The 46,705-nt window shown below is 38.5% G+C and carries 37 protein-coding genes and 5 pseudogenes; 25 read left to right on the forward strand and 17 right to left on the reverse strand.

What is annotated here, in order from left to right; translation table 11 throughout:
• Positions 1–372 precede the first annotated feature (372 nt).
• The 4 genes and pseudogenes from U8D43_RS17305 to U8D43_RS17320 all read left to right on the forward strand — a co-directional run bounded on the left by U8D43_RS17305 (position 373) and on the right by U8D43_RS17320 (position 4,449).
• Positions 373–1,505 (forward strand): annotated as a pseudogene (locus U8D43_RS17305) (TIGR04053 family radical SAM/SPASM domain-containing protein).
• 68 nt (positions 1,506–1,573) lie between these two features.
• Entirely contained in the window at positions 1,574–2,068 is a 495-nt protein-coding gene (locus U8D43_RS17310; RefSeq protein ID WP_335872433.1) for a phosphotransferase, read from the forward strand.
• The gene (locus U8D43_RS17315) at positions 2,032–2,490 is read left to right on the forward strand and encodes a phosphotransferase (RefSeq protein WP_335872434.1); all 459 of its coding nucleotides are present in this window, start codon (positions 2,032–2,034) and stop codon (positions 2,488–2,490) included. Before U8D43_RS17310 ends, U8D43_RS17315 begins: the two co-directional genes overlap by 37 nt.
• 570 nt (positions 2,491–3,060) lie before the next feature.
• Positions 3,061–4,449, forward strand: coding sequence for a bifunctional metallophosphatase/5'-nucleotidase (locus U8D43_RS17320; protein ID WP_335872435.1), 1,389 nt, complete (start codon positions 3,061–3,063; stop codon positions 4,447–4,449).
• A gap of 181 nt (positions 4,450–4,630) precedes the next feature.
• On the opposite strand, the gene U8D43_RS17325 is transcribed toward U8D43_RS17320, so the two are convergent.
• From U8D43_RS17325 to tnpA, 7 genes and pseudogenes are all read right to left on the reverse strand, one after another.
• A complete protein-coding gene (locus tag U8D43_RS17325; protein ID WP_335872436.1) occupies positions 4,631–4,852 on the reverse strand; it encodes a helix-turn-helix domain-containing protein in 222 nt (73 codons plus the stop codon).
• Positions 4,853–4,862: 10 nt separating this feature from the next.
• Positions 4,863–5,345 (reverse strand): DUF2975 domain-containing protein, encoded by a 483-nt coding sequence (locus tag U8D43_RS17330; RefSeq protein WP_335872437.1) that lies wholly within the window; start codon positions 5,343–5,345, stop codon positions 4,863–4,865.
• Between the two features lie 1,458 nt (positions 5,346–6,803).
• Positions 6,804–7,427, reverse strand: a complete 624-nt coding sequence (locus tag U8D43_RS17335) for a flavin reductase family protein (RefSeq protein ID WP_335872438.1) — start codon at positions 7,425–7,427, stop codon at positions 6,804–6,806.
• An 84-nt stretch (positions 7,428–7,511) separates the two neighbouring features.
• Positions 7,512–8,099, reverse strand: a complete 588-nt coding sequence (locus tag U8D43_RS17340; RefSeq protein WP_335872439.1) for a bifunctional transcriptional activator/DNA repair enzyme AdaA — start codon at positions 8,097–8,099, stop codon at positions 7,512–7,514.
• A gap of 178 nt (positions 8,100–8,277) precedes the next feature.
• Positions 8,278–8,352, reverse strand: a pseudogene (locus U8D43_RS21090) (hypothetical protein); the annotation flags it as partial.
• 180 nt (positions 8,353–8,532) lie between these two features.
• Positions 8,533–8,994: an RNA-guided endonuclease InsQ/TnpB family protein gene (locus U8D43_RS17350; protein WP_335872440.1), complete on the reverse strand. Its 462-nt coding sequence runs from the start codon at positions 8,992–8,994 to the stop codon at positions 8,533–8,535.
• Positions 8,995–9,043: 49 nt separating this feature from the next.
• Positions 9,044–9,454, reverse strand: a pseudogene (gene tnpA / locus U8D43_RS17355) (IS200/IS605 family transposase).
• Between the two features lie 159 nt (positions 9,455–9,613).
• Here tnpA and U8D43_RS21095 point away from each other — a divergent pair.
• Positions 9,614–9,853 (forward strand): histidine phosphatase family protein, encoded by a 240-nt coding sequence (locus U8D43_RS21095; protein WP_442893629.1) that lies wholly within the window; start codon positions 9,614–9,616, stop codon positions 9,851–9,853.
• 739 nt (positions 9,854–10,592) lie between these two features.
• Here the strand turns inward: U8D43_RS21095 and U8D43_RS17360 are convergent.
• Positions 10,593–12,239, reverse strand: a complete 1,647-nt coding sequence (locus U8D43_RS17360; protein WP_335872441.1) for a glutamine--tRNA ligase/YqeY domain fusion protein — start codon at positions 12,237–12,239, stop codon at positions 10,593–10,595.
• Positions 12,240–13,605: 1,366 nt separating this feature from the next.
• Here U8D43_RS17360 and arcA point away from each other — a divergent pair.
• From arcA to arcC, 5 genes are all read left to right on the forward strand, one after another.
• Positions 13,606–14,838 (forward strand): arginine deiminase, encoded by a 1,233-nt coding sequence (gene arcA / locus U8D43_RS17365; protein WP_335872442.1) that lies wholly within the window; start codon positions 13,606–13,608, stop codon positions 14,836–14,838.
• 141 nt (positions 14,839–14,979) lie between these two features.
• Positions 14,980–16,017, forward strand: a complete 1,038-nt coding sequence (argF, locus tag U8D43_RS17370; RefSeq protein WP_335872443.1) for an ornithine carbamoyltransferase — start codon at positions 14,980–14,982, stop codon at positions 16,015–16,017.
• Complete coding sequence (locus U8D43_RS17375) at positions 15,977–17,332, forward strand: M20 family metallopeptidase (RefSeq protein ID WP_335872444.1); 1,356 nt, start codon at positions 15,977–15,979, stop codon at positions 17,330–17,332. Before argF ends, U8D43_RS17375 begins: the two co-directional genes overlap by 41 nt.
• 23 nt (positions 17,333–17,355) lie before the next feature.
• The gene (locus U8D43_RS17380; protein WP_335872445.1) at positions 17,356–18,837 is read left to right on the forward strand and encodes a YfcC family protein; all 1,482 of its coding nucleotides are present in this window, start codon (positions 17,356–17,358) and stop codon (positions 18,835–18,837) included.
• A 144-nt stretch (positions 18,838–18,981) separates the two neighbouring features.
• Complete coding sequence (gene arcC / locus U8D43_RS17385; protein WP_335872446.1) at positions 18,982–19,947, forward strand: carbamate kinase; 966 nt, start codon at positions 18,982–18,984, stop codon at positions 19,945–19,947.
• Between the two features lie 103 nt (positions 19,948–20,050).
• Here arcC and U8D43_RS17390 read toward each other — a convergent pair whose 3' ends face one another.
• Together U8D43_RS17390 and U8D43_RS17395 are read right to left on the reverse strand one after the other, a co-directional pair.
• A complete protein-coding gene (locus U8D43_RS17390; protein ID WP_335872447.1) occupies positions 20,051–20,743 on the reverse strand; it encodes a Crp/Fnr family transcriptional regulator in 693 nt (230 codons plus the stop codon).
• 324 nt (positions 20,744–21,067) lie between these two features.
• A complete protein-coding gene (locus U8D43_RS17395; RefSeq protein WP_335872448.1) occupies positions 21,068–21,940 on the reverse strand; it encodes a polysaccharide deacetylase family protein in 873 nt (290 codons plus the stop codon).
• A 169-nt stretch (positions 21,941–22,109) separates the two neighbouring features.
• Between U8D43_RS17395 and U8D43_RS17400 the strand changes: the two genes are divergently transcribed.
• Complete coding sequence (locus tag U8D43_RS17400) at positions 22,110–22,433, forward strand: CHY zinc finger protein (RefSeq protein ID WP_335872449.1); 324 nt, start codon at positions 22,110–22,112, stop codon at positions 22,431–22,433.
• A 381-nt stretch (positions 22,434–22,814) separates the two neighbouring features.
• A complete protein-coding gene (locus U8D43_RS17405) occupies positions 22,815–23,777 on the forward strand; it encodes an SDR family NAD(P)-dependent oxidoreductase (protein ID WP_335872450.1) in 963 nt (320 codons plus the stop codon).
• 737 nt (positions 23,778–24,514) lie between these two features.
• Here U8D43_RS17405 and U8D43_RS17410 read toward each other — a convergent pair.
• From U8D43_RS17410 to U8D43_RS17420, 3 genes are read right to left on the reverse strand one after another with little or no spacing between them, the layout of a single operon-like run.
• Complete coding sequence (locus tag U8D43_RS17410) at positions 24,515–26,470, reverse strand: SLC5/6 family protein (protein WP_335872451.1); 1,956 nt, start codon at positions 26,468–26,470, stop codon at positions 24,515–24,517.
• Entirely contained in the window at positions 26,445–27,347 is a 903-nt protein-coding gene (locus U8D43_RS17415) for an ABC transporter ATP-binding protein (protein ID WP_335872452.1), read from the reverse strand. Before U8D43_RS17415 ends, U8D43_RS17410 begins: the two co-directional genes overlap by 26 nt.
• A complete protein-coding gene (locus U8D43_RS17420) occupies positions 27,344–27,730 on the reverse strand; it encodes a GntR family transcriptional regulator (protein WP_335872453.1) in 387 nt (128 codons plus the stop codon). Before U8D43_RS17420 ends, U8D43_RS17415 begins: the two co-directional genes overlap by 4 nt.
• A gap of 824 nt (positions 27,731–28,554) precedes the next feature.
• On the opposite strand from U8D43_RS17420, the gene U8D43_RS17425 reads away from it, so the two are divergent.
• From U8D43_RS17425 to U8D43_RS17450, 6 genes and pseudogenes are all read left to right on the forward strand, one after another.
• Positions 28,555–29,412, forward strand: a complete 858-nt coding sequence (locus tag U8D43_RS17425) for a GNAT family N-acetyltransferase (protein WP_335872454.1) — start codon at positions 28,555–28,557, stop codon at positions 29,410–29,412.
• Between the two features lie 624 nt (positions 29,413–30,036).
• On the forward strand, positions 30,037–31,308 hold the full coding sequence (kynU, locus tag U8D43_RS17430) for a kynureninase (RefSeq protein ID WP_335872455.1): 1,272 nt from the start codon (positions 30,037–30,039) through the stop codon (positions 31,306–31,308).
• Positions 31,309–31,322: 14 nt separating this feature from the next.
• A complete protein-coding gene (gene kynB / locus U8D43_RS17435) occupies positions 31,323–31,958 on the forward strand; it encodes an arylformamidase (RefSeq protein ID WP_335872456.1) in 636 nt (211 codons plus the stop codon).
• A gap of 88 nt (positions 31,959–32,046) precedes the next feature.
• Positions 32,047–32,672, forward strand: a pseudogene (locus U8D43_RS17440) (IS607 family transposase).
• 22 nt (positions 32,673–32,694) lie between these two features.
• Positions 32,695–33,327 (forward strand): annotated as a pseudogene (locus tag U8D43_RS17445) (RNA-guided endonuclease InsQ/TnpB family protein); the annotation flags it as partial.
• Between the two features lie 167 nt (positions 33,328–33,494).
• Entirely contained in the window at positions 33,495–34,187 is a 693-nt protein-coding gene (locus tag U8D43_RS17450; protein WP_335872457.1) for a tryptophan 2,3-dioxygenase family protein, read from the forward strand.
• Positions 34,188–34,360: 173 nt separating this feature from the next.
• Here the strand turns inward: U8D43_RS17450 and U8D43_RS17455 are convergent, their stop codons facing one another.
• Both U8D43_RS17455 and U8D43_RS17460 read right to left on the reverse strand, forming a co-directional pair.
• A complete protein-coding gene (locus U8D43_RS17455; RefSeq protein WP_335872458.1) occupies positions 34,361–35,008 on the reverse strand; it encodes a glycoside hydrolase domain-containing protein in 648 nt (215 codons plus the stop codon).
• A 109-nt stretch (positions 35,009–35,117) separates the two neighbouring features.
• The gene (locus tag U8D43_RS17460; protein ID WP_335872459.1) at positions 35,118–36,641 is read right to left on the reverse strand and encodes an FAD-dependent oxidoreductase; all 1,524 of its coding nucleotides are present in this window, start codon (positions 36,639–36,641) and stop codon (positions 35,118–35,120) included.
• A gap of 466 nt (positions 36,642–37,107) precedes the next feature.
• On the opposite strand from U8D43_RS17460, the gene pgmB reads away from it, so the two are divergent.
• A complete protein-coding gene (pgmB, locus tag U8D43_RS17465; protein ID WP_335872460.1) occupies positions 37,108–37,776 on the forward strand; it encodes a beta-phosphoglucomutase in 669 nt (222 codons plus the stop codon).
• Positions 37,777–37,827: 51 nt separating this feature from the next.
• Here pgmB and bioB read toward each other — a convergent pair whose 3' ends face one another.
• Both bioB and U8D43_RS17475 read right to left on the reverse strand, forming a co-directional pair.
• The gene (gene bioB, locus U8D43_RS17470; protein ID WP_335872469.1) at positions 37,828–38,763 is read right to left on the reverse strand and encodes a biotin synthase BioB; all 936 of its coding nucleotides are present in this window, start codon (positions 38,761–38,763) and stop codon (positions 37,828–37,830) included.
• Positions 38,764–38,832: 69 nt separating this feature from the next.
• Positions 38,833–39,438, reverse strand: a complete 606-nt coding sequence (locus U8D43_RS17475) for a biotin transporter BioY (RefSeq protein WP_335872461.1) — start codon at positions 39,436–39,438, stop codon at positions 38,833–38,835.
• A 241-nt stretch (positions 39,439–39,679) separates the two neighbouring features.
• Here U8D43_RS17475 and U8D43_RS17480 point away from each other — a divergent pair, with 241 nt between their 5' ends.
• The 6 genes from U8D43_RS17480 to U8D43_RS17505 all read left to right on the forward strand — a co-directional run bounded on the left by U8D43_RS17480 (position 39,680) and on the right by U8D43_RS17505 (position 46,484).
• On the forward strand, positions 39,680–41,347 hold the full coding sequence (locus U8D43_RS17480; protein ID WP_335872462.1) for a glycoside hydrolase family 13 protein: 1,668 nt from the start codon (positions 39,680–39,682) through the stop codon (positions 41,345–41,347).
• Positions 41,348–41,738: 391 nt separating this feature from the next.
• On the forward strand, positions 41,739–42,452 hold the full coding sequence (locus U8D43_RS17485; protein WP_335872463.1) for a YwmB family TATA-box binding protein: 714 nt from the start codon (positions 41,739–41,741) through the stop codon (positions 42,450–42,452).
• Between the two features lie 159 nt (positions 42,453–42,611).
• The gene (locus U8D43_RS17490; RefSeq protein ID WP_335872464.1) at positions 42,612–43,439 is read left to right on the forward strand and encodes a basic amino acid ABC transporter substrate-binding protein; all 828 of its coding nucleotides are present in this window, start codon (positions 42,612–42,614) and stop codon (positions 43,437–43,439) included.
• 119 nt (positions 43,440–43,558) lie between these two features.
• Entirely contained in the window at positions 43,559–44,212 is a 654-nt protein-coding gene (locus U8D43_RS17495; RefSeq protein WP_335872465.1) for an amino acid ABC transporter permease, read from the forward strand.
• A complete protein-coding gene (locus tag U8D43_RS17500; RefSeq protein WP_335872466.1) occupies positions 44,209–44,931 on the forward strand; it encodes an amino acid ABC transporter ATP-binding protein in 723 nt (240 codons plus the stop codon). The genes U8D43_RS17495 and U8D43_RS17500 overlap by 4 nt, the downstream gene beginning before the upstream one ends.
• A gap of 113 nt (positions 44,932–45,044) precedes the next feature.
• A complete protein-coding gene (locus U8D43_RS17505) occupies positions 45,045–46,484 on the forward strand; it encodes an alanine/glycine:cation symporter family protein (RefSeq protein ID WP_335872467.1) in 1,440 nt (479 codons plus the stop codon).
• The last annotated feature ends 221 nt before the right edge of the window (positions 46,485–46,705 follow it).

A 46,705-nucleotide genomic window follows, 5' to 3' on the forward strand; every position in this document is an offset into this window, starting at 1 on the left:
TTGAATCAAATTTGGGAAAGTGGTAGACTGTTTCATAGGGACGCTCCTTTTTAAATTGTTTGTGTCGTAACAACAATTTTACTAAAAGGGCGTCCTTTTTTGTAGTTTTTTAATGGATTTAATTGGTTAATCAACACTCTTGCTCTAGCATATAAAAATGGATGGATGCCCTCCTTATTTTCCTCCTTTTGGATTAAAAATGATGTCCGTAGTCTTTCTTCATCACGAAATAAGGACGAACTCGAAAAGCATCCTTAACTATAGAATGTTGATAGTTTGTAACAAACAGACCTCCACCTTTCGTCTATGGGAATTATAATGGAAGTTATATCGTGAAGATATTCACAAACTAGTAAAGGTTAGGTGAGTACGATGCAACATCCCCATACAACCATTGACTACAGCGAAGACCCGTTTATTGTTATCTGGGAGGTTACTAGAGCATGTGAATTGAAATGCGTACACTGTCGTGCAGACGCTCAAACAAAACCTCATCCTCTTGAGTTAAGCCATGAAGAAGGGAAGAGGCTTATTGGTGATATTTATGATATGAATAAGCCTATGCTCGTTTTTACGGGTGGAGATTGTATGATGAGAGAGGATTTATTTCAATTAGCGGAGTATGCTGTTAATAAAGGAATGCGGATGTCCATGACCCCAAGCGCAACGGAAAATGTCACAATTGATAAGATGGAAAGGGCGAAAGAGGTTGGTCTTTCTCGTTGGGGATTTAGTCTTGATGGTCCTACTCCTAAGGTCCATGATCATTTCCGTGGAACCCCAGGCTCGTTTGATTTAACTGTAGAGAAGATTCGCTATTTAAATGAATTGAACATGCCGTTACAAATTAATACGGTGATTTCTCGATATAATATCGATGTCATTGAAAAATGGCTGACTTAGTCGAAGAGCTTGGAGCAGTAATGTGGTATATCTTTTTACTGGTTCCAACAGGTCGAGGACAACAGGAAGATTGTTTAACGCCTATTGAGCATGAAAAAGTATTCCTTTGGCTTTATGAACTAAGCAAAAGAGCTCCATTTGATATAAAAACAACGGCTGCCCAGCATTACCGCCGGGTCGTGCTTCAGCAGAAGATGAAAGAAAAAATAATTTCAAGAACAGATATTCGCTATGAAGACACGATGACAAGTAAATCGATGTCTATTAAGGATGGATTAAAACGCGCACCTAAAGGGGTTAACGATGGAAATGGGTTTATTTTTGTTTCCCATACAGGAGATGTGTCGCCAAGTGGGCTACTGCCATTAGTGGCAGGAAATGTAAGGGAGGAGCCACTGAAAGAGATCTACCGTCATTCTCCTATTTTAAAAGAGCTACGTAATCCTGATGCTTATAAAGGAAAATGTGGCGTTTGTGAGTATCGTTATATTTGCGGAGGATCACGCTCTCGTACGTATGCCGTGACGGGTGATTATTTAGAAAGTGAACCGTATTGTGTTTATATTCCAGAAGCTTTGCGAAAAAGAAAGCAGCGAGTATAAACGGACATAAAAAGGAATAAACACAATTAAGTAAAAGTTATAGGGAGCCATAACAAAGGAGCTCCTATATGAAACTATCAGAAATACAACCGCAACAGTATGAACAGCTACACAGTGAACATTCTTATTGGGATGAAAAAATAAAAGCAATTGCCCAAAAGGAACAATTACCTTTCGAGACCCTTTGTCGCTTTTCTTATGGTGGGACTATCGTCTATAGCCTAGATGAACGAGTGGTTATAAAGTTATTTCCCTCTTTCGACCAACAAGAGTTCCTCATTGAGCAAGAGATTCTTCAGCATCTAAAGCATCATCCTCTTCCCGTCGAGGTCCCTGAGCTGATTGGAGTAGGGAAATTTGAAGGTTGGAGCTATGTCACGATGAATCAGGTTGAAGGGAATCTTCTAGTTGAGCTATGGGACGCGCTTTCATTTAATGAAAAAAAGCTGATTGCCTGTGATTTAGGGCTGTTAATCCAAAAAGTACATGCTCTTCCGACAGGTTCATTAGTCGAAAGTGAGATTAAATGGGAACAATTTATTACGGAGCAGTGGATAGGGTAAGACCACATCATCAACAAATGGGATTGTCTTCTAGCCTTCTAGAAATGGTCGAGCCTTATGTCCGAGAAGAAAACATTCAGTTATGTCCTCAAAAGGTGTTATTAACAGGGGAATATACGCCATTTAATTTACTCATGAAAAAGCGAGAAGGATCTTGGCGACTGCATGGGCTCATCGATTTTGCTGATTGCTTTTTAGGGGATGCAACCTACGACTTATTAGGGCCAATCATGTTTATGTTTTTTACAGAGGAAGGTCTTACCCAGCAATTTTTAGAGAGCTATGGATATAAAGGATCTAAAGAGCAGTTGATGACCTATTTATTGCTTCATCGCTTTAGTGACCTTCCATACTATATGTCCAAAAGTGACTCTTCACAGGAAGCCAAGACAATTGAGGAGCTTGAGGATGTGTTTTTTTAGGACTCTTTTTTTCTGCATTGTCGTTATTAAAAATTATGGTTGAGGGATTCCATTTTTATTGTGTTGATTTTGTTAAAAAAATACATCAAAACCTATCTTATTTTCGATTTTTATACTGTCGCGAAACAGACTATTTATGCTTCTTCGCTATTTAGTATTTAGTTCAAACAACTATGTAGGTTTCGGAACTCAATCAATTATTCTTGTAACAGGTGGTGAATGCTGAGCGAGCAATTGAACTCATTCCCTTGTCCGGTTTGGTTTTTCGCTTGTTTTAATCAATATGTAGAATCCTGACATTAAGCTAAAATGGTAGCATCAATTGAACCCTAGAAAATTGTCTTGTCAACACTAAATAGCGAAGAGCCCTATTTATATGTAAAAGCAGATGCTCTCTGCTTATTTTTTTGCTTGATTAATTGCCCACCCCCTAGAAATATCAATGATAAGGTTTAACATATCAAATTTTATTTGCTGAAAAAACTTTAAATCACTAGCAAAGGCAGGAGATTTGTTAATTTTCCCGAATCTAGTTAGCTTGGGGAAAATACTACTCTTAAGGAGAATTCTATGAAACTTAAAATAATCCATACTAATGATCTTCATAGTCATTTTGACCAGTTTTCACGCGCAGCTTCCCTGATTGATGCTCATCGAGATGAACATACATTGCTTCTAGACGGCGGCGATTTTGCAGACTTCAAAAGTATCGAGCTTCAGGGAACAAGGGGCATGGCGGCAGTGGAATTATTAGAATCACTAGGCTATGACGCTCTAACGATTGGAAATAACGAAATGTTCAATGGTCCGGATACACTAGAATATATGGCCCTTAACAGCAAGGTTCCATTTATCAGTAATAATTTACTCAAGAAGGATCTTACATCTTTTCAGAGTGTTTTCAAAAGTATAGTAACTGTAAAAAACAATCTCCGAATTATGATTACAGGATCGTCTCCCGATTTAGGGGGCTTCAATGATGGTTTAGGTATTCATATTTCCAACTATAAAACGGCTCTAATTGAAGAATTGAATAAAAAACGTGGGCTATATGATATCTGTATTCTCCTAAGTCATATCGGAACGGTTGCTGATGAAGAATTAGCAAAGGAAGTACCCGAAATCGATGTAATTCTTTCAGCGCACGACCATCAGCTTTATTCCGAAGCCAAGACGATGAATGGGACTATCCTCAATAGTGCAGGCAGCTATGGTGACTATATTGGCATTGTTGAACTAGAAGTAAAGGATTCGTTGGTGAAGCTGCTGCATTCGGCTACTATCCCCACGAGAAATAGTGATCAACATTCAACAATCTTGTCCATTTTAGCAAAAAATAAAGAAAAAGCAATTGAGCAATTAAGTCGTCCACTTTATGAATTAGCCCGGCCCTTATGGCATGACGTAATGGAAGAAAATCCACTGTCCAATTTGATTGCAGATGGTCTAAAAGATATGTTGGACGGGGATTTAGGTTTGATTAATAGTGGTATTTGTAATGCTGGCGTTTTCCACTATATATCTCAGAAGAAATTAATAGAGATTTGTCCATCCCCTTTAAACCCAACTTCAATTGAAATAAAAGGGAAATATATCAAAGCGGCCCTGCAGCAGTCACTAGATGCTCAAGTTTGTTTAGCAGATGGTAAAGGTCCAGGATTTAGAGGGAAGTTTGTAGGGAGTTTACATATTTCAGGTGCAGAAATCACCCATGATGGAAGAAAGGTGCTAGAGGTATTTGTAGGGGAGCGGCCACTTGAAGATGAAGAATGGTACACGGTCGCCACTTCCGATTATTTACAGCGAGGATCTGGCTACCCGCCTCTTTCAAATAATCAAAATGAACTGTATCGACCAGAAGAAATTAAAGATGTCATTAAACTGTATGGACAAAAACAAGAATTCATGGAGAAGGCAACGATAAGGCGTTGGAAAAAGAGAGCGGGAATCTCGGTGTAACCATATAGAAAAGGGTGCCACGTGACGTTTAACAGGTTTCGTTAGGAGGAGCAAATAAAAAAATACGTTTTGGTTCGCCTCGAAAGCCTCAAGAAAATCACATAAAAAACGCTGTTGATTCTCACTTCAACAGCGTTTTTTAAAACTAAACCTTACCGTCAGTAAAGAGATTTGTCATTTACTATTCTTGTGTGTCTTCGTCATTTTTGTATTCTAAAATATCCCCTGGTTGACAATCTAAAGCCCTACAAATGGCTTCTAAGGTTGATAATCGAATTGCTTTTGCCTTTGCATTTTTCAATATAGAGAGATTAGCCATCGTTATTCCAACCCTCTCCGAAAGTTCTGTCACGCTCATTTTTCTTTTAGCCAGCATCACATCAATATTGATTATTATCGCCATAATATTCACCTCAGACTGTTAAATCATTTTCAGATTTTATATTTATTGCTTCTTGTAATAGTTTTTGTAGCACAGCAGCAAAGACAGCAATCACAAATGAAGCAAAAATAATGACCATTCCGAGTAGTATGATTCCTGGGGCGTCGTCTACCTCCGCTATGAGATAGAAAAATGGCATGCCAGTCACATACAAAATACTAATTGTAATTGCACAGTTTTTTATATTTTTTAACGACTTTACGGATAATTCCGAGAACGCTTTGTTCTTGTCAATATAGTTTAAAAGTCTTAAAGCCTGGTACAATGCAACGAAAAACGCTATCGCGGTCGTATACCCACCGACTAAAACGAGATATTGCAAATAAGCCCATTCTATATGCATTTCTGCGACTTCACCTGCTAGCCAAGGTAACCCATAGATACACAAAACAAGAACAGGAGTTCCGATAATAAAAACAGCTAGTTTTAAAAACAATGTTGTTCCTTGTTTCATAAAAAGCACCTCACATATTTATTGATAATGATATTTTAAGGTAAAATATATCGTTTTTCAATAAAAAAACATTGAATTTTATTATTCTTTTATTGTTGTGTAGAAACGTTTTGTTTTGAACAAAAATAAAAATGCTCTTTAATTAAGGCTCTCTTCGTATACATTGTGGCTATTTCATTATATTTTGATTAAATCTTCCATTTCACTGTTGAATTCTATTAAAAACAGTCGGATCTAGCTACAGTGGCTTGAGGCTCGGGTCAAATGAATAACTCTCCAGTGATGCAGGCATCACCTCCGAGCTCTTCATTTGCCTGTCGCCTCAAAGCGAGCCACTTCCGCTTTTCATGATCTAGCTACAGTGGCTAGGGACTATGGCATTTGTCAGCCCACTACGTGAAGCAGGCTTCACTGCGTGTACTTCCAGATGCCTGCCGTCCCTGGGCGAGCCACTTCCGCTTTTCGTAAATGATGCCCGGAACAAAGCTATATCATAGATGATAAACGGATTCGAAAAGCCACAAACTTTGCGAAAACAGCCATTATTTAAAGCTAATCTGCATATTCTACCAAAATATTTAAGCTACTTCACATATGTTTTCTAAGTGCACGATAAATACTGTTATAAAAAAACTACACAAAGAGTTAAAATAATACTATTAAGTTAATAATTAATAAAAAATAGCGTGAATTCGTATGTGAATTCACGCTAAAATTGTTAAGTGACAAAAAAGCGAGTCGTTCTATTCAACAATCGGGCTATTATATGTAGTATGATTTTCCACCGTATTCAACGTAAGTAAAGATACGAAAAATGCCAAATTTGTATCTTTGTAGAAGCATTATATATAGTAAGTAATTATAGTTATTAACGTTAACAAACATAGGACTTTACGTGGAGGGGTGGGTATGATAGGCTTGGATGCCTGATGAAACAACGGCTTCAGGCTTTCAAGACCAACCATGCCCACAGAGGCTCCACGTCAAGTTCTTAACCGCTTATCTATGGTTACATGGAAACAATGATAAAGGATGCATCATATCAATGTTTTGGATCGGATACTATATATAACAGACTGATTGTTGAATATTTGAATTAGAGGTAACTTAAACATTTATTGTTTTTATCCTAAATTGAAATACGAAGGAATGTACTTAAAATAAGATGAAGTTATTTTGCTAAGCTATTAAAACATCGAATTATTTTTAGGGGAGATTAAAAATAGGACAATCAATAAGGATGTAATCGATAAAGTTTTGCTGTGATCAACAGAACTTCCGTCATTTCCCGTAATGTTAAAAAAGTAAAATCCAACGAAAATAGCACTGAATAGCCAACTATTGTTATTTATTTCGGTGCTACTTAAGGCTTACTCTTTAACTTGGAATAATATTTTTTAACAGTACGCAAAAAAGAAAACCCTCTCACACAAGAATGGAGAAGACTTTCTCTTTTGTTTACCTATTTGCCTGTTCAGTAAACGGTTTGGCTAACGTAGAAGGAAAAACTTTCTCTCCTAAACCATAAAATTCACAAAAGCTCATAATAAGCGGCTTCCATTTATCTGAATCGATATGATTTTTTCCATCATCCGTTAATAGGCTAGACTCGATATGTGCTTTTACTATATTCATCTCTATTGCCTTCATTGCACTAGGTTGTTCAAATGAATATACATTTTTAACTACTGCTTCTAATTGAACGGGACATTCCTTTACTCGAGGAGCATTTACTTCTCTGGAAGGCTGCTTTGTGAATCCAGCAATTTCAAATTTGTTTTTTTCAAATTGGTATCCCATATCTTTTTTATATTGAGGGATAGGTGTTTTTCCAGTTAGAAGAGCTAAACGATCTACCTTTTCGACAAGTTCAACCGAGGGAAGGTTTAAGACACATTCCTTTTCTATAAGAAGATTTTCCACTGTCTTAGAATTCCCGCTCATCCCTACCATGCAAGATTGTCCCATCCACCACACAGATGAGATAGGAGCTAAATTATTTGAGCCATCAGCATTTCTTGTACTAACAAGGACAACAGGGGTACCAAAGTATAAGATTTTCGGGTTAATAACTTTGTGCATTATATCTCTCCTTCACATTTCATTTCACAGTCTCATTATACTCTGTGAAGGAAGTGTGAAACTTTTGATATCTTGCTGTCTCATTTACTTAGTCTTTTGTTGCCTCTTCCTGTACTGAGAGGGTGTCAAGTTGTTTTTCTTTTTAAACAGCGTTGTAAAATATGAGATATTCATAATTCCGACATCTAAACTAATTTGTGTGATGGATTTCTTAGTGTGTGAGAGAAGGATTGCGGCCTTTTCTAACCGGATTTTTTGAATATATTCTAAGGGACTTTCTCCTTTCACACGTTTAAACATTCTTTGAAGATGAAAAGGACTTCGATGATGTTCACTTGCTATTCCTTCTAATGTTAAATGGTGATGATAGTGTTGGTCAATCCAATGAACAACTTCTTCCACCCATTCTTCTTCTGGCCACAACAGTTGATCCGGCTTACAACGTTTGCAAGGACGAAAGGGAAAGGAATCCAATTCGTCTGGATCTTTAAATACCACCACATTCTCCAGATTAGGAATTCTAGATTTACAGGAAGGACGACAATAAACCCCAGTGCTTTTAACAGCATAATAAAATTCACCGTCAAAAGCAGAATCATTTTCAACTATTGCTTTCCATTGACGATCTTTAATGGATTCAATCCCCATCATAACGAACTCCCTTCGATCCATCTAAATGCTTCCATTTTACTCTAATTTATGAACAAAACCCACTCCCTGCATTACTTTACCGAGTAATAAAAGGAATGGGTTTTCTATGTTAGAATGCTCCTTGGGAAGTAGATGCTTTTAGTAACCATCTATATTTACCAAGCTATAAGGGTAATTCTTACCTTAAAGAAAATACCAATTACATGGCTAGTTTTAGCAAATTGATACTTGCGTTTATATCTCTATCATGGTGGGTGAGGCACTCGGGACAATTCCATTATTTCTATTGTTTGAACCCTTCTTTTTGCGTGCCAAAGAACATTGAAGAAAAGCTAGTCTTTTTTCAGCCTTTCTCAACCATTTAGGATTTTCGTATTTTTTACCCGTTAGATAATAGTGCAAAATCTTTCAGCCCAACATCAACATCTACCTTAGTATCAAGTTTAAGATACAACTATTCATTTTCTTCTACTAAAACAGCAGCGAAATACTTGTTAGTAAGGGTTTTAGAAATCGTTACTGACTTAATCAAGCTGGAAAATGGTCTGTGTTGCTTAATTCTTACTAGTGTCTTTAGTTTTGGTAGTTTGATATAACCATTTTCCATGTATACCGTTTCTTTTTGGTTGTTCGTCGTGTAACTATGGTGATGTTCCTTTTTACTTTTGAACTTTGGGAATCCGCCTGACTTATCACGAAAGAAAGTAGCGTATGCCTTGTTTAGATTCATTTGTGCATTGGCTAAAGCAAGACTATCCACTTCCTTTAGAAACGGAAATTCAGGTTTGTATTGTGCAGGAGTAGGATACTTGACAGATTGATCCATGCTTTCTTGAGATTCTTGATAAGAACTAATTCTGTCATCAAGTATTTTGTTGTAGACAAATGGTACACATCCGAAGGTTTTTGCGAACAATATTCGTTGTTCCTTCTTCGATAGATACGATACTTATAGGCTTTCAACATCACCTACACCTACTTTTTTCCTTGTTTTTAATGTACTGTTGAATGATTTCTATAGAAGCACCACCCGCTGGAATCAAACAGAAGCTTCTTGACCAAAACATTTTTTTCAAAAGCTTTTTGCGAATCAAAGGAAAGTCACGTTTTATCAATCGAGAACTGGTACTCTTATAAGCATTTAGAAACTTTGATCTTTCACTAGTAGGATGTGCCTTGAACATGACGTGTATAGGGTCTTTATCGTGGTTCCAGCCTTTAACCGAAATAGTATATGACTGAGCTATTCCTACAAATTTTTTTTTTGCCTAGTTTGACCTATCAGCATCAAATACTTGTCTACGATGTTTCACTACCAAGAAAAGATGATCATACAATAAGAATACGGAGGGATTATGGTAAACTACTGAAGAAATGTTAAGCCACGCAAATTCGCCAATCTATTTAAAGGATAGCATTAATCATGCGGAGGCATTGATTCGAATTCAATCTTCATAACTGCTTTAAAATTATTATAGAAATAAGTTGTTTACATAATTGGGGGAAACTTTGTATGAAAAAAGAGGATATACAATGTGAGACATTGTGAAGCACAGGGGCAACCTTCGGGGTCACCACTAACAGAAAAGGGTTTTATACAAGCGAAATATCTATCTGACTTTTTATCAAATACTAAAATTGAACGTATCAAATCAATCCCTTTTTTACGTGCAATTCAATCAGTGGAACCAACAAGTAAGGAAATATACATAAAAATAGAAATTGAAGAATGTTTGTCAGAACGTATAATAAGTACACTGGATTTCCCAAATTGACCTGAAAAACTTAAAGTAACATTCAATATTTTGGAGTTGAAATTTGATGGAAGTGAGTCGAGTAAAGAAGCTATGAGCCGAATAGTAAACGTAGTACATGAGGTTTTTAAAAGTGAATCTGAAAACACTATAATTGTTATTCACGGAAATTTAATGTCTCTTTTGCTAAGGCTCTTTTCGTATACTTTGTTGCTATTGGCACAAAGAAAAAACAGGTAGTAAGGTTTTTTCGACGGATTTCTTATTTTTTTATCTAGAAATGGAGAAATTTTCATTAGGAAAAGAGCACGAAGTCATACAAATCAAGGGATATATTCCTATTCGAAAAGCCACAATCTTTGCGAAAACAGCCTTTGCTAAAGAATTTTGATAACAACTTTGATTTTGATTGTTGGAAGACTTTTAGTAATCCTGATGTGTTTGTATTGATTAACACCAACAATGAAGTGGGTTTGGAACATTTATGGGAAGAGGAATTAATAAAAAAATAGTAAATTTGGAATTTGTTTTGTTCAATTAAAGAGCGCGATTGTGAGGTAGCATATAGATTTAATCGACATTATTCTTATATTTTTAGGTGAATTGGAGTATCTTACATCAAAAATTAAACAAGCATAACCCCGTCCTAAATTTATAGCGGGGTTATGCTTGATTAGGGTTTAATATAAACTATCTATATTGTTACTTTACAAAAATCTCATTGCGATGTACTTTTTTTTCATCGTAGGGCTTTTTATAATTATTTCATTTTAAACGAACTCTTCAACGAAACAATTCGGTTAAAGACAATATAATCATCTGTCGAATGTTTTGAATCAACATTAAAGTAGCCGTGACGGAAAAATTGGAATTTCTCTTGTGGAGAAACGTCTTTCATATTCGGCTCAATGAATCCGTTCAGAACCTCTAGTGATTGTTCATTCACACGTTCTAGGAAATTTTTATCACTAGTGGCTTCTACATCATCAAGAATAAGTGGCTCATATAAACGGAATTCTGCTGGGACCGCTTGACTCGCGTCGACCCAATGTAGTGTTCCTTTTACTTTTCTACCGGTAAAGCCACTCCCACTTTTCGTCTCCACATCATACGTACAATGAAGCTCACAGACATGCCCGTCCTCATCTTTAATGACATCTTCGCATTTGATGAAATACGCATGCTTTAAGCGTACTTCATTACCAGGGAAGAGACGGAAGTATTTTTTGGGTGGATTTTCCATAAAATCTTCTTGTTCGATATAAATCTCACGAGAAAATGGAATTTGGCGAATCCCCATATCAGGATTTTCTGGATTAATTTCGGCATCGAGCATCTCAACTTGTCCTTCTGGGTAATTTGTGATGACGACTTTTAAAGGACGAAGAACCCCCATCGTACGTGGCGCTTTTAGTTTCAGGTCTTCACGAACGAAATGATCGAGCATTTGTTCATCTACTGCGCCAGATCCTTTTGAGACGCCTGTTGCATAAACAAACTCTCGAATGGCCTCTGGTGTAAACCCACGACGACGTAAGCCTGATATTGTTGGCAGACGAGGGTCATCCCAACCATCAACAAAATTTTCGTCGACAAGTTGCTTTAACTTTCGTTTACTCATGACGGTATTTGTTACATTCAAACGGCCAAATTCGATTTGTTGTGGTTGAGTCTCCATTTCACATTCTGCTGTTACCCAGTAGTAAAGTGGGCGATGATCTTCGAATTCCGTTGTACATAAAGAATGCGTCACATTTTCAAGTGCATCTTCAATCGGGTGGGCATAATCATACATCGGGTAAATACACCATTTCTCGCCAGTATTATGGTGGGATACATGCGAAACTCGGTACAGAACAGGATCTCGTAGGTTAATATTCGGAGAGCTCATATCGATTTTGGCACGTAATACTTTTGTTCCGTTTTCGAATTCTCCATTTTTCATCCGCTCGAACAGGTCAAGGTTTTCATCAACTGATCGATTACGGTAAGGACTATCTTTTCCAGGATCAGTAAGTGTTCCTCGGTACTCACGAATTTCTTCAGCCGTTAAGTCATCCACATAGGCTTTTCCTTTTTTTATGAGTAAGAGAGCACGCTCATACATTTCATCGAAGTAATTTGAAGCGAATAAAAGATTGTCCCAATCATATCCTAACCAAGCAACATCTTCTTTTATAGAATCAACATATTCTTGGTCTTCCTTTAACGGATTTGTATCATCAAATCGTAAATTTGTTTTTCCGTTAAATTCATCAGCAAGTCCAAAATTAATCACAATCGATTTAGCATGACCGATATGAAGGTACCCGTTTGGCTCTGGTGGAAAGCGAGTAATAACCTCTTTTCGTTTTCCGGACTCTAAATCTTCCTTGATAATCGTTTTAATAAAGTTAGAGTTTTCCAACTAAATCAACCCTTCCCGTTTATGTATATCTGATCTTCATCAGAAGTAATCAAGCATAATGTTTTATTATAGCAAATGTGCAAACGGATGAAAATAAGTCTCTCTTAAAGTTTTTCCACGATGAAAGAGAAGTAAACGAGAAGTTTAGTGGCCGTCATTTATTCAAACGCTAGAACGGCAAGCAATCTAAAGAGTTTATTTCTGTTGATGAGGCTCTTTTCAAGGGAGCTAATAATCTCCTCATTTAAGAGAACGATTTAGGAAATAGGTGCTTCCTCTATTGGACCCGAGGTTGGAAAGGGCCATTGAATTAAGCAAGCGGAGCGCGGTGTATCGTGAAGGTATTTGTGGAAGTAAGAGAGCATGACATATGACGTTTGCTATCCCCTCATTTTGTGTAGAGGTTTTTAAAATAGTGGAGGGAGAACTAATTACGATTAAATAATGGAGAGGAATATCGGGGAAAAGCATTTTTCCAACCACTTGAAATAACATGTTTTTCTGTTTTTAAGTCTGTGAAATAGGATTGTGAAAGCCTTCCTCTTCGTTATTTTTTGACCGGATGAGTTGCTGAAATACAGGGTCAATGGACAAAGTACCTGAAATATTCTTTACTTCTATAATTTGGAGAAAGTTAAGGGGATAACGAGTGTATCGATCTGAAAGAAGGAATCTCCCAGTTGAAAACGAAGGTCGTGGAATAGATGGAAATTACTTTCAAGAGCCTGCAAGTAGAAATCTACGGTTTTTCCCCTACCATAACCCGTTAGCCATTTAGCTAAATCATTTTGGATTATCTCCTGTTTAGGATGTGATCTCGGCAACCGTCTCAATAGTGCTTCACAACCAGTAGGATCAGCCTCCATTGTCTTCGTATGTTCGCCTTAACGAGTGAATCTCCCTTAATTTATAGAAGGAGAATAGGGTTTTTATGAAGAGGAACTGGATATAAGAGGTTTATTCAGTAGAATTGTGGCAGAAATTGAAACTAATACTGCGGTCGTGAAGAGGTATGTTGCACATCCCCGAAAAGCAAGTCACCCCAGGAAATATTTCAGGAAATAACTACCTCCTGCATGCAAATTCCAACGACAAATCTCCATCGTTAAAATAATCAGAAAATATAAACTTTTATAACACAAATCTCAATTCATACGTATTTTATTCATTGGAAAAATGGACTAGACAAACAATCGAAAAAATAAGGGAGGTAAATCTTGTATATTCATTCACAATCTTTTATATCTGTACATAAAATTCGTGAAATATTTCACAATTAAAAAGACGCCCCCATCACAGAAAGCGTTTACAAAGCGCGCTACAATAAGGATGTAAACAAAAAGACATTCTCAAGGAGGGACGCAAAATGAAATACCCACTCCATGTTAGATCAGAAATCGGAGAACTAAAAACTGTTATCTTACACCGACCAGGAAGAGAAGTTGAGAATTTAACACCCGAATATTTACAACGATTGTTGTTTGATGATATTCCTTTTCTTCCAGCTATACAAAAGGAACATGATTATTTCGCAAATGCACTCCGTAATCGAGGTGTAGAGGTTTTATATTTAGAAACACTTGTCGAAGAAGCGCTTCATACGGAGAAACTTCGTGAACAGTTCATTGATCAAATGCTTGAAGAAAGTAAATCGAATATTAACGGTGCACGACAAAACTTGAAGGATTATTTACTTAGTGGAACTACGAAGGAAATGATTGAAAAGGTGATGTCTGGCGTACTGAAAACGGAAATTGAACAAGATAAGAAAGTTCATTTATACGAATTGATGGCGGATCATTATCCATTCTATTTAGATCCAATGCCTAACTTGTATTTTACAAGAGATCCAGCTGCCGTTATTGGACCTGGGATCTCGATTAATAAAATGAATGAGAGTGCAAGGGTAAGAGAATCGATTTTCATGGACTATATTATGAAGTATCATCCACGATTTGCGAGCCATGATATTCCGAAATGGATTACACGGGATTCTCGCTTTTCAATGGAGGGCGGCGATCAGCTTGTACTGGATAAGCACACCGTTGCTGTCGGAGTGAGTGCACGGTCGACGGCTCAAGGCATCGAAAAAATGGCCGTAAATCTTTTTAAAAACCAGAAGGATATTACGAAGGTTATAGCTGTTGAAATTCCGAAATCCCGAGCATTCATGCACCTTGATACAGTCTTTACAATGGTTGATTACGATAAATTTACCATTCATCCAGCCATCCAAGGGCCAGAAGGAAATATGCGAATTTTTATCCTTGAAAAAGGGGAAGAAGAAGGACGAGTCAAGATTGCCGAACGCAGCAACTTAGCAGAGACCTTAAAAGAGGTTCTTGGATTAGAAAATATTGTCTTAATTCCATGTGGTGGTGGTGATCCAATTGCAGCAGCACGTGAGCAATGGAATGACGGATCTAATACACTAGCCATTGCCCCGGGAGTCGTGATGACATATGACCGGAACTATGTTTCTAATGAACTATTAAGACAGCACGGTTTAGAGGTAATTGAAATACCAAGCTCGGAGCTTTCAAGAGGTCGTGGAGGCCCGCGTTGCATGAGTATGCCAATCTACCGTGAAGACATTTAGTGAAAGCTGTTTTAGTGGAAATACAATTATGGTGCAATCAGCGAATTTTTTAAAAATGAAGAGTTCTTTTCTGATCCATCGACAGCTGTAAAAATAGTAAAGGCTTCCGAAGAGAGCTTAATTAAAAGGGAGAGAAAAAACATGAACTTAAAAAAACGCAACTTCTTAACATTAAGAGATTACACTTCTGAAGAGATTGAATACCTCATCGATACGTCCATTGCCTTTAAAAATTTAAAAAATGAAGGCGTTCCACATCGCGTTCTAGATGGAAAAAATATTGCGCTATTATTTGAAAAACCTTCAACTCGGACACGTTGTGCTTTTGTTGTTGCATGTGTGGACTTAGGGGCTCATCCTGAATATTTAGGCAAAAATGATGTTCAGTTTGGGAAAAAAGAATCGGTAGAAGATACGGCGATTGTGCTTGGACGCATGTTTGATGGAATTGAATTCCGTGGCTTTAAGCATGAAACAGTTGTAGGGTTAGCCGAGTTTGCTGGCGTACCAGTATGGAACGGACTAACGGATCTTTATCATCCAACACAAATTTTGGCGGACTTTATGACAATCAAAGAAAAACTTGGACACTTAAAAGGCGTGAAGTTTGCTTATGTCGGAGACGCTAGAAATAATATGGGTAACTCTTTATTAATTGGAGCGGCAAAGATGGGCATGGATTTCCGTGCCATTGCACCAAAAGAACTATTCCCATCTGATGAAATCGTTACTTATGCTAAGGAGCTAGCGAAAGAAACAGGCGCTAAGATCACCTTAACTGAGGATGTAGCAGAAGGTGTGGAAGGAGCAGATGTCATTTACACAGATGTGTGGGTTTCAATGGGTGAAGAAGCTCAATATGAAGAACGAATCAACATGTTAAAATCATACCAAGTAAATAAAACCATGATGGATTTAACAGGTAAAGATCATACGCTCTTTATGCACTGTTTACCAGCTTTTCATGATCTTGAGACGGCAGTAGGTCGAGAGATTAATGAAAAATATGGTCTAACAGAAATGGAAGTTTCGGATGAGGTGTTCCGAAGTAAGAATTCTGTGGTTTTTGATGAGGCAGAAAATCGGATGCATACCATTAAAGCGGTCATGGCAACAACATTAGCGGAAGGTGATATTGATGAGCTTTTTAAACGAAGAGAGGTTACTAGCGCAACTTAAAAAAAATGAATCTGAGCTTCACGAATCCCTAAAACAACTTGTATCGATTCCAAGTGTCCTTGATGAGACTTCTCCAAACACATCGTTTGGAGAAGGCATCCAACTAGCGTTAGAGCAAACACTTCAATTATGTGAAGATCTAGGATTTCGAACATTTTGTGATCCAAAAGGATATTACGGCTATGCTGAAATCGGTGAAGGCGAAGAGATGGTGGGAATACTCGGCCATCTCGATGTCGTCCCGGCTGGAAATTTAAGTAGCTGGAACTCTCCTCCATTTGAGCCAATCATTAAAGAAGGGAAAATGTTCGGAAGAGGAACGCAGGATGATAAGGGACCTACTCTCGCAGCGGTGTATGCGGCGAAGACCTTAATGGATCTTGGCCTTTCCTTTCCAAAACGCCTTCGCTTTATTTTTGGAACAGATGAAGAAACACTTTGGCGTTGTATGAGTAGGTATCAAGAGCAGGAAGAAATGCCAAACATGGGCTTTGTCCCAGACTCTAGCTTTCCGCTTACCTTCGCAGAAAAAGGTTTGCTACAGCTTCACTTAAGCGCTGAAAATACATCAAATCTCCTTCTTGAAGGAGGGAATGCATTTAACGCGGTACCGGATCAAATTCGTTACAAGGGGACAGATCAAGTCAAACTAGCGTCTGTTTTAAAGGAGTTGAACTACAAGTATGAGCAGGATTCCACAGGAGTTACCGTATTTGGGAAATCAGCTCATGCTCAAGTACCTGAAGAAGGAATCAATGCGATTAGTCGCTTAGCGATTGCGTTGAAAAGGCTGGGAAATCAGTCGAAAGCCATTCAATTTATCGCAGAAATGATCGGTGAAGATTCTTATGCAAGTAAGATATTCGGTCAATGCGAGGATTCTGTAAGTGGAAAATTAAAATTTAACATCGGGAAATTGGAACTGAATGAGAAAGAGAAGCTCTCCATTGATATTCGAATTCCTGTCACTACCGATAAATCAACAATTGTTGATAAGCTACAGAAAGTAGCGCAAAGTTATGGTCTTGAATATCAAGAGTTTGATTGGTTACCTTCAATTTATGTGCCACTAGATCATGTGTTAGTGAAAACACTGATGAAGATTTACCAAGAGGAGACAGGGGATGTAACGTCAAAGCCGATTTCAGCAGGTGGTGCAACGTATGCTCGAGCGGTTGAGAATTCGGTAGCGTTTGGTGCGATGTTTCCAGGTCGACCAAAGGTGGAACACCAACCAAATGAATATATCGATTTAGCGGATCTCTTTCTAGCGATGAAAATTTATAGCAAAGCCATTTATCAATTAACCCGATAGTTTAGAAAACGGAGGGTTTGACCATGAAAAAGTTCAAAATGCCTACAGCGTTTACGATCTTATTCTTAATTATTATTGCGGTAGCGATCTTAACCTGGATCGTGCCAGCAGGTCAATATGAATACGTTGATCCAACGGCTTCTACGTTAGAGCCAGTCCCAGGAACATTTTCTGAGGCGGAGCAAAATCCACAAGGTCTTTGGGAAGTACTTTATGCACCGATTAAAGGATTCTTTGATGCCCAAGATATCGCCTTGTTTGTCATAGTAATCGGTGGATTCTTAGGTATCGTCATGAAAACAGGAGCGATTGACGCAGGAATTGGAAATGTGGTTCGAAAGCTAGAGGGTCGAGAGAAAATTATGATTCCGATTTTAATGACTCTCTTTGCACTTGGAGGAACAACTTACGGAATGGCCGAAGAAACAATTGCGTTCTATCCGTTAATCATTCCGATTATCATCGCTGCGGGATATGATGCGCTCACCGCTGTACTGATCATTGCAGTAGGTTCAGGTATTGGGGTATTAGGCTCGACCGTTAATCCCTTTGCAACAGGTATTGCTTCTGGTTTTGCCGGAATTTCAATTGGGGACGGTATCGTGCTACGCTTAGTTATATTAGTCATTTCCCTGGTCATCGGTATTCTTTACGTAATGCGTTATGCAGAGAATGTGAAGAAAGATCCAAGCAAGTCTTTAGTTGCTCATTTACACAAAGAGCATAAGGAGCAGTTTTTAAAAGGAAATGACACCGTTGAAGTAGTTGAATTAACTGGAAGAAGAAAAGCCGTTCTTTGGGTATTCGGACTTACCTTCTTAATTATGATTCTAGGTGTTATTCCATGGGCTTGGAAGTTCAATATTACTCTTTTTGAAGATATAAATAATGCGATCTTGGGAGTGCCTGTGTTAGGTGATGTACTTGGAGGCGTTCTTCCATTAGGAGATTGGTGGTTTGGTGAACTAGCGCTCCTATTCTTAGTCGCTTCAATTATCATCGGCTTAATTTATCGCTTAGATGAGGAGCAGTTAACAGGCTCGTTTGTCGATGGCGCAAGAGATTTACTTGGAGTAGCACTCATTATTGGTGTATCTCGGGGAATTACGGTGGTGATGAATGATGGTGGAATGACTGCATCCGTGCTTCACTGGGGAGAAGGTCTACTAGCTGATCTTGGTTCAGTAACGTTTGCCAATCTATCATTCTTATTCTTTTTACCACTATCCTTTTTAGTCCCATCAACATCAGGGCTCGCTACGCTCTCGATGCCAATTATGGCACCACTTGCCGATTTTGCAGGTGTAGAACGAGCGATTGTCATTACGGCGTATCAATCAGCTTCTGGAATTATTAACTTAATTACCCCAACTTCAGCAGTTATTATGGGTGCTTTAGCCATTGCACGTGTACCATATGATATTTTCTTCAAATTTATGTGGAAGATTCTGATTGTCTTAACGATTTTGGTCATGCTGTTATTAAGTATTGCGGTTCTTCTATAAAAGTGAGCGGGCTTCGGGGATGCCCAAGCCCGCTTTTAAAAACATTTGCACTTTAGAAGTGCTTGAAGAATAGCAGACTGTTATGGAGTCAAAAGTAAGAAAAAGATCTTCACGATTAAAGAGATTGAGAGAGGAGAAGAGGGGATGAAGAAACAAAAGGTGGTTATTGCTTTAGGTGGAAATGCAATTCAAACGGGAAATGGTGCGACAGCAGCAGATCAACGTCAAGCGTGTTTTGAAACAGCGAAAGAGTTGGCTAGAATCATCAAATCCGGTCATGAAGTCGTAATTTCTCATGGAAACGGACCTCAAGTTGGAAATATCGTACTACAGCAATTGCAGAATGAAAGTGAGAAGATTCCGGCGATGCCCTTAGATACATGTGGTGCGATGAGTCAAGGAATGATTGGCTATTGGTTAGCTAATGCACTTCATGAAGTTTTCCAACAAGAAGGCATCGAAAAAGAAGTATCAACCATGGTGACACAAGTTCTGGTTGATAAAAAGGATCCAGCGTTCCTACAGCCAACAAAGCCAATCGGTTCTTTTTACACAGAAGAAGAAGCGAACGAACTGATTGAGAAAAATGGTTACGTCATGAAAAGCGATGCAGGAAGAGGGTATCGTCGTGTCGTACCTTCTCCAAAACCAATCGATATTGTCGAGAAGCACAGTATTCAGGCACTAGTGAACCAAGAATTTGTTGTGATTGCTGGGGGCGGTGGCGGTATCCCGGTTGTAGAGCAGGAAGGGAAGCTAATCGGTGTAGAAGCCGTTATCGATAAGGATTTTGCGACAGAAAAAATGGCTGAGCTAATAGATGCCGATGTGCTCCTAATCTTAACAGCTGTTGAAAAAATTGCGATTAATTTTGGAGAACCAAATCAAAAAAACATTGATGAAATGACTTATGAGCAAGCACTTTCGTATATCGAACAAAACCACTTTGCACCGGGTAGTATGCTTCCAAAAGTAGAAGCAGCTCTCGCTTTTGTTGATTCAAAACCGGGCAGAAAGGTAATTATTACTTCCTTAGACAAGGCATATGAAGCATTGCAAGGAAATGCCGGAACTGCAGTTATCTCAAGAGCAACCTGTTTTTCGGAGTAGGATAGGAAAGTATCGAACGAAAAAAACGCTAGATAAAGAGACTTTCTAGCGTTTTTTATTTTGAATAGAATCTAGGCACAGAGTGGAGTTGCGAATAACCAGGCTACTCGACAGCGGCTATAAAGATATTAGGTTCTTTTAAAATTAATTGTTTTTGGTTGATTTCAAGTTTTCCTTCTTTTTTAAATTGATTTAACACATGACTAACGGTTTCTCTTGTCGTTCCGGTAATTCGAGCCAATTCTATCGTGGTGAATGGGCAGGGAATAAATATTTCTTTCTTTACTTTTACCCCGAGATCTTCCGCTAAATAGCCGATAATCTGTAAAACGCGCTTTGATGCATGAGAGTTCGTGATTACTTGAAGCCGATGCTCAAGCATCACGATTCTATCGGTTAAGCATTTCACTAAGTGGAGTAATAACTTTTTATTTTTTTTGATAATTTCCTCCATATAGAAAGTAGGAATATATAAAATTTCTACATCAGTAAATGCTTCTGCTGAATACGAATAGGCTTCATCATGAAACAAGCCTTCGTAAGGAAAAAAGGAAGCAGGCTTTAAAAAGGCATCGAAACGTGTTGAGCCACTTGAGTTGGTTTTTTCTAATCGTATATATCCTTTGACAATCAGATAAATGCGCTCGCGAGGATCTCCCTCGAAAAACAGCATTTGTCCTTTTTTATATTGCCGAAAGTATAGATGAGTTTCTATTTCTTTAATTTCTTTTGGAGATAGGCTTGATAGTACGTCCATATTTTTTAGAGTATCGAGCGTAATCATGGGGTGATGCATCTGTCCACGTCTCCTTTCTCTCTATATCTATTATAATGGAAAATAGAACCTAATTGGGCATATTCATCACAATTATGTAAACGTTTACATAATTAGAAAGGCTCACTAGTAGAACTTTAGCAAGAAGCGTCTTTGGACATGAGCTAAGGCCCTTTCGTAATCATTGTTACTCATAGAAGCGAATAATGAATGAAAATGCCCTCTAGTTAATCCTAGAGACAAATATAGGCGAGAACAGGCACTGAATTCTATTCTTTTATCGGAATAGATCATTCTGCGAGAAGTAACGTTCTTTATGAAATCTGCTATAGTATTATGAGCAATTTATTGCAAGGGATAATCCTCTAATTTTACAAAAGTATAGTTCTGGTCTCGTAACTTGGGTACTGCGAGCTGGATCCCTTCGGCTGTCTCAGATTCAGGTTGATTCATATGGAGAATCGCAATTGAACCAGGCTGAGCTTGTAAGAGTGAGTTTTCTACTTGTTGAGAGGAGAATGTAGCACCTGCATCTCCGTTCAAATCGAAATTCACAACCTGTAGGCCCAGTGCCCCTAATAATCCAACGGCTACTTCATCATAATGAGCAGTGCCTGAACGGAAGAATTTCGGTTCCCTCCCAGTTAGTTCAGCAATATAGCGGTGGTTGGACATCACTTCTTCTAGTACTTCCTCAGGGCTGTTCGTTCCGGGAATACCGTATGCTGATTGACCCGCAGTGCTTAGAGGTCGGTGGTGTGTTCCGTGATTCTCAATTTCAAATAAAGGGTGCTCGGCAAGACTTGTGAAAATTTCTTGATTGGCTTGTATCCAGCGTTGATTTAAAAAGAGGGTTGCAGGTATGTTTTCTTGAATTAAATAAGTCATTAGCTCTTCATCATAACCATTTCCAGTAGTAGACCCACAGGCGTCAAAGGTAAGCGCCACTACTTTTTGCTCTGTCGAGAGTGAATTTTTCACACCGGTCACATCTAGTCCCCATTCGGTTGGAGCAGGATAAGAGGCTTCTAACAATGGAGGCAACAAAGAAGCGGCAGACGATTGAAAAAAATCTTCTCTAGTGGATTTAATCGATTTTTTGATTAGAAGAGGATGAGTGGTTGAATGAGTGTGAGCGACTTTGGTCGTAGTCTTATCGGTGGATATAAATAAGTAAATGACTGAGAGAGAAATCATCATTAGTAGAAAACGTTTCATCTTATACTCCTTATCAAAACAAAATTTGGTAGTCATACTATAAAAATACATAATTTCAACCGTTAATTCCATATAAATTTGAGATTAGGAGCTAATAAGTTGGGAAGTCTACTAATTTAATTGGAAAGATGGGGCTATTGGAGTAAATATGAAGGAATGGAGTGAGAGAATGAATTCAAACGTGACAGTCAAAGGAATCGAAATGGATGAACAAACAAGATGCTGTCATTATTCATCTGAACTAGATATTATCGCGCTAAAATTTAAGTGCTGTCAGACTTATTTTCCTTGCTATCAATGTCATGAGGAGTTGACCGGCCACGTTCCGATTCTCTGGGGGAAACAAGAGAAACAAACGAAAGCTATTTTGTGTGGCTCTTGTTGGAACGAGCTGACGATTGAAGCCTACCAAAGCTGCCAAGAGCGGTGTCCAAATTGTCGAGCGCGCTTTAATCCGGGCTGTGCGAATCATTATCATCTATATTTTGACTGAGACAAGCTCTGAAAATCTTCCAGAGCTTTTTGTGGTTTAGTAGGCGAGTCCAACCGATTGGAGTTGCAGTTCGTCATTTCCGACTGCTTTCTTACTTTTCATCTAGAAATGGAGAAGTTTTCATTTGGAAAAGAGCACGAAGTCATACATATCAGGGGATATATTCCTATTCGAAAAGCCACAATCCTTGCGAAAACACCCTTTCCCTAAAATGTCACTTTTTCAATGCCCTAATAAAAACACTTCCTTTTAAACTCGTTTCATCACACAGAAAGAAACATCGTGTAGATAAAGATCATGTTCGCAGAGAGTGATGTTTTTCTTTCACTGATTTTTTCTTTACAATAGAAGTTGATATCCAAAGTGAAAGTAGGAAACATAATGACTATCCTTATAACGGGAGCAGCAGGATTCATCGGTTTTCATGTAACAAAAAGATTGCTTCAACAAGGCTATGATGTGATTGGAATAGATAATTTTGATCCGTATTATAGCGTGGAATTAAAAAAAGACCGTTTAAACCAACTTCAACATCCCCATTTTATGTTTGAAAAGGTGGATATTGAACAGGAACAAGAAGTACTCGACATTTTTGCGAAATATAAGCCACAAAAAGTTCTTCATTTGGCCGGACAAGCAGGTGTACGATACAGTTTAGAAAATCCGAAAGCCTATATTTCTGCCAATATTTCTGGATTTTTTCATATACTAAACGCCTGCAAAAGTTCTCAAATTGAGCATTTCTTATACGCTTCGTCTAGTTCAATTTATGGAGAAAGTGAGAAGCAACCTTTCTCCATCCAAGATCGTGTCGATCAGCCAGTCAGCTTGTACGCTGCTACAAAAAAATCAAATGAACTGATGGCCTATTCCTATAGTCATGTTTATGGGCTCCGGACTACAGGTCTGCGTTTTTTCACGGTCTATGGCCCGTGGGGAAGACCCGATATGGCGTATTATTCATTTACGGAAAAAATCATAGGCGGAAAGCCAATCTCTCTTTACAATCATGGAGATATGCGGAGGGATTTTACGTATATTGACGATGTCGTTCAAGCTGTCGTTGCTCTCCTATCCAAAGTATATAAAGAAGAAGACGCTCCCTATTCTATTTTTAACATTGGCAGTCATTCCCCAGAGAAATTAGGGGATTTTGTGTCTCTCTTAGAAGACCTCACAGGGAAGGAAGCTCACATTGAATATAAAGAAATGCAGCCTGGGGACGTAAAGGAAACGTATGCAGATATTACGGAGCTCCAAGCGGAAATTGATTTTGCCCCGTCCACCTCACTACTTGAAGGGCTGACGTCTTTTGTTAAGTGGTATAAAATGTATCATTCATAAACCTGGATCAAGAAAAGCGGAAGTGGCTCGCTCAGCAGCGGCGGGCAAATGTTATCCAACGGAGAAGGTCCTGACCTTTGGAGTTGGATGTTATTTGTCCCATAGCTGCTAGCCACTGAAGCTAGATCAAGAAAAGCGGAAGTGGCTCGCTCAGCAGCGGCGGGCAAATGTTATCCAACGGAGAAGGTCCTGACCTTTGGAGTTGGATGTTATTTGTCCCATAGCTGTTAGCCACTGAAGCTAAATCAAGAAAAGCGGAAGTGGCTCGCTCAGCAGCGGCGGGCAAATGTTATCCAACGGAGAAGGTCCTGACCTTTGGAGTTGGATGTTATTTGTCCCATAGCTGCTAGCTACTGAAGCTAGATCAAGAAAAGCGGAAGTGGCTGCCCTGAGGCGACAGGCAAATGAAGAGCTCGTAGGTGATGCCTGAATCACTGGAGAGTTATTCATTTGACCCAAGCCTCAAGCCACTGAAGTTAGATCAAGAAAAGCGGAAGTGGCTGCCCTGAGGCGACAGGCAAATGAAGAGCTCGTAGGTGATGCCTGAATCACTGGAGAGTTATTCATTTGACCCAAGCCTCAAGCCACTGAAGCTAGATCAAGAAAAGCGAAAATAGCCACAATGTATACAAAAAGAGCCTAAGAAAAAGGTATTCACTGATGGGAGTGAATACCTTTTTGATACGTACGAATAAGTGTCTTTTATGACTTGCCTTTGGCTTCTTGCGATTTTCTGATTACTTTAGAAAATGAGGCAGGTTATTTTTACTCACTTCGCCATAAAAGGATCCTTGATTGCTGCGAGGGAAAAACCTAATAATATAGGCACGGTTATCCTTAGAAAACTGTTCATATGAGCCATTATACGTCTCCAACGCCTGTTGAATTTTTTGAGGATCCGTGATGGTTTCACTTGCGCCCCACAAATCGTCCTCGTGGAAAAATTCATGGGTGTCATAATGCTTAGTTTCATCTGTTAAGGATAAAACTTCCATTCTTTTAATTTCCTTAGCTGTAAGTGTAATTTCTTCAGTATATCCTTGTTCATCGAGCCATTTATTCGTGTTTTTATACGATTCACGAATAGAATAGAACAAATCTTCCTCAGTAGAAATAGACATTTTTGCCTCATGCTTTACCGGACCATTAAGTTCTTCCAGTGTCGCAGATAAAATATCCTGTTTTAACACACGCGTGAAGGCCTCGATTTGGTCGGAGTCTCCGACAATCTTTGTGAGGATTCGCTCAGGATCACTAAATTCCATGTAATCAATCTTAGTATCTAGTTTTGAAAAGAAATAGGTTTGCTTTTTATACGATGGTGATTCTTTTGCAAGCTTGAGTACTTTTTGAATGGAATCTCGTTTGATTGTATATTCACGGACCATCGTGTTTTCGTTTTGTAGTTGATAGGCAATAAAAATATTTTCGTAGTCTTCCGGGTTCGGCACGCTTTGTATATGAACGTTTTCGCCCTCACTCACAATCACTTCTTGAAGTAATAAAACACTATCAATAAACTCAGGGTTATTAATGAAAATATTCCGATTTTCTTCTTCCCCTTGTATTAGTTCAAAACTAGAATGACCGAGGAAAACCCCTTTTATGTCTTCTTCTTTCGGTAACTTTGTTTCATAGCCAACAACATCTACTGCCGAGATAAGAAGAATAAACACAGAAGCAATAGAATAAACGATGAATCCTTTGAGCGCCTTACTATCAAAGATTTGCCACGATTTGCGAATGGCCATTTCAGCCACAGCATAGCCAATGACGGCTCCTAGTGCATACCCGAAATAAGACCAAGCAGTATTCTCCCAATAAAAGTAGATTCCGAACAAAATCATCGTACAAAACGTAACCCCATATTTGAAAATAGGAGTTAAATAGGCGAAAGATATCACCTGCGTAGCCACTTCGACGGAACGTTTCTTATAGAGAAAATATCCTAGTAAAAACAAGAATATACTTAGGAATACATAAACAAGCAGTTCTACTTGCGATAAGAGCTTATCAGAGTAATAATATTCCGTTAAGCGAGTGAGTGGTGACCAGCTTAACATTTCATTGTCAGTTACATAGTTAGTCGAGAATCCAAAATAATAGATCTCTAAATGCTTTGAAGCCAGTAAGAGCACACCTGCAGGTAGGAACAAGAAAATATACGTTAAAATCCCTTGAGCAATCGACATTCCTGAAACCATCGCTACTACAACAGAGGCTAAGAATAAAAAGGTGGCAAAGAGGGTAAAAATGCCTGCCCAATTTAACAGTGTTGTACCAGAGAAATAGAAAGCAGTGGACGGTTGAACGATGGCGATAATTCCAGTTGTCATCCAGATGGGAATGACGAGCATGCTTATTCCACTAATGACGTGAGTTCCATACAATTCGAGTCGTTTTAAAGGCATACTATGAACAAAGTCAGCAGATTTTTTTTCTTGTATATACCGAAACAAGAAAATTCCCGTTAAAATCGGAACGCTGAAGAGTAAGAGTAGTTGAATATCGCTTGCAACTTTAAACAATGTATCGATGTGCGTGATGCTGTAGTAAGGGCTGTTTCCTTTTAGTAAAAGCTGCAAAGGAACCGCAAACAGTAATCCTGCGAAAAAGACTAAGGCAATCCATCCATGTTGCTTTAAATCCTGTTTAAAAATAGAAATGTTAAAGAAGGATATTGTTGATTTCATAGCCGTGATCCCCCATTTCATAAATAAATATTTCTTCTAAAGTTAGCGGTAATAAATCAAATACAAGTGGATCAAGGGCAGTAAATGCTGCTGAGATGGCATCTGCTTCTCCTCTGATAATAAAGAGAGAAACACTTCCGCGCTGCTCTTGGTGAAGGACGGAACAGTTTGCGAGAATTTTTGTTCTATGGTCTTTATGTCGAAAGGCCACTTGAATTTTATGGGTATCGGCCTTTAGCTCGTCTATTTCTTTTTCAATCAAAAGTTGACCTTTGTGCATAATCCCGACATGATCGCATAAATCTTCAATTTCTCGCAAGTTATGGGAAGAGATAATAATGGTCATTTCTCGTTCGGCAACATCCTGAAATAATAAATTTTTAATTTTTTGTCTCATGACAGGATCTAGCCCATCAATGGGCTCATCTAAAATAAGTAACTCAGGCATACAAGAGAGAGCGAGCCAAAAAGCAACTTGTCGCTGCATCCCTTTTGAGAGTCGGTGAACTTTTTGCTTCCGCGTTATTGAAAAAACAGACTCTAGGCTGCGGTAACGCTCTTCATTCCAAGTTGGATAGATATTTTGGTAATAGCTTGCCATTTGTTCAACGGTAGCAAGTGGAAGGAAATAGATTGTGTCAGGAATATAGATCATGTTCTCCTTAATCGTAGTATTTTCAAAAACCGCTTGTTCCTTTACAAGAACACTGCCTGTTGACGGACGATAAATGCCGGCTAGCATTTTGAGTAGAGTTGTTTTCCCCGCACCATTTGAGCCGAGTAATCCATAAATCGTTCCTTTTTTCACAGAAAGGGTAACGTCTTTTACGGCTTCTTGTTTTTCAAAATGTTTAGTGACATTCATGAGTTGAATCATAACTGTTCCCCCTTTGGATGTGAGCTTATCACTGTTGTATATATTTCCAATAACTCAATTTCTGTTAGACCGAGGAAAATGGCTTCGCTTATTAATTTCAGAAGCTCTTTTTTTACGAGTTGAAGCTTTCTTTGTTGCAAGGAATCGGGTAAAGGAGCGACAAAACTTCCTTTTCCAGGCTGCGAATAAAGGTATCCTTCTCGCTCTAATTCTCTGTATGCTTTTTGAATTGTGTTGGGATTGACGGTTAGTTCCTTTGATAGATGGCGGACTGAGGGGAGCTTTTCATCTGGGGTTAGTACGCCGCTAATAATAAACTCCTTTATTTTATCGACAAGCTGTTCATAAATCGGTTTCCTACTTCTAATATCAATGTCAAACATGATTTCCCTCCTTTGCCTTACTGTGTTAACTGTACTATTGTGTGTAATACAGTTAGTATGATATACCATATATTTGTTAATGTAAATAGTTTTTTTAAAGGCTCTTTTCGTATACATTGTGGCTATTTCATCATATTTTTGATTAAATTTTCCATTTTACGGTTGATTTCCATCAAAAATAGACGGATCTAGCTGCAGTGGCTAGGGACTAGGGCATTTGTCAGCCCACTGCGTGAATCGGGATTCACTACGTGTTCTGCCAGATGCCTACCGTCCCTGAGCAGCCACTTCCGCATTTCGTGATCTAGCTGCAGAGGCTAGGGACTAGGGCATTTGTCAGCCCACTGCGTGAATCGGGATTCACTACGTGTTCTGCCAGATGCCTGCCGTCCCTGGGCGAGCCACTTCCGCATTTCGTGATCTAGCTGCAGAGGCTAGGGACTAGGGCATTTGTCAGCCCACTGCGTGAATCGGGATTCACTACGTGTTCTGCCAGATGCCTGCCGTCCCTGGGCAGCCACTTCCGCATTTCGTGATCTAGCTGCAGTGGCTAGGGACTAGGGCATTTGTCAGCCCACTGCGTGAATCGGGATTCACTACGTGTTCTGCCAGATGCCTGCCGTCCCTGGGCAGCCACTTCCGCTTTTCGTAAATGATGCCCGAAACAAAGCTATTTCATAGATGATAAACTGATTCGAAAAGACACAAACTTTGCTAAAACAGCCTTTTTAAAAGGTATTGGCGTTTATTTTCTAGCGCCTTGCTTTTATCTATTGGGAAAAGAGTGATAAAGTTGAATGACTAGGAGAAGGAGGGGTGTCGAGGTGAATATAAAGAAAAGATTTTTTGAGACAGAGGCAGACTTAGAGGCTCAATATCAATTTTGGATAGAACGAACAAAAGTATTACCTTTTGCTTGGAAACCAACGCTCTCACCGACTGTTTTTAGACAGGGCGCGTCGTTTCACCCCAAATCACGCTATTTCGCATTTGAAGGGGAGAAGTTGGTGGGATACTGTAGTTTTACGGGAAGTGGAGATTTTGTTTCGATTGGTTATCCATGGGTATTACCAGGTTATGAAGGGGAATTACAAGAAGAGTTATTTCAACATGTGGTTGAATTTGCAACCAGCGAGGAATATGAAGGGAAAATTTTGGCACAACGCTTTCGTTCTCAATGGAAGAAACAAATTCAATTTTTTGAATCGAAAGGATTTGAAATAACGGGAAGATCGAAAGTAATCGGCCGGTCGAGTGAAAAAATGGAAGCTGCCCCATATTGGGTAAATTCAAATAGAAGTAATCAATTTGAATTTGAAAAAATAAAGCCATTAGTTAATTCATCGACAGAATCAAATCCAGCAGAATTATTAATGTTAGAAGAATATTATGATTCGGTTGCTTTTGATTTTGCTTATGAATTTCAATATGAAAAAGAGATCTGTGGATACTTTGGTGTGACGATTCGAAAGGATACGGGGTATGCGGAAATTCTCGCCCCGTTCATATCCCAACAGTGGAATCAAAAGTTTCCTGACATGATTCAGGCAATCTTATTAGATCTAAAAGATCAGGTTCACTATATTAGTATCGGAGAATCAGCCGTTCCGGATGCTGTTTCTTTAACCTCATTAGGATTTACGTTCGTAACTGAGGATGTCATGCTGATGAAAAAGGTATAATCATTAATAGATTGACGATTGTCGACTTCACTTAATACATGGAGAATGCTCTCTATGATTAAAATAAGTAGCCACAATGGATACGAAAGGCTGTTTTCGCAAAGATTGTGGTTTTTCAAATTAGCCCTTAATTCGTGATGGAGATTGACTTCGGGCATCTTTTCTCATCATTTTAAATCCGAATTGAGGAAAGAAAAGAGTGGTTCCATCCTTTTTTGTATGCTACAGCAACAAAGTATGCGAAAAGAACCTGATTGAATGATGCAAATCAGCCTCCACTCCGACAGTTTCCCCCACAAAAACCTGTCCTTAGCGGCAAAAAAAACATGGATTATTTACATAGAGTTGAAGAAACATAGCTAACGAAAACTGCCTTTCCTAATGAAAAACTCCTCATTACAAGATGAAAAGTAGGAATTCAATCGAAAAAACCTTTCTGCCTGTTTTTTCTTTGTGCCCAGAGCAACAAAGTATATGAAAAGAACCTTATGAAAATAGCTTCAAGTAAGGCTAACCATGGAGATGGAAGGGAGAAGCTCAAGTGGATATAATTCAGAAAATATTGACATTTAATCGTCTGTCCTATACCTTGAAAAGAGAGAGTATGTAGGAGGGGAATCCATAATGGAAAATGCTTTATCATTTGCGAAAGAATTCGATCAAAGAGATATCCTATCCCCTTTTCGTAGCGAATTTTACCTACAACCCGAAACAATCTACCTCGATGGCAATTCATTAGGATTGCTTTCCAGGCGGGCTGAGAGGGCTGTTTACTCCATGATGGAGGCGTGGAAATCGCTAGGAATTGACGGCTGGACAGAGGGAGAACATCCATGGTTTTATTTGTCTGAAACTTTAGGAGAGAAGCTGGCTCCGTTAGTTGGGGCTAACAAAGAGGAGATAATTGTAACCGCTTCCACTACGGTTAATCTTCACCAATTATTAGCCACCTTCTATCAGCCTTCTGGAAAAAGAACGAAGATTTTATGCGATGAATTAAACTTCCCATCTGATATTTATGCAATTAAAAGTCAATTAAAGTTGAAGGGATATTCTCCTGAAGATCACCTTGTTCAAGTGAAAAGTGAAGATGGTCGTTTTCTAAAAGAAACAGACATTGTGGAAGCGATGACAGAAGACATTGCTCTGATTGTGTTACCAACCGTTTTATATCGATCGGGTCAGTTGTTAGATTTGAAATATTTAACAACTGAAGCCCATAAACGAGGAATTTTGATCGGATTTGATGGCTGTCACTCTGTCGGCGCAATTCCGCACTATTTTAGTGAGTGGGGAGTAGATTTTGCTTATTGGTGTACATATAAATACTTGAATAGTGGCCCAGGCGGCGTCGGAGCTCTTTATGTGAATGAACATCATCATGGTGTCGAGCCAGGACTTGCGGGCTGGTTTGGTTCGGATAAATCAGTGCAATTCGATATGAGCCATGAATTTACTCCTGCACAATCGGCAAGTGCTTTTCAAATTGCGACGCCACATATTCTAAGTTCTGCACCGTTAATAGGGTCACTAGAAATGATGAATGAAGCGAATATTATCAACCTAAGAGAAAAATCGTTATCATTAACTTCTTACTTAATGAAGCTTATTGGGGATGAGCTGGACGAATTCGATTTTACGATTGGGAATCCAATCGATGATGCCACGCGAGGTGGCCATGTATCACTTGAACACAATGAGGCCGCAAGAATTTGCAAAGCGTTAAAAGCGGAAGGAGTTATTCCAGATTTTCGCTCTCCAAATGTGATTCGTCTGGCTCCTGTGCCTTTGTACTGTTCCTTTGAGGATGTTTATAAGTGTGTGGAAGTACTAAAGAATATTATGGTAGAAAAGAAATACGAAAGATTTGAAAACAAGCGAAATATTATAGCGTAATAGGAGTGTTTCACATGAAACTTTTTGATATTTCAAGACAGCTATCTGAAAAAATCGCGGTTTGGCCAGGAGATACTCCTTATTCTTTTGGGTTATCGTTGAGTAAGGAAGAAAGCGGTTCTGTTAATGTAGGTAAAATGGAAATGAGTACCCATAGTGGTACTCATGTAGACGCACCTTATCATTTTAATGAAGAAGGGAAGCGAATTCACGAGCTAGACTTACAAACTTATATAGGCAAAGCAACGGTCGTTGATGTAACGGAGCAGAGCAGCATTTCTTGTGAGCTAATTGAAAGCTTGAGCTTGTCCAAAGTGAAACGGCTTCTCTTTAAGACGAATGCCTGGAGAGATGAAACTCTTTTCCCTGAAGAAATTCCTCCGATTGAAAGTGGTGTAGCAAAGCTGCTAGCTCAGAAGGGTGTAATCTTGATTGGAGTAGATGTACCATCGGTTGATCCAATCTCAAGTAAAGAATTGGTTGCTCATCATGAATTGTATCAGCACTCAATTAACATCCTAGAAGGAATTGACCTTCACGCGGTAATTCCAGGAGAGTATGAACTCATTGCGTTGCCACTATCAATTGTTGGTGGAGACGGTAGTCCAGTGCGAGCAGTGTTACGAGAGTTACCAACTAAAGGGGGGTAACAACAGTTAAGTGAATATTATATAAGTCTATATAACCTTATTGAATTTATATAATCTAATAGATTATCATAAGGTCAGAGGTGAAATTATGAAATATTATACAATTGGTCAGTTTGCAGAATTAATTGGAAAGAGTACCCAAACGTTAAGAGAATGGGACTAGAAAGGTAGGTTCAAACCAGATCATGTTGCCCAACAGGGTATAGATACTACTCTCAAGAGCAGCTAGATCATTTCTTAGGGATTAAAGGAGAAAAGCAATTAAACAAAAAAGTGATAGGTTATTGTAGAGTATCCTCACATCAACAGAAAGACGACCTTGTAAGACAAATTGAAAATGTAAAAACGTATATGTTAGCAAAAGGATATCAATTTGAAGTCATTTCTGATATTGGAAGTGGGATTAACTACAATAAAAAGGGATTAAATCAACTAATAGATATGATTACGAATTCAGAAGTTGAGACAGTAGTCATTCTATATAAAGATCGTTTGATTCGGTTCGGATATGAATTAATAGAAAATCTGTGTGATAAATATGGAACAACCATTGAAATCATAGATTATACAGAGAAAACCGAAGAACAGGAGCTAGTTGAAGACTTGATTTAAATCGTCACGGTGTTTAGTTGTAGGCTTCAAGGAAAAAGAGCGAACAAAGCTAAGAAAATGATTAGGGAGTTAGTAGAAGATGATCCTGGCAAAGAAGGTTAGAATTGTCCCTAGTCACGAACAAGAACCAAAGAGTCCACAAGTTGAATTAACAGATGAAGTCATTGGGATTGACGTTGGAATAAAAGAATTAGCCGTGTGTAGTAACGGAATGAAATTTAAAAACATTAACAAAACGAATGAAGTTAAGAAATTAGTAAAGAAATTGCGTAGGTTGCAGCGCAACGTATCTAAAAAATACGAATTAAATAAAGAAGGGAGTACGTTTGTCAAAACAAGCAACATTATAAAACTCGAGAAAAAAGTAAAGTTAGTTCATCGTAAATTAGCCAACATAAGAAAAAATTATATCCATCAAACAACGAATAAGATAGTGAAAACCAAGCCTTCTAAAGTTGTCATGGAGAATCTGAACATTAAAGGTATGATGAAGAACAAACATCTTTCAAAAGCAATTGCCAAGCAATGCTTACATGAGTTTAAAAGACAAATGGAGTACAAATGTGAGTTTCACGGTATCAAACTTATACTAGCTGATACCTGGTATCCATCGTCAAAAACTTGTAGTGATTGCGGACATTTGAAAAAAGACCTTAAATTAGCAGACCGTACATACAATTGTTCAGAATGTGGTTTGAAGATAGATCGAGACTATAATGCAAGTCTGAATCTGTCAAACTATCGAAAATCAGCGTAGTATCACCTAAAAAGATAACGCTGATATGTACCATTCGTTGTATGGGAATTTACGCCCTCGGAGTGTTAGATCAAACGAAAGTAGCTTAGGCAAAATCGGACACGTGGAACAGGGAATGAAACTTACCTTTATAGAGTTAGATAAGGTTTTGGCAACGGAGCTAAATAATGAATCCGAATATCACTGACTATGAAAAGTATATCCGTACTGAAGATCTCTTATTGTTGCAAAAATCAGCGGATGAACGCAGCTGTCATGATGAATTAACATTTCAAGTGATTCATCAAATTTCAGAGCTTCATTTTAAGCTAATTCTTCAGAGTCTTCATCTTACAAAAGAACATATAGAGAAAGAAGAAATAAGTGAAGCCTCAGCACAATTAAGAAGGGTGCAAATACATTTAAAGCATCTGCCACATACATTTGATATTATCAAAGAAATATCGCCAAGAGACTATCATAAAATTCGCCTCGCATTAGGAAAAGGGAGTGGACAAGACTCACCAGGTTTTAATAAAATATTAAAATTAGGTCCAACTCTTTGGGAACCATTTTCAGCACTTTTACAAAAGCATACGGTTACGGTTTTGGAATTGCATAAAAACCCTGAGGAGCAATATGTTTTATATGAGCTAATGAAGAATTTACACGAGTTTGACGAGAAATTCCAAGCTTATCGATATGAGCATATTCAGCTTGTTCGTCGAATGATTGGGTTGCAAACTAAAAGCTTGAAGGGGATTCCCGCTCAGGCACTTGAGAGAGGGGCTAAGTTTGAGTTTTTCCCTGTTATTTGGCAAGCCATTAGTGAGTTAACGGATTGGACGGGTTCCAGTTATAATCCAAAACCGCTTCCTTAGAATAGTTTTATGCAAAAATAAATGGAATTAAAATAGGCGAAAATAGTATTGAGCAATATAGTTGTTGAGAACCCATATTAGGAACTATAGAGCTAGAATCTATGCATATTTTGGAATGGAAAGAAACCAAAACAAGCCAGAGGTACTCTGGCTTGTTTTGGCTTCAAATCCCATTAATACAGCTTACTAAACAATCGTTCGTCAAATAAATTCGTATCAACCGGGCATGCTTCTGCATCTCGCCCATATTGCCAGCCCCAAGTGTTATTTTGGCAAGGTAGTTTAGCGGGTCGGAATTTTGGAACTCTTCGTTTAATACTCACGCCTCGCTCAGGCTCTGCACTCCATAAAATAAGCTGTAGGGCAACGTCTTCATCTTTATCGATAGCGGCACAATAGGCTTTAAGAAAGTCTCCGTTCACAGGATCATGATACATACCGGCGAGGTAGCCACTTGAATATATGCGGTCAACATAGCCTCGAATCCAGTCCTCATCGACTTTGAAGGATTTTTCCATATAGGCAAATAAAAGCGTTCCTTTTGGGATGCCTAATCTCTGTGCGGCAAATGTCGCATTTTGAGCTACCACACGTCCTTCCCTTAATCCAGTCGCATTTGAAAAATTATTATAAATGGGCAAAATTTTTGTCCCACTATTATGAAGGAGATCAATTTCACTTCTTGTCAGTCCGTCTGAAGCTCCTTCGACGGTCGTTAAGTAACGTCCCCAGTAGGAGGGTTTCCCTAAAGACTTTACCACACAGTTATATAGGTCTGTCGTCACTTTCGTCGGCGAATCAACGCCCCATAAGTACGCCATCTCCCAGCCCCCTTCCATATCCTATCTCCATCAATATATGAAAGAATATGAAAAAAACTTCTCCTTTTTTAAAAAAGCTCAACGTTTTTCAAGTAGGAGTCATATGCGCTTACTCTTGTAATTTTTTTAGTGGTTGATCGGCAGGGCCCTCTAATACCTGTCCATCATAGGAAAAACGCGAACCATGACATGGACAATCCCAAGATCGTTCTCCAGAATTCCAATCAAGCTCACACCCCAAATGAGTGCATGTCGTGTCCACTAGGTGCATTTGACCTTGTTTATCTTTATATGCGCCTGTCCGTTCGCCGTTAAAGGTAATTACACCGCCTTGGTCAAGGGAAAGTTGATCGAGGGATAGTCGATCGCCACCCAATTTGCCATCTAAAAACTGGTAGGCGACATTTGTATTTTCTTTAATAAATGTTTTTAGCGATGGGTCTGCTTTGAAGCGAGAGGGGGTGTAAAGCTCTGTATAACGGTTGGGTTGATTTAAAATCAAATCGGAAATCAAATTCGCCGCTAAGGTTCCATTTGTCATACCCCATTTTTGAAACCCTGTTGCTATGTAAACGTTTGGTTTATTCTTGGTTATATTCCCAATATAAGGTATTTTGTCTAATGTCATTAAATCTTGGGCTGACCATCGATAGGGGAATTCCCTAATTCCGAACACCTCTTGGGCGAACTGTTGGAGATTTTCGTAGTGCTGTAATGTATCTTCTCCTTGTCCTGTTTTATGATTTTCTCCCCCAATCAATAGGAGTTTCTCTCCGTTTAGGTTTGTATAACGTAAAGATCTTTTTGGCTCATCTGCACTTAAGTACATTCCTCCAGGGAAAGTTTTTTCAGCTTTGATCGCTACCGTATAAGAACGTTCGGCATACATCCGGGCAAAATAAAATCCATTTCCATCATAAAAAGGGAAATGTGAGCAAGCAACGACTTGCTGACAAGAGATATGGGGACCATTTTTCGTATGAACTATGCGGTTTCCATCATCTGCTACCTCTTCAAGACAGGGGGTTTCCTCAAAGATTATCCCTCCGTTAGCGGTAATAAAATCGAGTAGAGGTAGTAAGTACTTTATAGGATGAAATTGTGCTTGATTTTTCATAACCACTGCATTGTGAATCTCGAGGTCTAGAGGCAAATCTTGAACAAGTTCCCCTTGAATTCCCAATGTTTGATAGGCTGCGTACTCTTTTTCAATCTTTTGTTTACTTTCTTCTGTAACGGAATAGACATACGCATCTTCTTCACTATAGTCGCATTCGATCTTATATTCATTTATTCGGGCTGAAATAAAGGATTGGGCTTCCTTGTTCGCTTCATAATAGAGTTTAGCTTGATTCTCGCCCAAATGTTCGATTAACTCGTGATAAATTAGTCCATGTTGCGCAGATATTTTCGCTGTTGTATGCCCTGTTGTTCCGTTTATGACTTTTCCGGCATCGATGAGAGCAACCTTTAAACCTGCTTTTGTGAGTAAATATGCGGTGGTAATTCCGGTAATTCCTGCCCCCACAATGGCAACGTCAACTTGTGTATTTTCTTCGATGGAAGGATAAGAGGGAAGGGTTACATAGTCCCTCCAATAGGGTGAAGGATAGTTTGGCATCGAATCATTCATTATAAAACGCTCCTTTGTTAGAAAACTCTTGCCTCATTTTTCCCGTAAGTCGTTGAATTATGCCAAATAATAGAAAACAGGGTTTGTCTATAACTAGTTTTTATTATCAGGATCTTTTTGTGTGAATATAAAATTGCTGGGGGAAATCGCTAGTATCTGCTATAGGAGCTCTCTTTTCGAGTTGCTGAGTCTCCAGTGAATCGCTCATGCACGACTTATAAGATTTATGCACATCTCAAATTCTTTCACCACTTTCCCCTATTCACTGTAAACTCTACGAAAAGATGTTCCGGAACAAAGTTATTTCTTAATTAAAGACCGGTTCGAAAAGCAACAAACTTTGTGTAAACAGCCTCTCGTAAACATTGAGGTAATATAACTTACTAATTATTGGAAGTGTACGTTTTTTCTCATCCTCCGTAATGTCTCCTGTATAATAGAAGCATCAAGAACGAGGAGGAATAGAATGAAGTCGTCAATCAAAGCAGTTATTTTCGATCTTGACGGAGTAATTGTAGATACGGTTCATTATTATTATTTAGCAACTAAAAAAGTGGCTAATGAGATGGGTGCAGTATTTTCAGAAGAAGATAATCTTTTTTTTCAAGGGAAATCTCGTAGTAGTTTGATTAAAGAACTTGCGGATCGCTCTCCGAATTCTTATCAGGCGGAAGAGAAGCAGGCATTTGGTGAAAAAAGAAATGCTGGTTATCAAACGTACATAAATCAAATGAACAGCCAGTCTATCTTCCCCGGGGTTCTTTCCTTTTTGGAAGAATTGAAGACAGAAGGGATCGCAACGGCTTTAGCTTCATCTTCTTCAAATGCCCAGAGAGTTTTAAAACAAGTGGGATTGGCAGCGTATTTTGATGTGGTCGTCGATCCTCAAACTTTAGCGAATGGGAAACCAGATCCAGAAATTTTTCTAACGGCTGCTTCTTTGTTAGGGGTGGAGCCGAGGGATTGTGTAGCAATAGAAGATGGAGAAGCGGGATTAACGGGAATTCTTGCGACGGATATGTATTCTATCGGAGTCGGAGATTATCCTTATTTAGCCAAATCTGATTGGTCAATCCTTTCTATGAAAGAATTAACATTGAGCCGTTTACTAGTAAAATTCCAACAAAAAAGATGAGCCGATATCGGTCTCATCTTTTTTGTCGTTGACGGGAACCTTGTTTCTTTCTTAATGTATTGCTTCCTCTTTCACGTAGTCAATTTCGAAGCCAAGGTCCTCTAACATACGATGGTCAGCCGTGCTTTCTTGACCAGCCGTGGTTAAATAATCCCCTACAAAGATGGAGTTTGCAGCATACAAACCTAATGGCTGTAAGCTGCGTAGGTTATGCTCTCGTCCACCTGAGATCCTGATTTCTTTGGTTGGATTCATAAAGCGGAACAAACTCAGCACCTTGAGACAATAGCGAGGATTCAATTCATCTACATCTTCTAACGGAGTACCTTCAATGGAATGAAGAAAGTTGACAGGAATCGAATCGGCATCCAACATCTTCAGCGTTCTAGCCATATGAATGACATCTTGTTTCGTTTCCTTCATTCCGATAATGACACCTGAACACGGAGAGATTCCTCTCTTTTTCACCAGTTCTACCGTCTGCACTCGATCTTGAAACGTATGAGAGGTGGTAATGGCTTCGTGATGGGTTTCTGAGGTGTTGATATTATGATTATAGCGATCAACACCGGCGTCTTTAAGTTTTTGTGCTTGCTCTTCTTTTAGTAAGCCGAGACAGGCACAAACTTTTAAATGATACGTTTCTTTAATTTCTTCGACTGCATCGACGACAGTATCAAGCTCTCGATTACTTGGCCCGCGACCACTTGCAACAATACAATACGTACCGACATTCAGGGCATGAGCTTGCTGGGCGCCTTTAAGAATGGTTTCTTTATCAACCATTCGGTATTTTTCAATTGGGGCAGAAGAGATGCTTGATTGCGAACAATAGCCACAGTTTTCTGGACAGAGGCCAGATTTCGTGTTTACAATCATATTGAGTTTCACTTTATTGCTAAAATAGTATTTGCGGATCTGAAAAGCCCCATGTAGTAAGGGTAATAAATCTTCATCAGGGCAGTCTAGTATACTTAATGCTTCCATATCCGATAACTCTTTTCCATTAATAACTTGGTGAGCAAGATCATTCCAGTTCACGAAAAATTCCTCCATTTATTGGCCTGCCGGCGAATGTCTTTGAAAACGACTGCGTGAAAGAACAGATGCTTGTAAACGAGTAGCAAACACTCCAGCAAAAATAGCTAAGATGATGTCTTTTGGCATAAACGGAGTCATCCAAGACCAAGCAATGATATAGGTGAATCCTTCTGGAGCTCCCGCCCAAAATAAAAAGGCGAAATACATCCATGTTGTTCCAATGATGTAATTGAGGGCTGTACCTATCAGCGCAGCCAGCATATAAAATGTGATGTTTTTTCGATTCTCAACGATTAACCCTGCCACATAAGCGGCTGGAATAAAGGATAGAATGAAACCAAATGTTGGTTTGGTGATTGCAACAAAGCCTCCGGTTAATCCTGCAAAAGCAGGCACTCCTACTAATCCTACAAGCAAATATACTAGCATGGCGATGCTACCCAGGCGTTTTCCAAGGACTAATCCCGCCAATATTGCAAAAAAAGTTTGAAGTGTAATTGGAACCGAACCAATTTGCATAAATGGAGCGATCGTTGTAATATTGGCCCCAATTGCCGTCATCGCTACAAATAGTGCAGCTAACGTTAAATCAATCGGTTTAAATGGTGTCTTCTCTTTCATGTCATTTCCCCCTCTGTATGATAACCTTTTCATTCTAAGCATACGAGGGATTCGGGATATATGTCAACATAAAAATGATTCTGGTTAACAAAACGTTTTTTACAGTATATCCTACTAAATAAATACTATCTTTATTATTGCTAAATAGAGAAGTAAGCGTTAAACTACAAAAAGTAGCAAGGAATATATTTTTTTATCGGAATGCAAACGATTGCGCAAACTAAGATATAGAGGTGTATATATGAATAGAGTATGGTGGAAAGAAGCGGTGGCGTATCAAGTGTATCCACGTAGCTTTCAAGATTCAAATAATGATGGAATTGGCGACTTAAATGGAATGACAAGTCGTCTAGATTATATTAAAGACTTAGGAATTGATGTCATTTGGATCTGTCCAATGTATAAGTCACCGAATGACGATAACGGCTATGATATATCAGATTATAAAGATATAATGGATGACTTTGGTACAATGGAAGATTTTGATAAGCTTTTAGCGGAAGTTCATAAGCGGGAGATGAAACTAATCATTGACCTCGTACCTAATCATACGAGTGACGAGCATGATTGGTTTATTGAGTCTCGTTCTTCTAAAGAGAATTCAAAACGAGATTGGTATATTTGGCGTGACGGCAAAAAAGGAAAAGAGCCGAACAACTGGGAAAGTATTTTTGGTGGATCTGCCTGGGAGTATGATGAGAACACAGGTCAATATTATTTGCATGTTTTTTCAACGAAACAGCCGGATTTGAACTGGGAGAACAAAGAAGTGCGTGAAGCTCTGTATGACACAGTCAACTGGTGGTTGGATAAAGGAATCGATGGGTTCCGGATTGACGCGATTAGCCATATTAAAAAACGTCCTGGTTTTCCAGATATGCCAAACCCCAAAAATGATAAATATGTTGAATCGTTCGATATGCATATGAATCAAGAGGGTATTCATAAGTTTTTACAAGAATTCAAGGATCATACGTATGGGAATTATGATGTAATGACAGTTGGAGAGGCAAACGGAGTGACTGCAGAGGAAGGAGATCTTTGGGTCGGAGAAGATCATGGGAAAATGGACATGATCTTTCAATTCGAGCACCTGGGACTATGGGATGCTGAAACGAATCCTGTTTTAGATATTGTTGAACTGAAAAAAGTTCTAACTCGCTGGCAGAAAGGTCTTGAAGGCAATGGTTGGAATGCACTATTCCTAGAAAATCACGATAAACCACGGGTCGTGTCGACATGGGGAAATGATAGTGACTACTGGAAAGAAAGTGCTACTGCAATGGCAGCTATGTATTTCTTTATGCAAGGAACACCGTATATTTACCAAGGACAGGAAATCGGTATGACCAATGTTCAATTTCCGTCGATTGAGGATTATGATGATGTAGCATTGAAGAATATGTATCGCTTAAAACGGGAAGAAGGTGCTTCTCATAAAGAGATTATGGAAGTTATTTGGGCAAGTGCTCGCGATAACAGCCGTACTCCAATGCAATGGTCGACAGCATCTAACGCAGGATTTACCTCATCGAAACCGTGGATGAAGGTAAATCCAAACTATAAAAAAATTAATGTGGTAGCACAAGAAAAAGATGAGGACTCTATTCTCTCATTTTACAAGAAAATGATTAGGCTGAAGAAAAGTCATCTAACATTAAGCTACGGAAAGTATGATTTATTACTGGCGGAAAACCCGCAAATTTATGCTTACACGCGTACGTTGGATAAGGATGTCTTCGTGATTATAACCAATTTATCCAATCAGCCAGTAAACTATCAACAGAAGTCCTTAATGTTATCGTATGAAAATTTAGTGTTGAGCAACCTAGGGGTAGAGGATCATCAAGGTATAACAGACTTTACCTTAAAGCCTTATGAAGCTAGAATTTATCAGATTAAAGGATAAAAGCCCAATCTAAAATAATATAACCTTAAAAAATCCCCTAAGGTATTATCCTTGTGCTGAAGGGGATTTTTAAAAGCTCTTTTTGTTTGAAAAATCATTTTGATAGGCTGTTTTCGCAAAGTTTGTGGCTTTGCGAAAACAGCCTTTTATATTCAATGTAATTTTCCGATTATTCAGTGATTTTTTCTGAAAAACAAGAAAAAGTGCCCCTAAATCTATTTTTTTAATGATGTATACACTGCTGTGAAGAAAGCCATTTATTCGTTAGTGGTGTCTAGTTCTTAAGTTTAAACAATTTATTATAGTGAACTAGAAAGCTAGTAAAATTAGCAAACATGGAATATTTCTTTCTCCGTTCGACCATACTGCTAAGGAAGGGAGAGAGGCATTGATGAAAAAAATACTAGTTTTAATCGGATTTCTATTTTTATTGTTCAGTCTTTATCCACAATTTCAGCAAGCAAAGGGACAAGAAGAAAAAATAGTAGCCCTTATTCATATGCTGAACAATAGATCGATTGAAATCGAGGAGTGGACGCTTTATACCCCATATGAACCTACATATATCCCTTCATCCACAAATTTCCAACAATTAGAAAAAGAAATAAAATCAGAGTATAAGCTGTTAACATGGGAAAAAAATGAACAAAAGGATCATCATATTAAGCTAGTTGGCACTACTTCTACTAAAAAAATCAATGAAAAAGTTTCGTTAATTCTACTAAAAGAGGGCAATCGTTATAAAGTGTTACGCTCCTACACAATCGGGAGCAAGGCAGTAAAATTGCAAGATGCCTTAGAGGAGCTAGAAGACATTCGTGAAAATGACCGAGTCTACTTTACTTTAAGGGGAACGAAAATGCTGTCAAAGAAAGAGAATATTAACGGAGAAGCAAAAGCCATTTTAGCAGAACTAGGTGCAATCCCTGTTGAAACATTACAAGAAGAAGAATTTGTATCTGTTTCTGCTTTCACCAAGCGCTGGGAGCACCAGTTATTAACTGCAAATAGAAAAAAAATGAATATGCAGATTGGTATACGTAAAAACGAAGAAGGAATTGCTAGTATGACGATAGGAAGTCCCATTATTTTAGAAGAATATTAAAGCTGGTACAAGGAGAAACCCGGTTTATGTTCGTTGAATTTTATTAAAATAATATATTCATAGTAATGAATAAAAATTTATTTGTTTGAAATATTAATAAAATTATGTATAATTACAATAGTTAGAAAAATATAAAAACTATTTCACAGGGGGAAAAACATGAGGAAATCTTGGAAAAAAAGAATATTAGCATTCATGACCATTTCGGCACTTGCCCTATTAACGGCTTGTGGGAGTGAAACGAGCGGAGACGGAGATGGAGATGGAGATGGAAAGAAGACGCTGAAGGTTGGGACAGATGCAGCTTTCGCTCCGTTTGAATATATGGACAAGGGTGAAATTGTTGGGTTCGACGTGGACTTCCTTGATGCCGTAATGAAAGAAGCAGGCTATGAATACGAATTAAAAAACATTGGTTGGGATCCATTATTCGCCGCTGTACAAGCAGGAAATGAAGTTGATTTAGCAGTTTCTGGTATCACCATTAACGATAAGCGTAAACAAACCTATGATTTCTCTCGACCTTATTTTGAGTCCACTCATATGATTATGTTTAATGAGGGCGTCAAGATTGAAAGTGCTCAAGATTTAAAAGGATTAAAGGTAGGTGTTCAAAATGGTACAACTGGACAAGCCGCAGCTGAAAAAATCTTAGGTGAAAATAGTTCGGATATTATGAAATATGAAAATAATGTTGTTGCCATTATGGCACTAGATCAAGGCGATGTAGATGCTGTTGTAACTGATAATACAGTTGTAAATGAATATGTTAAAAACAACCCAAATAAAAGCTTTTTAACAATCGAAGACCCAGAAAACTTTGAGTCAGAATTCTATGGATTGATGTTTCCAAAAGGTAGCGATATTGAAGAGGAAATTAGTGCAGCAATAAAAGAAGTTATCGAGAGTGGAAAATATGCTGAAATTTATGAAGAATGGTTTGGTGCAGATCCAAATACAGGTATTTTGCTAGAACAAGGAGAATAAACAATAAAAAATAGCGTAACGATATTTTTCGTTACGCTATTTTTAAAAACATAGTTTACTAAATTATTTTATACATAGAAAGCAATGAAAACATAGACTAGTCAGTAAGGAGCAATTATATGTTTAGATGGGATATTGTTGTAGAGTACTTGCCCTTTTTACTAAAAGGCGCTTTAGTCACCATTGGAGTTTCCGTTGGTGGAATATTAATTGGGACGTTTCTAGGATTACTAATGGGAATTGGAAGAATGTCCGTAAAACTTATCGTTCGACTTCCATTCATTTGGTATATTAATTTTTTTAGAGGAACTCCTTTATTTGTACAAATACTATTAATTCACTTTGGTGTTATGCCCATTTTTCTTTCAGATAGTAATACGATTCTTTCCCTCCTAGTAGCATTGTCCTTAAATGCAACTGCGTACATAGCAGAAATATTTAGAGCGGGGATTCAATCCATTGATAAAGGTCAAATGGAGGCAGCCCGTTCTTTAGGGATGAACCATGTTCAAGCAATGCGCCACGTTATCTTACCTCAGGCTTTTAAACGTATGATACCACCACTAGGCAATGAATTTGTTGTGTTAATTAAAGAATCTTCACTAGGGGCAGTTATTGCAGCACCAGAGCTAATGTATTGGGGAAGAGCTGCTCAAGGTCAGTACTTCAGAGTTTGGGAACCGTATATTTCGGTCGCGTTTATTTACCTCATTCTGACTCTATCACTAACATATTTACTTAACTACATGGAGAGGAGACTGAATACAGAATGATAAAAGTGCAAAATTTAAAGAAGTCTTTTGGAGAGCTTGAAGTTTTGAAGGAAATTAGTGCAGAAATTAAATCACAAGAGGTTGTCGTTGTCATTGGTCCCTCGGGCTCAGGGAAATCAACCTTTCTCCGCTGTTTAAATCTACTAGAAAGTATTACGGGCGGACATGTTTATATTAAAGATCGTGATATTACAGATAAAAACACAAATATAAATAAAATCAGAACCGATGTTGGGATGGTATTCCAACAGTTTAACTTATTTCCTCATAAATCTGTCATTGAAAATATTATGCTTTCTCCTGTTCAAGTGAGAAAAATTTCGAAAGAAGAAGCACGTAAAAATGGAATGGAATTGCTTGATAAGGTTGGGTTAAGGGAAAAAGCAGATGTATATCCGGACTCCCTTTCCGGCGGCCAAAAACAACGGGTGGCGATCGCTCGAGCCCTTGCGATGGAACCAGAAATTATGTTATTCGATGAACCAACCTCTGCACTTGATCCAGAAATGGTGGGTGAAGTGCTTGAAGTCATGAAGCAACTAGCACTTGAAGGGATGACTATGATTGTCGTAACCCACGAAATGGGCTTTGCACGTGAAGTTGGTGACCGGGTTATTTTTATGGATGGTGGCTATATTGTCGAAGAAAATATACCAGAAGAATTATTTGGGAATCCTCAGCATGAACGAACGAAATCATTTTTAAGTAAAGTTTTGTAGATTGAGAGAGAAAGCAACAAATTTCGTTCTTAAAAGACATAATTTTCAAAAAAACTTGACTATTCTAATTAGTTAGCAGATAATGTAAAAAACTAGTTTCGCAGGGGGTTCTTATGGATTTTATTAATAATATTGTGGGAGAAATGAACGGAGTACTATGGGGATATATCCTTATTGTCTTACTACTTGGATTAGGTTTGTATTTTACGATTCGCTCAAAATTTGTTCAAATTCGTCATATTGGAGAGATGTTTCGCCTCCTAGGTGACAAAGATGTGCAAACGACGGATAAGAAAGGTCAAATTTCCTCTCTACAAGCTTTTTTCATCGGAGCAGGAACGAGAATCGGTACGGGTAACCTTGCAGGCGTATCCATTGCGATTGCGCTAGGTGGTCCAGGAGCGATTTTCTGGATGTGGATCGTCGCTATTTTAGGAGGGGCGAGTGCTTTCGTTGAAAGTACATTAGCACAAATCTATAAAGCCAAGGATAAGGTAGGATTTAAAGGTGGACCTGGCTACTATATGGAAAAACAGCTAGGAAAGCGTTGGATGAGCACTATTTTTGCAATAACGATTATTTTATCTTTTGGTTTAACATTTAACGCAGTGCAAAGTAATACGATTGCATCAGCGTTTAATAATTCATTTGATTGGAACGTTTGGGTGATTGCTGGAATTTTAACTGTGCTAACAGCTGCCATCATTTTTGGTGGTGTAAAGCGAATCGCTATGTTTTCATCCATTATCGTGCCATTCATGGCCTTATTCTATATTATTCTAGCTCTATATGTCATGATTACGAATATCACTTTAATTCCGGATGTATTTTCTCTCATCTTTAAAAGTGCATTTGGTGTAGAACAAGTAGTTGGCGGTGGAATTGGAGCAGCAATCATGAATGGAGTAAAGCGGGGATTATTCTCCAATGAAGCAGGTATGGGTAGTGCTCCGAATGCGGCCGCAACTGCAGCAGTTTCACATCCTGTTAAGCAAGGTTTCATTCAAGCACTTGGGGTATTTTTTGACACATTATTGGTTTGTTCGGCAACTGCCTTCATTATCTTAATGTCTGATACGTACAGTGCTGGGCTTCCAGAAGGAATTCAAGGAATTGAACTTGCACAGGCTGCGATGAACGATCACTTCAGCTCTTGGGCTAGTATGTTCTTAGCAATTGCGATCTTCACGTTTGCGTTTAGCTCGATTGTAGGAAGTTATTATTACGGGGAAGCGAATCTACCTTTTATTAGTGAAAGTAAGAGTGCACTTCTTGTTTATCGAATTCTAGCTCTTGGTATGATCGTATTTGGCGCAGTGATGCAATTAGAAATCGTTTGGGGATTAGCAGACTTGTCGATGGCACTGATGGCAATAACGAACTTAATTGCGATTGGGATACTTGCACCAATTGCTTTCAAAGCGTTGGATAACTACATGCAACAAAGAAAAGCTGGAAAAGATCCTGTCTTCTATGCGGATGACATTGAAGGACTTAAAGGAGTAGAAAGCTGGCCGGTAAGAGGACACGAGAAAAAAGCGTCCAACCAGTAAGTATTTAAGTGGGGCTCCTTCGGGGGCCTTTTTAAATTGTATGGATGAGTGGTTTTACTAGATTGTTTCTTTTTAATTGGCTCTTTTTATACGAAAATGGGTTTTGATGCTGATTTTGACACAAAAAAGCACCCTCCCTAAAATGGAATGACCATTTTTAAAGATTGGCTATGGCACCATTACTTGATTTAAGCTGGTTTTGATTTTTGGATATCTACCTC

The organism is Bacillus sp. 2205SS5-2, from assembly GCF_037024155.1.
Classification (GTDB): domain Bacteria; phylum Bacillota; class Bacilli; order Bacillales; family Bacillaceae_K; genus Bacillus_CI.

Excerpts from the sequence above, each read along its gene's own strand:
- U8D43_RS17310 (WP_335872433.1), top strand. The coding sequence starts at position 1,574 with ATGAAACTATCAGAAATACAACCGCAACAGTATGAACAGCTACACAGT.
- U8D43_RS17315 (WP_335872434.1), top strand. The coding sequence starts at position 2,032 with ATGGGAACAATTTATTACGGAGCAGTGGATAGGGTAAGACCACATCAT.
- U8D43_RS17320 (WP_335872435.1), top strand. The coding sequence starts at position 3,061 with ATGAAACTTAAAATAATCCATACTAATGATCTTCATAGTCATTTTGAC.
- U8D43_RS17325 (WP_335872436.1), bottom strand. The coding sequence starts at position 4,852 with ATGGCGATAATAATCAATATTGATGTGATGCTGGCTAAAAGAAAAATG.
- U8D43_RS17330 (WP_335872437.1), bottom strand. The coding sequence starts at position 5,345 with ATGAAACAAGGAACAACATTGTTTTTAAAACTAGCTGTTTTTATTATC.
- U8D43_RS17335 (WP_335872438.1), bottom strand. The coding sequence starts at position 7,427 with ATGCACAAAGTTATTAACCCGAAAATCTTATACTTTGGTACCCCTGTT.
- U8D43_RS17340 (WP_335872439.1), bottom strand. The coding sequence starts at position 8,099 with ATGGATCGAAGGGAGTTCGTTATGATGGGGATTGAATCCATTAAAGAT.
- arcA (WP_335872442.1), top strand. The coding sequence starts at position 13,606 with ATGAAATACCCACTCCATGTTAGATCAGAAATCGGAGAACTAAAAACT.
- argF (WP_335872443.1), top strand. The coding sequence starts at position 14,980 with ATGAACTTAAAAAAACGCAACTTCTTAACATTAAGAGATTACACTTCT.
- U8D43_RS17375 (WP_335872444.1), top strand. The coding sequence starts at position 15,977 with ATGAGCTTTTTAAACGAAGAGAGGTTACTAGCGCAACTTAAAAAAAAT.
- U8D43_RS17380 (WP_335872445.1), top strand. The coding sequence starts at position 17,356 with ATGAAAAAGTTCAAAATGCCTACAGCGTTTACGATCTTATTCTTAATT.
- arcC (WP_335872446.1), top strand. The coding sequence starts at position 18,982 with ATGAAGAAACAAAAGGTGGTTATTGCTTTAGGTGGAAATGCAATTCAA.
- U8D43_RS17390 (WP_335872447.1), bottom strand. The coding sequence starts at position 20,743 with ATGCATCACCCCATGATTACGCTCGATACTCTAAAAAATATGGACGTA.
- U8D43_RS17395 (WP_335872448.1), bottom strand. The coding sequence starts at position 21,940 with ATGAAACGTTTTCTACTAATGATGATTTCTCTCTCAGTCATTTACTTA.
- U8D43_RS17400 (WP_335872449.1), top strand. The coding sequence starts at position 22,110 with ATGAATTCAAACGTGACAGTCAAAGGAATCGAAATGGATGAACAAACA.
- U8D43_RS17405 (WP_335872450.1), top strand. The coding sequence starts at position 22,815 with ATGACTATCCTTATAACGGGAGCAGCAGGATTCATCGGTTTTCATGTA.
- U8D43_RS17410 (WP_335872451.1), bottom strand. The coding sequence starts at position 26,470 with ATGAAATCAACAATATCCTTCTTTAACATTTCTATTTTTAAACAGGAT.
- U8D43_RS17415 (WP_335872452.1), bottom strand. The coding sequence starts at position 27,347 with ATGATTCAACTCATGAATGTCACTAAACATTTTGAAAAACAAGAAGCC.
- U8D43_RS17420 (WP_335872453.1), bottom strand. The coding sequence starts at position 27,730 with ATGTTTGACATTGATATTAGAAGTAGGAAACCGATTTATGAACAGCTT.
- kynU (WP_335872455.1), top strand. The coding sequence starts at position 30,037 with ATGGAAAATGCTTTATCATTTGCGAAAGAATTCGATCAAAGAGATATC.
- kynB (WP_335872456.1), top strand. The coding sequence starts at position 31,323 with ATGAAACTTTTTGATATTTCAAGACAGCTATCTGAAAAAATCGCGGTT.
- U8D43_RS17450 (WP_335872457.1), top strand. The coding sequence starts at position 33,495 with ATGAATCCGAATATCACTGACTATGAAAAGTATATCCGTACTGAAGAT.
- U8D43_RS17455 (WP_335872458.1), bottom strand. The coding sequence starts at position 35,008 with ATGGCGTACTTATGGGGCGTTGATTCGCCGACGAAAGTGACGACAGAC.
- U8D43_RS17460 (WP_335872459.1), bottom strand. The coding sequence starts at position 36,641 with ATGAATGATTCGATGCCAAACTATCCTTCACCCTATTGGAGGGACTAT.
- pgmB (WP_335872460.1), top strand. The coding sequence starts at position 37,108 with ATGAAGTCGTCAATCAAAGCAGTTATTTTCGATCTTGACGGAGTAATT.
- bioB (WP_335872469.1), bottom strand. The coding sequence starts at position 38,763 with ATGGAAGCATTAAGTATACTAGACTGCCCTGATGAAGATTTATTACCC.
- U8D43_RS17475 (WP_335872461.1), bottom strand. The coding sequence starts at position 39,438 with ATGAAAGAGAAGACACCATTTAAACCGATTGATTTAACGTTAGCTGCA.
- U8D43_RS17480 (WP_335872462.1), top strand. The coding sequence starts at position 39,680 with ATGAATAGAGTATGGTGGAAAGAAGCGGTGGCGTATCAAGTGTATCCA.
- U8D43_RS17485 (WP_335872463.1), top strand. The coding sequence starts at position 41,739 with ATGAAAAAAATACTAGTTTTAATCGGATTTCTATTTTTATTGTTCAGT.
- U8D43_RS17490 (WP_335872464.1), top strand. The coding sequence starts at position 42,612 with ATGAGGAAATCTTGGAAAAAAAGAATATTAGCATTCATGACCATTTCG.
- U8D43_RS17495 (WP_335872465.1), top strand. The coding sequence starts at position 43,559 with ATGTTTAGATGGGATATTGTTGTAGAGTACTTGCCCTTTTTACTAAAA.
- U8D43_RS17500 (WP_335872466.1), top strand. The coding sequence starts at position 44,209 with ATGATAAAAGTGCAAAATTTAAAGAAGTCTTTTGGAGAGCTTGAAGTT.
- U8D43_RS17505 (WP_335872467.1), top strand. The coding sequence starts at position 45,045 with ATGGATTTTATTAATAATATTGTGGGAGAAATGAACGGAGTACTATGG.